We start from the raw sequence: 57,671 nt of genomic DNA, 5'->3' as shown, positions 1-57,671 counted from the left end.
TGAAGAAATTTGGTATATCGAAAAACGTTCACTTTACGCTTTCTTTAAAGCCTGTTCATGCAGAGGGGCGTACGCTACAGTTTGAGTTAAAAAAGATGAAGCCGCTTGATTTTAGTGCAGTGCATAAAAAAATTTTTCATAAACCGCCCGTTGTGACATATGATGAGCGTATGATTCAGATTGATCTTAATGCATTTGATAAGGTGAAGGCTATTCCCATTGGAAACATTAAAAAATTTGCGATTCAAGATAAGCAGTTTATTGTATCCATTGGTTTATAAATAAGAGGAGGGAATTCAAATGAAAAAAATTCTAAGTATGGTATTTGTTCTAATGCTAGTTAGTAGTGTATGGACAACACAAGCTTCTGCAGCTTCATATGATCGTGCAAAAACAGCGAAAACAGTCAAAGTGTATGTGAAGGCTGGTACATCTTATAAAGTAGCGTACACTGTACCAAAAGGCAAAGCAGTTAAAGTAATCGGTGGCGTGGATGTAGGTTGGGATCAATACTATTGGCTGATTGCGAATCAGTTTGGATTTTATAAAATCACATACAAAAATAAAAAAGGTTATGTGGCTCAAGGTAATTTAAATTTTACAAGTGCTTATAGTTGGGTTCCAGGCGTAAAAGCAAAAGCGAAGAAATATGCAAAAAGTTACGCAGATAACGATCCATACCGTTTTGTGAAAAGTAAAAAATACGGTAAAGATGGTTACTATAGCATTCAGCACAAATGGAATGGTACATGGTATACAATCGGACGTGTGAATTGTAAAACAGGTGCGATTCATGGGTAAAAGAAAATACATTTTATTTTTCCTAATTGGCTTATTAATATGGGGAAGTGGAAACAGTCCGATTTCAACTGTCGAAGCAAAAGTAAAATATAATCATGAAAAATATAAACGCTCAAGTACGTATAAAACATATGTTTTTAAAAGTTATGAAAAAGGTAAAAAAGCTAAAATTGTCACATATCGTTATATGTTAAAAGGTCCTTACAAAGATATGTGGAGAATTAATAATGAAAACTGGTATGTTGATTATGGCAGCGATTCAACAGGTGTCTATGGCACAGCTGTTTATAAGCACAAAACGGGTGAACGTATTATAAGTTCTCAAATTTTACCGCGAAATTTAAAAAAGGGTGCGAAAGGTTATATGGGCGATGCTGCTTATAATGATCGTCATAAATATAAAGTTTTATCCACAAATACAACAGTTCGAACACCAGCAAAAACTTTTAAAAATGTATTGAAAATTTGGATTTCAACACCAGATTTAAGCATGCAGTCTATAGATTACTATGCTAAAGGCTATGGCATGATTAAAAGCGAAGACATAAATGAAGGTGAAATTACAAAGTCATCTGAATTAGTAGCTTTAAAAAAATAAATAAAAAACATCTTGTATGTGGTAAAGCATACAGGATGTTCTTTTTTTATTACAATACTTTTTCAATTGCTTGTTCTAAATCAAGTAGTGAATCAGTTGGTTCGAAGCGTGAAATCACTTGACCATTTGCATCGACTAAGAATTTTGTGAAGTTCCAGCGAATATTACGTCCAATTAAATAGTCTGGGTAATCACGTTTTACGCGGTCCATGACCATCATCTCTTGCATATTTGATTGATCGACATCGCGTACATCGACTTCGTGTTTTAAGTAATTGAATAGTGGAGCAGTGCGTTCACCATTCACTTCAATTAAATCAAATACAGGATACTCTACGCCAAAGTGAGTTTTACATGTTGTCATCGTTGTGACACCATCTTCAGGGTTTTGTTCACCGAACTGATTCGTTGGGAAGGCGAGTACAACGAAGTCGCGATTTTTATATTTTTCATAGAGCTTTTGTAAGTCTTCGTATTGATATGTAAACATACATTGACTTGCGGAATTGACGATTAACATTGTTTTTCCACGATAAGTTTCCATCGATAAAATTTCACCGTTCGGTTTCTTTACTAAATAATTATAAATACTCATAAGTAAGTAGTCCTCCTTCTATATAGGGTTTTTTATACTGTTATTATATAAGAAAATAAAACAAAAGAACGAATGATTTGATTTGAAAAGAAAAACTGGGATTTGTGTGCAATAGTTATTTAAGATTATTTTTAAAAGAAAATAATACTGTTTTACTTATTTAACTGCTAAAATTTTTGTGAAATCATTTTTTATGTGAATCATAAATATTAAAAATAACTTTTTTTGTTGTTTTTAATTCAAAAATAGTTCGATCATTAGATATAAAGTCCTTTTTTGAGGGAAAAAATGTTATAATTATTTTAGTTATATATTTTTTTGATGGTCATATAACGACCATTGACCTATGTAAGATAGAGTGTAAAGAGGTGATGTTATGAGTCGAGAAAAAGAATCACAAATACATCGTATTTTATCGATGTATGATCGACTGGAAAAAGGTGAAAAACTTGTAAAGAAGGAAGAATCTCAAAGATTCCAAACGAGTGATAAATCAATTCAACGTGATATTAATCATATTAGAAGGTTTTTAGAGTTGGAAAAAAATAATGCATACTTAGACTATAATCGTAAAGAAAAGGTGTATCAATTAAGTGTAGGAGACGATGAAAGTCACTTAAATAGTCATCATATTTTAGCGATTTTAAAAGTTTTAATGGATTCAAGGGCATTTAAAAAAGATGAGATGGACAGCATTGTAAGTAAGTTATTAATGCTTGTAAATAAAAAGGATCAAGAAATTTTAAAGAAAATGACAGGGAATGAAAGACTTCTCTATACCGATTTATCGCATGGGCAAGCAGTGATTGAAAAAATCTGGACGTTATCAGAGCATATCCAGAATCAACACATCATGACGATTACATATCAGCGTGAACTAGCAGACGCTGAAAAAGAGCATCTTGTTAAACCGGTTGGCATTATTTTTTCAGAGTACTATTTCTATTTACTTGCATACCCTGCAAATAAAGAAATTGATTATCCAATTATTTACCGAATTGATCGTATTAAGTCGATTAAAGCGGAACAGGTATCTTTCAAAATCCCTTATTCAGAACGATTCCAAGAGGGAGAATTCCGTAAACGTGTGCAGTTTATGTATACAGGAGATTTATTAAAAGTGAAGTTTAAGTTCACAGGAGCTTCTAAACAAGCTGTATTAGATCGTTTACCAACAGCGAAAGAGGTCATGGCGATTGATGATGGTTGGATTTTTGAAGCAGAAGTGTTCGGTAAAGGAATTAAAATGTGGTTAATGAGTCAAGGTGAACATGTAGAGGTATTAGAGCCGAAAGCATTCCGTGAGGAGTTTTTAAAAACATTTGAACATTTATATGAGATATACCAACCAGTCAAGTAAGGCGTGTTATTTATGATGAATAGGGAATAACTTGTAAAAACGAGGTGTTGCCTGTGCATCAGCGAAAAGAAGGTATTCTTAATAAAAAGTCTGTCACGATTGTGGGCATTATTGTGCTTGTATTAGCTGTGATATGGTTATTTTATTTAAAGAATACATCGTATGAAAAGCCCGAGCAGGCGATTCGTGCAGCTGAAAAGAATTTAACATTGATTCCTGCTCATCAGACAGACAACCAAGCACTGTACTTTTTTGTGAAGGATGACCATAAGTATGGTGTAACCTACGCTCAAAAAGGGATGTGGGGTTGGAAAACACGTGGTATTATTTGGACAAAAATTCATGATGATCGAAATAGTTACGAAAAGCTAACAGGTTATCAAGAATACGAAGGACAGCTTATGTATGGTCTATTGAAAAATACAAAAAATCGCGCTATCTACTTTAATAAACAACAAGCAACATTTTTAAATTTAGATGAGTTGCCAAAAGAAGTTGTAAAAAAATATCGTTTGGAAGGTATGGCGATTTGGTATTTAGAGCATGATGCGGTAATCGAGAAAGGTGTGCTTCGTCTTGTCGATACAAAGACGAATAAGACGATTCATCGGATTGTCATTAAATAGGTTACTTTGCGAATAGCTTTCAAAGCTTTATAATATAAGTAACGACTATGTTAAAGGAGTTTATGATGAATACACGTTATAAAATTACACGTTTAAATGAGCAAGAGGAGCCAATTTTAACATTGGAAGATTTCCAACAATTCTTTTCTACACAACCTGATTTTACGTATGAAGATGCATTTGTGTCACGCAACCAAGAAGGCGTTGAGATGAGGATCAAAGGTGACTTTTTTATGTGGCATGTCGATCAAGTGAAAGTACCATTTCGTTTCTTCGATGGGGAACTCTATGTAGCAATTTCCCATCCAGTCATAGAAGAAAAGATGAAAGAAATTGCGGCTGCACTTGATGCAGTATATGTAGAAGGCTAGGATAAAGAAGAGGAGGTATCGCGATGGCGATACCTCCTCTTCTATTTATTTTTTAGATGGTTTGAAGTCATATAGAATACTACCTGGTTGGAATTTTGCAGCAACCATTGTTCTTTTGCCTGTTTTGGGATTAATTCGATAAGTATAAATCATATAACCAAAAGTTTCAGCATTGTCATACTGTGCAACTTTAATTAAGTTTTTACCAGCATAGATAGGCTTTACAGTAGACCCAAATGCATTTTTAGCTTTTTTTAACTTTCCATTATACATATAGTATAAAGAATAGGTATGATTATTTGAACTGAAAGATTCTTTAATATACAAAAATTGCGGCGTTCCTTTTTTTGACGGAATTACACCTATATTTTTATGTGTACGATTAAATTCTTTTTTTGTTTTTAACGTTGTTTTTTTATTATTTACATAGAATAAGAATGTGCCTTTATAAAGTACATCACCTTCTATAAAACCAGCCCATGTATAGTCTACAATCTCTTTTTTCGCATTATTCGAACGCAGAGAAACAGTATATTTTTTACCTGTAGCCGATTTAATCGTTGTTTTGTAATATGTCTTTGTTGCTTTTGCATCTGCAAGAGTTGGCGCAAGTGTACCAAACATCACGCATATAAGAAGAGCAGTTAAAAGTTTTTTCATAAAATCGCCTCCGGATTACTTTTTATTCACTTTCAGTGTGTAATATTTATATGAACCAAACTGTTCAAATTTATAGGTGTATGTGTAGGGATTGAAGAAAGAAAGGGTTGGGCTGGCTTTTACGAATCCTTTTCGTTCAATATAGTTTTGCATTGCCTTGGCACGTTTTGCGTCGTAGAATGTGTACGTGTCAAAATACGAACCTTGGAATGCGTAATCTTTGCCTTTATGAATATTCGTAAAATAAGAACGTAATTGTTTTTCGGTCTTTCCTATATTCAAATACATAAAAGGTACATAGTATTTTTTTCCTTTATACGTAATAGGAATTAAATTTTGGGCAGAAGAAATATTTTTTGTAGCTTTTGGGGTTTCGTTTGATGTGAATAGTGTTCCTTTTTTATTCGTCAAACGAGTTGAAGTCGCTTGGAAACTTCTTTTCGCATAGCCATATAAGTTTGCTTGATCTGCATAGTAATACCATGTTTTCTTTTTTAACGCTTTGGATTTTGGGATATAACCCGTTTTTGTTCCAATTTTCACTTTGTAATAAGTTGCAGATGCTTTCGATGTTGTTGTGAATTTTTGGTTCTGTTTTAATGTAGTTAATTTCGTAGATGACTTGCTTTGTTTTGCATATAAATACGTATCAGGCTTTGCATAATAAGTAGTCGATTTGGCGTTGACTTGCGCGGAAAAGAATAAAGACCCTGCTAAAATGATGAATAGACTCCAAGTTAATTTTAATTTCATTTTGTCTAAAACCTCCAATCCATCCTATTATACCCTAATGAATACGAAAGGTAATATATGGATTAAATCCTATTTTGACATTGAATCATATTGAAAAAAAGAGTAGTTTAACGCGAAAAAATGATATTTTAATCAAAAATGTAATAAATTGGATTTCTGAAGTGTGCATTAAAATGTACAGGACGAATGGTATCGTTGTCTTATAGGAGGGGATTATATGCAGTCTCAAACAAAAGTTATTTATTGTGATACATGTCATAAAAAAATTAAAAAAGTTCGGATAGGCGATGCGATTTTGCCTCATCAAGTAAGTGATTTGCTTCCACAACAATGCAAAGTTTGTAAGGTGAAGGCGATGATAAAAGGCACAAAAAAACCCGAATGATTGGCATTCGGGTTTCATACATTAGATTACCTCACTCGCTAGTACAGCTTCCACCATACCGCGTGCTTCTTCAACTGATTTGGTTTGCATTAAGCTATTGCGTAACTCAGCTGCGCCGCTAAATCCACGTACATAGATTTTAAAGAAGCGATGTAGATGATTATAAGGGCGTTGTGTTTCTTCTGCATATTTTTCATATAGTTCAAGTTGTAACAATAGAAGATTTAAATATTCTTCTACACTGCGTTCGCGTGGATCTTCGCTAAATGCGAATGGGTTTGTGAATACTCCACGGCCAATCATGACACCATCAATGCCGTATTTTTCAGCTAATTCTAAGCCGACTTTACGATCAGGAATGTCACCATTAATCGTTAATAATGTATTCGGTGCAATCTCATCGCGTAATTGTTTGATTTCAGGAATCAAATCCCAGTGAGCAGGCACTTTACTCATCTCTTTACGTGTGCGTAAATGAATCGTTAAGTTCGCGATATCTTGTTTTAAAACATGTGTTAACCATTCGCGCCATTCATTCACATCTGTATAACCAAGACGTGTTTTTACGCTAACTGGTAATCCACCAGCTTTTGCGGCTTGGATAATTTCCGCAGCTGTTTCAGGGTGATTAATCAGACCTGAACCTTTACCACGTGAAGCGACATTCGCCACAGGACAACCCATATTCAAGTCGACCCCTTTAAAGCCCATCTCTTTCATACCAATGCTCATCTCTTTGAACATCTCTGGTTTATTTCCCCAAATATGTGCAACAAGAGGTTGTTCATCTTCTGTATAAGTAAGACGACCGCGTACACTATAAATGCCTTCTGGGTGGCAGAAGCTCTCTGTATTTGTGAACTCAGTAAAGAACACATCAGGACGACCTGCTTCACTAATTACATGACGGAATACAACGTCTGTTACGTCTTCCATCGGTGCTAATATAAAAAATGGCTTCGGTAAATCTTGCCAAAAGTTTTCTGATTGCTTACTCATCGTATCTTCTCCTTGCATACATCTATAAAATTTTCACTATCCTAAATAGTATCATTTATTCGCGCATCCTGCACAAAAATAATCTTCGTAAAATCAGAATTTAAAAATCTTCTTTATCTTGTTATCTGACAAGACAACTTACGTGCGATGTTTGAATAAAGGTGATATGTTAATAACCATAAAAAAAAGGGTACTTTATTTAAAATTACAATTATTTATGATAGTAAAAATCTTACGAAATGACATTTTTTATAAAATATAAATTTTGTAAAGAGGTGTTCGATTTGGGAAAACTGAATAAAAAAATCTTTATCCCGTTATTTGTATTATTATTACTTGTCATTAGTGTAGGCGTATTTTCAATGAGGGCCGACTATACAAGTGCAGAGTTATTTGATGCAAAGCACGAGTTTTCATATGGTGAACAGGCGAATCAAGACTTAAAAATTTATCAAAAAGGGTTAAAAAAGGGAGAGAAAACGCCTGTTGTACTGTATATACATGGCGGTGGTTGGTATGCAGGAGATAAAGCGAATGTAGGTAAAAAACCAGGTTATTTTAATAAAAAGGGTTACACCTTTATTTCGATGAATTACCGCTTATCACCGGTAGGTAATTATGAAGACCAAGCAAGTGATGTAGCAGCTGCGATGAAGTGGATTGTCGATCATGCAGATCAATATCATTTAGATGCCAATCAAATTACATTGATGGGGCATTCAGCAGGAGGACATTTAGCTTCTTTAGTTGCACTTGACCCACGCTATCTAAAAGAAGTAGGATTACCACTTCATACGATATGCGGTGTTATTAATATTGAAGGACCACTTGATATGAGCGACTTTATTAAAGAAGTTCCAAAATATAAATCAGTTTACGGAAAAAATCCAAATGTATGGAAAGCAGCTTCACCTAGTACTTATCTTGGTCAACAAGCAGTTCCGCCGATGTTAATTATCTCAAGAGAGGACGCAGCAACTACGAAATTCGTAAAAGCTGCAAAAAAATTAGGTGAACCAGTTGATTTATTAACAACACATGAATTATCACATTCGGACTTAACGGGTTTGATTGGAACGAATGAAAATGCAGAAGCGATTCAAGTGACAAATGCAGTGACAAAATTCTTGCAAGCAAATCAACCAAATACATTCAAATAAACAAACATTACAGCAAACTAGTGCATACATTGTCTAGTTTGCTTTTTCATTATTGAAAAGGGTATAAGTGCAAATGATTGTAGAAGGAATCTTTATAAATCAAAGGAGGAAATTGTATGTCTTAGTCAGAATAAACGAATGAATGGATTGAAAAAAGAAAACAATATATTGTACGTGGTGTAAGTAATGGGAATTTAGCGATTGTCAAAAGGCGCAACGGTTACGGATTTAGGTGGTAAACAGTAGAGTGATTTTGTATCTATGATTGGTGTATTAAATGTTGGGCATAATCACCTGGAAGTTGTAGCTGCTGTAAAAGAGCAAGCAGAGAAGTTTTTATTACCTAGGTTTAATGTACATGAAGAAAAGTTATGTGAAAAAGAGTTGGTCATTTTAGGTCGAGCATTTGAAGAAGTGGCGAAATAATGAAAGGACACGTATAACATCAAAACGAAATCGCATTGTGTGAAGCGATTTCGTTTTTTTTTAAAGCCTATAGATTTATATTTAAATACAGCGCGCCAGTCGTTGAATGGCTTCATCTACTTCCTCCATTTGAATATTTGCGAAACCAATCACGAGTAATCGGTTACGCTGAATAAGTGGTAATGGATTCAATGAAAAACGTTTTAATGTATAAAGTTCTAACTTCTCTTGTTGTGCTGCTTGTTCGATTTCTTCATAAGATTTTGATGTAGGTACTTCAATTAAAAAGTGAAGTCCAGCAGGAATATCGTAAATCACAAGATTACGCGTCAAATTGTTAGAGAGTGCTTCAATTAATGTGGTTCGAATTTCTTCGTAATGTTTCGTCATCTTTCGAATATGTTTTTCATATTGCCCACTCTCGATAAATTCATTCAACGTATAAAGTGCTAAATTATTCGCTGGTTGAATCTCAAGTGGAAAAGCTTCTTGATAAGCTGCCAATAGTTTTGTTGGAAGTACCATATAACTAATACGCATTCCAGGTAACAATGTTTTTGAGAACGTCCCCATATAAATGACTTTTCGGTTATAATCCAAACTTTGAAGCGAAGGAACATTGTCTGTTTGATATTTGAACTCACTGTCATAATCATCTTCTATAATATAGCGTTGTTCATCGCGTGAAGCCCAGTTGAGTAATTCAACACGTCTTGAAATCGGCATAATAATACCTGTTGGAAACTGATGAGAAGGTGTCGTGATGACAAACTGTGCATTCGTCTGCTCAATATACTTTACATCAATCCCGTGATCATCAAGTGGAATGAGGTGTGTTTTAAACTGATGTCGCTGTAGAAGTTGATAGTATCTTGCATAGCCCGGATTCTCAACTGCAAAAGCTGTTTTAGTTGTCTGCAACATTAAGAGACGCTCCATTAACCCCTGACTCGTTGCGTGAATAATAATTTGTTCAGGTTCACATTTGACACCACGCGTCGCATAAATAAAATTCGCAATATTTTTCCGTAGTATGTAAGGTCCCTGTGTATGTGGCATTTCACTTAATTCATCCATATGTTCCTCATAAATTTTCGCCTGACAATTCAGCCACTTACGAAAGGGGAATAATTTCGGATTCGCATTCATATGAGAGAGCGAAATCCATCCCTCACGCGAACTTTCTTCTTCTCTTAATATTTCAGGGAATGAGGGCGTAATCTGGTCGTTAATATCAAAGCGCTGAATTTCCTCTACAAAATAGCCGAGTCGTTCAATTGTATAAATATATCCTTCAGCCAAAAGCTGGTCGTAAGCTGTCGCAACTGAATTCGTACTAACAGCAAGTGATTTTGCGAGTTCACGTTTTGGTGGTAATTTGTGATGTGCACGCACTTGATGGGTTAAGATTTGTTCTTTAATTTGACGATAAATTTGTTGGTAAATAAAGCGACCTTTTCCTTTTGAGTCCACTTGAATCTGCAATCTTATCACCTCTGGTACCTTTTTTTTATAAACTTGGTGCTTTTTATTGTACCAAAAAAGGGCATAATTAAAAAAAGAAACGAAGGAGGAAATGAAATGTTACAAACAAATCAAACAAAAGAATTAGTTGAAAAACGTAAGCAATACGTAGTACAAGGGGTAAGCAACGGAAATCTTGCGGTTGCGAAAGAAGCAAAAGGGGCAACAATCGTCGATATTGAAGGAAATGATTGGATTGATTTCGCAGCAGCTATTGGTACATTAAATGTAGGACATAGCCATCCGAAAGTAGTATCAGCTGTCAAAGACCAAGTAGAAAAATTCTTACATCCTGGCTTTAATGTCATCATGTATGACTCATATATTCGTTTAGCAGAAAAATTAGCAGAAATTACACCAGGAAGTTTTGAAAAACAAGTCGTTTTATTAAACTCAGGTGCAGAAGCAGTTGAAAACGCAGTGAAAATTGCACGTAAATATACGAAAAAACAAGCCGTTGTAGCTTTTACAAACGGTTATCACGGTCGTACCAACTTAACAATGGGTATGACGTCAAAAGTAAAGCCTTATAAATATGAATTTGGACCATTTGCTCCTGAAATTTATAAAGCGCCTTATCCATACATGTACCGTAAACCAGAAGGCATTACAGATGAAGCTTATGTAGATCATATTATCGAGCAATTCCATGACTTCTTTATCTCGACAATTGCACCGGAGATGGTGGCGTGTGTTGTCATGGAACCAATTCAAGGTGAAGGTGGATTTATCGTACCGCCGAAAAAATTCGTACAAGCCGTTGCGAACTTCTGTAAAGAAAACAATATTGTTTTTGTAGCAGATGAAATTCAAACAGGTTTTGCACGTACAGGTACATTATTTGCGATTGAGCAATTTGATGTAGAGCCAGATTTAATGACGGTATCGAAATCACTAGCGGCAGGTCTACCACTTAGTGGGGTTGTTGGTCGTAAAGAGATGATGGAAGTTTCAACAGCAGGTGAATTAGGCGGTACATATGCAGGAAGTCCAGTAGCATGTGAAGCGGCACTTGCAGTAATTGATATTATTGAAGATGAAAAATTATGCGAAAAAGCACAAGTTTTAGGTGACAAGTTAACAAAACACTTACATGGCTATGCAGAAAAATATACATTTGTAGGCGATATTCGTGGTCTAGGTGCGATGGTAGCAGTGGAATTAGTAGATGAGCATAAAGCGCCAAATAAAGCAGCAGCAACAGCAATTGCAAAATATGCAAATGACAATGGATTACTGTTATTAACAGCAGGCATTAAAGGAAATGTCATTCGCTTCTTATCGCCACTTGTTATTACAGATGAAGAATTAGAAAAAGGTTTAGCGATTTTAGATCGTGCATTCGAAGCAGCAGCGAAGGAGGCGTAACCGATGACAACAATTCAAGTAACGAACCCTGCAACGGGTGAAATTATTCATACGCTAACAAGAAGTGAAGAAGCAGAAGTAGTTGAAAAAGTAGATCGTGCTAAAGAAGCTTACACGTCATGGAAGAAGTTAAGTGCGCATGAACGCTCTGCCCTTTTAATGAAATGGGCAGCGATGATTCGCACAAATCGCCAAGAACTAGGTGAACTCATCACATTAGAGAACGGAAAACCATTAGCAGAAGCGCTAGGTGAAGTAGACTACGCAGTGAGTTATATTGATTGGTATGCGGAAGAAGCGAAACGTGTATATGGACGTACGGTTCCAGCGCATGTACAAAATAAGCGTATTGTTGTAACGAAAGAACCAATTGGTGTCGTAGCAGCGATTACACCATGGAACTTCCCAGCAGCGATGATGACGCGAAAAGCAGCACCCGCACTCGCAGCAGGTTGTACATTCATTGTGAAACCAGCAGAGGAAACACCGCTGACAACAATTCGTTTAATCGAATTAGCGCATAAAGCGGGGATTTCAGAAGATGCTGTACAATATGTATTAGCTGATGCGCCAATGGTAGGCGACGTATTTACGTCACATCCAGCGATTCGTAAAATTACATTTACAGGTTCGACATCGATTGGTAAACTACTCATGCAAAAATGTGCGGATACAGTGAAGCATGCAACAATGGAATTAGGTGGTCATGCGCCAATTATTGTAGCAGAAGATGCAAATTTAGATTTAGCTGTACAGCAAACGGTTATGGCGAAGTTCCGTAATGCAGGTCAGACTTGTGTTTCACCGAATCGTCTCATCGTACATGAGAATATTGTAGAAGCATTTACAGAGAAGTTAGTAGAACATGTTCGTAAGTTGAAGATGGGTAATGGCTTAGAGGCAGGTGTGGATCTAGGTCCAATCATTAATAAAAAAGGCTTCGATAAAATCAAACAACAAATTGAAGAAGCAACTTCAAAAGGTGCGGAAGTTCTTTGCGGTAATCAATATGATTTTGATGATGAAAAAGGTTACTATTTCGTAGAGCCAACTGTCCTAACAAATGTGGATCTATCTTCTCAAATTATGCATGAAGAAACATTTGGGCCAGTCATTCCAATTACTACTTTTGAGTCATTTGATGAAGCAATTCAAATTGCGAATGATACGCCATATGGTTTAGCGACATACTTCTTCACAGAAAGCTATAAAACAGGACTATACTTCAGTGAAAACTTACAATATGGTATTGTCGGTTGGAATGATGGTGCGCCGTCTGGTGCGCATATTCCATTCGGTGGTATGAAGGAATCAGGTATTGGACGTGAAGGTGGTGTCGAAGGAATCGAGCCGTATTTAGAAACAAAATATATCTCAATAGGTTTATAAACCACATAACAAAGAGGTCAGGGGAATTTTTCCCTGACCTCTTTTCATTTTAAACAACTTCTGTTTTTTGAACTGCTTTTTTCTCTTTTGCTTGTAATGAATCACTATACCTTTTGATGTGCTTATCAAATACAAAGTTACCAAAAGGAATAAAGGCTACTGCACCTGCAATAACACTGTAGAAAAATGCCCATTTTACGCGCAATTGCACGATAAGAATTGCAATTGCATATGTAATAAAGATTGCGCCATGCACACTACCTGTAATACGAACTGCGATTGGCAGGTCTGCAAAATATTTTAACGGCATCGCAATACCGAGTAAGACTAATAATGAAATACCATCCCAAATACCCATTGTACGTAAAAATTTAATCTCTTTTCTTTCCAAACATGAACACCTCCACTTTTCTTTTAGTATGTCGGGCGAATATGAATAGAATATGAACAGAAAAAGGTTAAAAATACCAATTTAGCGAAAAAACATTGTTTTAAAAGGAAATTAGGAAGCGTTTCCAGAAAAAAATTTAATAAATATAAAAAAAGATAAGAAATGTAGAATAAATAAAGCTTTTGAAGATTTTTTATGTGAGGAAAACTGACATATTAAAAAGAATATTCAGAAAAAACATTTGACTACATCATTTTTTTCTGTAAAATATGAAATATAAAACTTTCATGTAAGGAAAACTAACATGAATAAAATTTGGGAGGTTATGCAATGGATGTTTCTTTTTTAATGAACAGTTTGTGGACAATGTTAGGGGCAATTTTAGTCGTATTTATGATTGGTGGTTTTATCTTATTAGAAGCAGGGTCAACTCGTATGAAAAATGCGGGACATGTTGCGAGTAAGACAGTCTTTACATTTGGTCTCGCTTCACTCGTATTTTGGGCAGTAGGTTACGCTTTTATATTCGGTAGTAATGCAAACTTCTTCGTCGGTATGACCGACTTCTTCTTTTCAGGTGAGCAAATTAAAGATGCGAGCCTTTCTACAACCGTCTTCTTTTTATTCCAACTTGCTTTTGCAGGAATTTCTGTAACTGTTGCACTTGGTGGTTTTGCAGAAAGAGCAAAGTTCTCTGTATATGTCATCTTCACTATTCTATTTAGCGCACTCATCTATCCTGTCATCGCACATTGGATTTGGGGTGGTGGCTGGTTAGCAGAACGCGGTGAACAAGATTTCGCTGGTTCAACAGTCGTCCATTTAACTGGAGCGATGGCGGCACTTGCTGCAACAATGCTCTTAAAACCACGTATTGGTAAATTTAATAAAGATGGCTCAGCTAATCGTATTACGGGTCATAACCAAGTTTATACAGCACTTGCTGTTTTAATTTTATGGGTAGGTTGGTTTGGTTTTAATGCAGGTTCAACTGTATCAGTAGATGAAGCTTTCTTCGGATTTGTAGCTGTAAATACGAACTTAGCTGCCGCAGCAGGTGCTGTTGCTGCAACTTTAATTTCATGGGTAGTACTTGGCAAACCGGATATTCCGTCTATTTTAAACGGAGCATTAGCTGGGTTAGTCGCTATTACAGCTGCTTGTGCGTTCGTTGACGTATATGCATCTGTCATCATCGGTTTTATCGCTGGAATCGTTTGTTTCTATAGCGCTCGTTTCTTGGAAGCGCGACGTATTGATGATCCGATTTTTGCATTATCTGTGCATGGTGTACCAGGGATTTGGGGAACGCTATCAACTGGATTCTTTGCAACACCTGAATTAGCTGTAGTCGGTAAAGCAGGTTTATTCTATGGTGGTGGTTTCGAACAATTATGGGTTCAAACACTAGGTGTTGTGACATGTGGTGCTTTTGCATTCTTCGGGTCATATATCATCTTGTATATCATGAAAAAAATCATGGGAACTTTACGTGTGACACAAGAGGAAGAAATTATGGGACTTGATTTAAGTGAACATGGTAGTTTTGGTTATCCAGAACATATGAAGCGTCGTGAACAAGAAGTGTGGAGTGAAGTCGATGAGAAGCTACACAGAAATTAAAGAATGGTTAGAAGATGTTCAGCAAGATGAGCTCGGCATTCGTTCTTTAAATGGTCTATATGATCGGGCGATGATTCAAGTCATTCGAATTGCACTAAAAAAATACCCTGAGCCACCTTGTCACTTCGCATGGTTTGTCATCGGTAGTGGTGGACGCAGAGAATTAGTTCCAACAAGTGATCAAGACCACGGCATTATGTATAGAGACGATGGACATGAGCGCTATTTTCAACAATTAGGACAAGAGATTGCAGATGGTCTACACCAAATTGGCTTTTCTTACTGTGATGGCGGCGTTATGGCGAGTGAACGTGCATGGTGTCGTTCGCTAAATGAATGGCAAAAACAACTCATGGAATGGTATTGCAGTGATGACATAACAGCGACTCGTCATTTGCAAATGCTTTATGATTTACGCATTGTCTATGGGGATAAATCATATGAACAGATGGTGAAAAACTGGACGGAACCTCAAAGTCATGAACAACTTGAAAAATATATTTGTACGACGACGTGGGTGAAAAAAAGTATGACACCGTTAGGGAAATTGATTTTAGAAAAATCGAAATATTTCGATTTTAAAAATGCAGTATATGTACCTTACATCAATAGTAGAAGATTACAAAAGATGGCGGGCATGCAACAAGATTGTAAGCTATATGATGCCATTATGGAAATTCGAATGACAGAGCCTTCTTTCGTCGAAATTCAGCCATCCAATCGAAAAGCTATAAAAGAACTTGTGAAATCGGTTCGTAAATTACACAATGATGTGAGAGAAAAAATTGGAATCGGGTGTTCATAATGAATTTTTCAACCTTATTTCGTCAGCTCGTTGGGCGTGGACATACGGGACTAACGAATGAAGTCGCTTCGAAAGAGCAAATGGCTTATTTACGAAGACTAGAGAAAACGGTTCGATTAGCACGTGATTTTGACCAACCTTTTCATCAAAATGAATTTGTCATATTGGATATCGAGACAACAGGTTTTGAGGCATTAAGAGGAGATGAAATTTTATCGATTGGTGCCATTAAAGTAAGGGGAAATAAGGTAACAACGGAGCAGTTTTATGCGCTGACGAAAATTCAAGGGTGGATTTCAAAAGAGGTAGAAGAACTGACGGGAATCACAAATAAAGAGATTGCAAATGCATTTCCGTTAAGGGATGTATTGGAACAATTTATGCGATTTATCGGACACCGACCTTTGATTGCTCATCATGCCCAACATGAACGTGATTTTTTAGAAACGTATTATTTAAAATGTTTTCAAAAGAAATTCCAACATCGCATTATTGATACGCATATCGCACTGCAAGTATGTGGTGTAACGTCTTCTGTTATAACATTAGATGAAGCATGTACACATTATCAAGTGCCGATTAAAAATCGTCATCATGCTTTAGGAGATGCACAGTTAACAGCGCAGCTCTGGCTTACCTTAGTCGAACAATTACAGGAATATGATATCAATACATTAGAACAACTCTATAGTCAATATATTCAAAGGTAGGTTAAAATTTGTGTTTTTTGGTTATGGTGTATACGATAAAAGGGAACTATAACTAAAGGAGAGATGCGAGTATGTATCGTAAAGTAGATGATTTTATTCGAGATTGGAACTATTCAGCAGCAGGAACTTTAAAAGTGATTGAGGCATTAGAAGATGATAAACTTGATCAAGCAATTGTTGAAGGGCATAATACATTAGGTTGGTTAAGTAGTCATTTAGTAGATGCACCGAGTTTCTTCGGTGGGTTAGCAGGGCTAGATGTACCATCAATTCCAGAAGGTGAAAAACCAACAACGGTAAAAGAACTAGAAGAAGCTTATAAGAAAAAAGCAGCGAAAGTAGAAGAAGAAGCAACAAAACTATCTGATCACGATTTAGAGCGCAGAGTAGAAGCTTTCGGAAAAAATATGCCTGTTGGACAAGTACTTCGTAGTATGATTGACCACCAAACGCATCACCGTGGACAGATGACGGTGCTAATTCGTCAAGCTGAACTACCTGTTCCACCGATTATGGGACCAACAATTGAGCAAGCTTAATTAAAAAATAGAAGTTGCATCGATGTGATGTAGCTTCTTTTTTATTTTGCTATGTATTTAGAGGGCGCGGTAAAAAGGTATACATAAATGAAACAATTTAAACGAATCATTCGTATTACTTAAATGGAACCATTTGGATGGGTGAACCGTCCTCATATGCGGTCATATTGAATAAATCAAATGATGTATAATAGAAGCAATGATAAAGGAGGATTTACATGGATACAGAACAGAGAAGACAAGAGCGCAAAAAAATGAATAAGCGTACACGTCTACTATTAGGTGTTATTATTTTATCGTTAATCGAAATTATTTATTTCTACTTCATGGGAAAACCTTATAATTATGTGAATGGTTTAGATGATTTAATTGATTATATTATAGTAGGGAATATCGCTTTTTTTGTTGTGTATTTTGTGTTAATTGATGGAAATCAATTCCGGAAAAAATATATGTTATTCGCTGCAGCCTACGCGTTATTATTAGCAGCGCCATTCTTTTTCCATTCAAAAATGCCACAAACAAAAGTGGAAGAAGCACAGGCTCTCATTGTACGAACTGAAGGTGGTAAAGTGATCAAAGACCGAGATTATGCAAATGTGATTAAAACATATGAAGGAAAAGAAGTGTATTTAGTTGCTGTTGAAAAAGGTGATCGTGTATACCGTTATGCGTTTGACCCAGATAATCAACAATACTACTCTTTTTCTAAGTAAGGGGAGAATTAGATGACGGCACATCGCTTTATGTTGGAAGCGCAGTGGCCTGGTGGTAGAAATGAAGTGGGAACAATTTCTTCGGGTCAGCTCCAAACGAAAATTTCGATACCAAAAGAGATGGATGGACCTGGAGTGGGCACGAATCCAGATGAGATGTTGTTAGGTGCTGCAGCTACATGTTATTTGATCTCCTATGCAGCGATGTTGGAACGCGCGAAAATTATTCCTGTTGATTTAACGCTATCATCAGAAGGAATTGTCGATGTGACAAATGGTGTTTTCACATATGAAAAAATCACACACCATCCAACTATTTTGTTAGAAAAAAATACAGATGAGCGCACGCAGCGAATGGTACAACGATTAGCTGAAAAAGCCGAAAAAACGTGTATGATTTCAAAGGCGATTCGTGGAAATGTCGAATTAGCGCTAAATGTAACGATTCAAATTGCGAATGAATAGCGAAGAGCGTGTTCAAAGAAATCTTCTTTGAGCACTTTTTTTGTTATACTAGAAGAAAGAATAGAGGAGATATCACATGACACAACCACATATTATGCTTGTGGATGGTATGGCATTATTATTCCGCTCATACCATGCGACAGCACCAATGAATCAATTTTTTAGAAAAAAAGATGGTACACCAACGAATGGTGTTCAAGGATTTGCGAGACATGTATTAAGCGCGCAATCGATTATGAATCCGACCCACCTTGCAATTTGCTGGGATATGGGGTCGCAAACATTTCGTAATGACTTATTTGAAGACTATAAAGCACATCGTCCGGAACCACCTGAGGAGATGAAACCACAATTTGATTTGGCGCGCCAAATTTCAGATTTAATTGGTTGGAAAAGTTTTGGTCAAGTAGGAATGGAAGCAGACGATACGATTGGATCGCTCGTTGAAAAATGGAAATCTGATGCGAAGATTACAGTTATTAGCGGTGATAAAGATTTATTGCAACTATTAAACCCAAATACAACGATTGCTTTAACAAAAAAAGGTTACTCAGAATATAATCCTTACACAATTGAACGTTTTGAAGAAGAGTATGCGATTGCACCAGAACGTTTTGCAGATGTAAAAGCATTTATGGGTGATTCGGGTGATGGATATCCAGGTGTAAAAGGGATTGGACCAAAAACAGCTCTTCAACTCATTCAAAAATATGGAACAGTAGAAGGAGTTTTAGCTTCGATTGGCGAATTAACACCAGGACAACGTAAAAAAATTGAAGCAGATGAAGAAATGTTGAAACTATCACTACAATTAGCACGTATAAAAACAGATTTGATGATTGAGACAACAATTGATGAATTAGCTTTACCAACTTGGAATGAAGAAAAATTTGAGTGCTTAATGGCAGAAGAATATAGTTTGGTAGTAAGACATATAACATCATTAATGCGTTAGATAGGAGTGAGCAACATGAGAATTTCGGTCATGATTCTATGTGTATGTAGTGCAGCACTAGGTGTTTTCATGCTACTGACAAAGCAATTCCAATATTTACCGTTAGTTAATGTCTTTATGTGTATCGTGTTTCTTATGCTTGCATATCGAGAGTATAAAGAGCGAAAAGATTTGACGACGGTATGGATTTTGATCTTAGCGGCAGTTATTATTTTTGTTTTTACAGCAATAGGCGTATTTCTATAAAATAAAAAAACCGTTGACCACGGATTCTACAAAAAATAGAAGAGGTAGTCGAACGGTTTTTTTATGATTTAATTTGCATGCGGTCAATGACGAATTGATTAAATTCTTCTACATTGCCTTGTTCGATATCTGATAAAATATGACGTTCACCTTGGTTATAAAAAATTACTTCGTCGGGATGTAAGATGACTGCATCAATTTCATAATAATCAAATGTTAAAAATGCTGAATCATCGTGCGCATAAAAACAGATGCGTTCGTTTGTTGCAAATAAAGTCCCTTTTGTCTCCACGTGGACATAAGCGAAATTCCCAACTAATTGCACTTGAACACGTTCATTTTTATTTAAAAAAGCATGTAAGTGTGTAGAGATTGATGTTGTATTTTCCATATGAAGCACCTCGCTTATTTTTATATTATATATCCGTATACCTTTTATACCGTCTACGTAAACCTCATATGTTAAAAGAAAAGGGACATTTAAGCCCTTGTTTCTACAGATTCTTGTTCTTGAAACAGACGGTATGCTGATTCCTTCTTCAAAGCTGATTGTACAAATTGCATAAAATGATGTAAATTCGCCTCTTCGATATGTGAAATGGAATATCTTTTATTTTTGGTTAAAATAATAATTTCACGACCGCTTAACACTCGATTTCGCTGATAAATAGCTTCAATCTGTTCGTATGAAATACTGCGAATCTGATAACTTTCATTGTCGATCGTGTGCAAGTAAATACGTTCGGTTGTAGCAGCTACTAAAGTCGAACATTTAAACAAACGATTCATTTTCTCATCTGCATGAAGACTATTTAAAGAATATTCAATCTTTTCATGTGGTAATAAAATTTATAGAGCGCTTCCTGTGCATATATGTCCATAAAGGCGCACCTTCCTACATTTAATTTTAAAATTTATACCGCGAAGAAAGTAAAATAAAACACTACTTTGGATGAATTCCTATAAATGTGAGTGCATGTGCATTTGGTGCATAAGGAATTTCATGTGTTCGACTAGCTCGACTTGGTGTACCTAAATCTTCAACGATTAAATAAAGACCATCTCGTTTCCAATGAAATCCCGTCATAACCGTCCAATGATATTTAAAATAAGAAGGGCGATTTAATTTCCAAGTGAAATAGCAATCGAATTTAACAGCTACTGGCTGTTTTTGTTGAATCCAATACACCGCTTCAAAAAGCTGTAATGTTCGAACTGAATAGTTGCCTTGTACTGCCTTCGGTAAGAACCAATGAATAAAAATAGCAGGTAATCCAACTGGTGTACAATGTAGTGCTTCGTAAAGTTGGTTAATAGACAGAGCATCATCTTTATAAAAATGTAGAATCGAAGCAACTGCAGTAGGACCACAAGAAGAAGGACGATATGATTTTTTAACCATCGAATCATATTGTGAATAGACGGGACAATCAAAATTAATCTTCATTTTCAAAAATCCTCTGTATAAAAATGTAATTCTTTATAAAGATGCTCAAGAGCTAGGCGATATGTTGGGTAAGTCTCCAACTGCTCATTAAAACAAGATTTAACAAAATTGAAAAACACTTCAGATTGAAAACCTGTATAAACAACACGAATTCCTACAACAGTTAAAGTCATGTGTAGGTTACGTAAAGCATCCGATAATTCATCAATCGACATCATAATCGTATTTTTGTGCGAAATTCCTGTAAAGTCCATAATGACGGTTTTTACATGACGATGTTCCTGTAAGTAGTTGAATAACTTTACTTCAATTTGTGTAATGCGCTCTTGAAATAAATGACCACTTAAAGGCATGAGCAATGTATTGTTTAAGCTGGATTCAATTAATGGAACAGACATTTCTTTAATAATCGATTTGTACTGCGCTATTTCATGACGTAGTAAAGTAATTTGATCTTCCAAGTTCTGTGCCACTCATCATCACATCCTCTAACTGATTTTCTTAAGTATAGACGAAAAGTAGCAGTTGGGTAAATATAGTAATATGACAAATAAAAGTTTTTAAGTAGAAAAACGGATTGTTCAGAGAGAAAAAAACTAGCATGATGAAAATTCACGCTAGTTTGGAGTGATTAACTTCATCACTCATTAGATATTTGCATCTAAGTATTCAGTTACTTGTTCAGGCGATTTAGCATTTGCGCTGTGTAAGTGTGCTAGTTTTTCACCATTTTGGAAGATTAGTAAACTAGGAATACCCATTACATCGTACTTTTCAGCTAATTCAGGTAGTTCATCACGATTTAATTCATACCAGTCAAATTGTGTGTACTTTTCGATGATTGGATCGATGAACATGTTCATACGTGTACAATCTGGGCACCAGCCTGCGTAAAATTTAACAAGCACTTTTTTGTCAGTCGAAATAAGTTCGTTGAATTGTTCAACAGTTGTAATTGGTTTCATTATGAAATCCCTCCTATGTATTATTATTCTACAATTTTTTAGAGAAAACGCATAGTATGTTGTACCGAGTACGGAATAAAGAACAGAAAATGTGTATAATAAAGAAAAAATATACTTTTATTAGAAAAATCGTATTTTTTCGTTGCAATCATTTTTAGATTGGCATAGAATGGGTTTATAAGCCAATGGCTATTTTTTTAATCAAAAAATGAATGGTTATTCATTCAATGTGGAAGGGGCGAGTTGTTCATGGTAAGACGTATTCAAAAAGCGGCTGTTCTTGGTTCGGGCGTCATGGGTTCAGGAATTGCAGCACACTTAGCGAATTGTGGGATTGATACCTACTTATTCGATATTGTACCACCGACATTAACAGAAGAAGATCAGGCGAAGGGGTTCACTGTTGAACATCCAGCGTTTCGAAATAAATTTGCTAATACGGCAATTCAGAAGTTACAAAAGCAAAAACCTGCACCACTTACAACAAAGAGAAGTCTACAAAGAATTACAACTGGGAATTTAGAAGATGATGCTCATCGCTTAGGTGAAGTTGATTGGATTATCGAAGTTGTAACTGAAAATTTAGAGATTAAAAAAGCACTCTATACAAAAATCGATGCTGTTCGAAAAGAAGGAACGATTGTTAGTTCAAATACATCGGGGATTAGTATTGATGCCATGGCAGATGGACGTTCAGATGATTTCAAAAAGCATTTCTTAGGAACACATTTCTTCAATCCACCTCGCTACCTAAAATTACTTGAAGTCGTACCATCATCTTATACAGATGAGTCGATTGTTCAATTTATGAAAACATTCGGAGAAGATGTATTAGGAAAAGGTGTTGTTATTGCAAAAGATACACCGAACTTTATCGCAAATCGTATTGGCACATATGGGTTGTTAAAAACATTACAAGTTATGCTAGAAGACGGTTATTCAGTTGGTGAAGTGGATTCCGTAACAGGACCACTAATTGGACGACCAAAATCAGCGACACTTCGCACATTAGATGTTGTAGGTCTGGATACATTTATCCATGTAGCGAATACGGTGTATCACAAAACAGACGGTGAGGAACAGCGTGTATTTGAAGTACCAGCACATATGCAGAAGATGGTTGATGCAGGTCACTTAGGGGCGAAATCAGGTAAAGGGTACTTTGTGAAACAAGGGAAAGAGATTTTAGAGTTGAATATTGAGACATTTGAATATGTACCAACAACTAAATTGCAAGCTCCTTCAATTGAACAAAGTAAACAACTAAAAGGCTTATCGAATCGTTTAAAACATTTAATTTATGCAGAAGATCGTGCGGGCGAATTATTATGGAAGATTATTAGTCCAACACTTGTATATGCAGCTGAAAAGCATGGCGAAATTGCAGATGATATTGTAGCGATTGATGAAGCGATGCGCTGGGGGTTCGGTTGGTCGCAAGGACCATTTGAGATGTGGGATGCAATCGGTGTTGAACGCGCAGTTCAAAGATTGGAAGAACAAGGACAAAAAATTCCGACTTTCGTTCAACAACTATTAGCAGAAGGACATCAAACTTTCTATAAAGAGATTGATCACGTACTACACTACTATAATGGTGAAACGTATGTAGCTGTTCCAAAGAATGAAAAAGAAATCAATTTAAAAACATATAAAAAACAGCATGGTGTATTAAAGTCGAATGCTGGTGCAAGCGTAATCGATTTTGGGGATGGTGTATTACTACTAGAATTCCACTCGAAATCAAATGCACTCGGATTAGATATTATGCAAATGCTAACATATGCACTTGATGTATTAGATACATCAGACGATTACAAAGGACTTGTGATTGGGAATCAAGGTAAAAATTTCTCAGTTGGTGCGAATCTTGCCATGATTTTAATGGAAGCAGAAGATGATGCGTTATTCGAATTAGATTATATCGTACGCCAATTCCAACAAGGCACACTTCGTATGAAATATAGTAAAAAGCCTGTCGTTGCAGCACCATTCGGCATGACGCTCGGCGGTGGAACAGAGGTATGTTTACCAGCAGCTCATATTCAGGCGACAACAGAAACGTATATGGGGCTTGTGGAAGCAGGTGTTGGCTTATTACCAGGCGGTGGTGGTAATAAAGAATTATATATGAAACACTTAAAAGGTTTACCGAAAGATGTAGCAGTTGACTATGTACAAGTAGCAGCATCGGTATTCGAAAAAATTGCAACAGCGAAAACATCTACTTCAGGTGAAGAAGCACGTGACTTAGGTTTCTTAAGTCAAACAGATGCAGTTAGTGTGAATCCAGATCATCAATTGTATGATGCTAAACAAGCAGTACTCGGTATAGTTCAAGCAGGTTATCAAGCGCCAGTGCGAGAAAAAGTGCCTGTATCAGGTGCACCAGGGTATGCTGCCTTATTACTAGGAGCAGATGCCATGTTGAAATCAGGTTATATCTCGCCATATGATTTAGAAATTGCGAAAAAAATTGCACATGTATTAGCAGGCGGACTCGTACCATATGGTTCTCTTGTAGATGAAGAATATTTATTAGACTTAGAGCGCGAAGCCTTTTTATCACTTGTTGCACAGCCAAAAACACAGGCGCGTATGCAACATATGTTAATCAAAGGTAAGCCACTAAGAAACTAAGAGGGGGGATCTGAATTATGCGTGAAGCAGTCATCGTAGCAGGTGCTAGAACACCAATTGGAAAAGCAAAAAAAGGCTCGTTAAAGCAAGTAAGACCAGATGATTTAGGTGGACTTGTTGTGAAGGAAGCTCTAAAACGAGCAAATTATACAGGTGAAGTGGAAGATTTAATTATCGGTTGTGCCATGCCAGAAGCAGAACAAGGGCTAAATGTAGCACGTAATATCGGTGCGTTGGCAGGATTGCCTGATACAACTTCAGCTATTACAGTGAACCGCTTCTGTTCATCAGGTTTACAAGCGATTGCATATGCAGCTGAAAAAATTATGCTCGGACATGCAAAAGCCATTGTAGCTGGTGGAATTGAGTCGATGAGTATGGTGCCAATGATGGGGAATGTTATTCGACCAAATGCGAAATTAGCAGAGGAAGCGCCTGAGTATTATATCGGAATGGGGCATACAGCAGAAGCTGTTGCAAGTAAGTACGGTGTGACGCGAGAAGAACAAGACGCGTTCGCTGTACGTTCACACGAAAGAGCGGCACAGGCAATTGCTGAAGGCAAATTTAATGATGAAATCGTACCAGTAGAAGTAACGGAACGTTTTGTAGATGAGCAAAATAAACTACAAGAAAAGACATTCACTTTCAAAATGGATGAAGGCGTTCGACAAGGAACGAGTGTTGAAACGTTACAAAAATTGCGTCCAGCCTTTCATGTGAAAGGGAGTGTTACAGCAGGTAATGCTTCACAAACATCAGATGGTGCAGCAGCTGTACTTGTGATGGACCGCGAGGAAGCAGAAGCGCAAGGGTTACAACCAATGGCGAAGTTTTTAGGGTTTGCTGTCGGCGGTGTACCACCTGAAATTATGGGGATTGGTCCTATTGTTGCGGTACCAAAAGCTTTAAAAATTGCAGGCTTAACGATTGAAGATATTGATTTATGGGAGATAAATGAGGCGTTTGCTTCACAGTCGATTCAAGTAGTAAAAGAGCTAGGAATTGATCTTGAAAAAGTGAATGTTAATGGTGGTGCAATTGCGCTTGGACATCCACTTGGCGCAACAGGAGCGATTTTAACATTAAAACTATTACATGAACTAAAAAGACAAGGAAAAAAATATGGTGTTGTGACAATGTGTATCGGTGGCGGTATGGGTGCAGCAGGCGTATTTGAAATGATCTAACAAACATATGAGGAGGAATTGATTATGACAGAAAACACACAAAAGCACGTAGTAAAAGGCGGTAGTTTTTTAACAGAGGACGCGGAGTTCCAACATATCTTTACACCAGAAGATTTTACAGATGAACAGTTAATGATTGCGAAAACAACGGAAGATTATTTGCATAATGAAGTGTTACCAGTCGTACCAAATCTAGAAAATCATGAGTTTGAACATTCAGTAAAACTACTGAAAAAAGCAGGCGATTTAGGTCTACTTGCTGCCGATGTACCAGAAGAATATGGTGGTCTTGGACTGGATAAAGTATCTTCAGCATTAATCGCTGAAAAGATTTCCCCGGCTGGTGGCTTCTCGATTACGCATGGTGCGCATGTCGGAATTGGTTCATTACCAATCGTATTATTCGGTAATGAAGAACAAAAGTCGAAATATTTACCGAAGTTAGCATCAGGCGAATTATTAGCAGCCTATGCGTTAACAGAGCCAGGTTCAGGATCAGATGCACTAGGTGCGAAAACAGTAGCTCGCTTAAATGAAGCAGGTACACATTACGTACTAAATGGTGAAAAACAATGGATTACAAACTCAGCATTTGCAGATGTTTTCATTGTTTATGCAAAAGTCGATGGTGATAAATTCTCAGCATTTATTGTAGAACGTGAATATGCCGGCGTTTCAACAGGAGCAGAGGAGAAGAAGATGGGGATTAAATCATCTTCAACACGTACATTGATTTTAGAAGATGTTGCAGTTCCAGTTGAAAACTTACTAGGTGAAGTTGGACGTGGTCATGTTATTGCATTCAACATTCTAAATATTGGACGTTATAAACTTGGAGTAGGTACAGTGGGTGCTTCAAAACGCGCATTAGAGTTAGCAATTAAATATACGAATGAGCGTAAACAATTTGGTACAGCTATTTCTTCATTTAACCTAACAAAAGAAAAATTAGCGACAATGGCAGCACAAATTTATGCGTCTGAATCATTAATCTATCGTACAGTAGGCTACTTTGAAGATCGTATGAGCCAATTAACAGAAGCAGAAATAAAAGACGGTAAAGAAGTAGCAGCTGCGATTGCAGAGTATGCGATTGAATGTTCAATCAATAAAGTGTTTGGTTCAGAAACACTTGATTATGTGGTAGATGAAGCAGTTCAGTTACATGGTGGATATGGTTACATGCAAGAATACGAAGTAGAACGTATTTACCGCGATTCACGTATTAACCGTATTTTCGAAGGTACAAATGAAATAAATCGTCTGATTGTACCGGGAACATTTATGAAGAAAGCGATGAAAGGTGAATTACCACTTCTACAACAAGCACAAGCATTACAAGCTGAGCTACTTTCAATGATGCCAGAAGAAATCGGCACAGAAACATTAGCCCAGGAAAAATATCTTGTGAAGATGGCGAAGAAAATCGCTCTTCTTGCAGCAGGTACAGCGGCAATGAAATATGGTCCAAAACTTGAAAATGAGCAAGAAGTATTAGTGAATATCGCAAATATCGCAAATCAATTATTTGCAATGGAGTCAGTAGTATTACGTACCGAAAAAGCCATTGCACGTGATGGTGAAGCAAAAGCAAATCAAAAAGTATTATATACAGAAATTTTTGTACAAGAAGCATTTGCTGAAATCGAAAAAGAAGCAAAAGAAACATTGCTAACAGCGACTGAAGGAGACGAGTTACGTATGTTATTATCGGCACTACGTAAATTGGGACGTCACACACCATACAATATTGTCGCGAAAAAACGCGAAGCTACAGGCAAATTAATTGAAAATGAAAAGTATATTGTTTAATATTCTTACGTAAATAGTAACCTTAGAGTATGATATTGTACTCTAAGGTTTTTTGATTAACTTTTCAGTAATAATTATCAATTTTTTCTTATTTTCATACCTTATACTGCTTCAAAAATCATTATTAATGACATTTTAGACATATGTTTTTAAATGGATTATGATAAAAGAACTAAAAAATCTATGTTTTTGTTGTGTGGAAAAGTATAATGTGAGTACTATAATTAATGGGGGTCTCATCTTAATGGGAGAGTTACAAGAACGTGAACGAGGGACGATGAATGATTTATTGATGAAAGCATTAGAATCAAATTTAGCTGTGATTCGCTTTGATACGAATCGCAATGTTACATATGCAAGTAAGCCATTTGCAGAAGCTATGGGGTATTCGGTAGAGGAATTAATCGGTAAAAAACATGCTGAGTTATGTTTAACAGAGTTTACAAATAGTTTTGAGTATGAAAAATTTTGGCGTAATTTGCTATCTGGGAAAAGCTTTCGAGATAAAGTAGAAAGAAAAAATGCGAACGGAAAAAGTGTCTGGTTAGAAGCAACATATATGCCAATTCGTGATGAACGTTTTAAATTAATTGGCATTATGAAAATTGCATTTGATATTACAGAGAGAAATAATCAAATGATTGATTTAGCGACTGCCTTAAAAAACATGTCAGATGATATGAATGTTTTATCTGGTGCAGGTAAAGATCATGTAGCTAATTTGAATGAAAATTTTCATACAGTTGTTGAAATTTCAAATCAAAATCAGCAATCTGTTCATCAATTAATTGAAAAGACAGATGCCATTCAAGAGATAGTAAAAGTGATTCAGCATATTGCGAAACAAACAAATTTACTCGCATTAAATGCTGGGATTGAAGCAGCACGTGCTGGGGAATATGGGCTTGGATTTAATGTTGTGGCGACGGAAGTGCGAAAATTGTCGCAAAGTGTCGATAGATCGATTGTGGATATTCGTACGATGATTGAAGATGTAACCAAACAAATCGAAGTGATTGAAAAGGCCGGAGATACCATTTCAAAGATAGTAGATTTGAATCAAGCATTTATTGGCGAAGTAGTGAACGATTATGACTCTATTCAAAATCGTGCAGAATTGTTAAACAAACAAACAGAAACATTTGATGAATTTATTAAAAAATAAGTAATTAACTAGAAGGAGAATCGCATAGTATTATGTGGTTCTTTTTTTGTTGTTTTGAAGATTAAAATAGAAAAAAAGAGTTGTACGTAGTGGAAAAATCATTCAGAATGTTCACAATTAGCTGTCTTGCAGTAAAAAGCGTTTTAATCAATTGTGTTTTTTTCTATATTATATATGTAGAAACTCAATGATAAACATAGCTTGTCCTTTACAATTGGTAATTGTACATCTAGTATGGAATTTCTAGATGAATCTGTGATGAAATAGGTTGCACCTTTTCTAATAGATTTATACAATAAGGATATTCAATAAGAATGGAGTGAATGATCGTGACAATCACCGTGTATCATTATCCAAAATGTACAACTTGTAAAAAAGCAATTGCTTGGTTAAAAGAAGAAGACATTGCATTTGATACAAAAGACCTTGTGACAGAAACACCAACAGCTGAAGAAATAAAAGAGATGCAAGAAAAAAGTGGTTTACCGCTTAAAAAATTCTTCAATACATCGGGTATGAAATATCGTGAGTTAGGATTAAAAGATCGTTTGGCAGAAATGTCAGAATCCGAACAATTAGAGTTATTAGCAAGCGATGGCATGTTGATTAAACGCCCAATTACGTACGATGGAGAGCGTGTCACAGTCGGCTTCAATGAAAATAAATTTATTGAAAATTGGAAAAAATAACTAGAATGACTTGTATTTGCAGAAAAAATATGTAACACTATAGATGAAATTAACATTACATATTTCATGGAGGGGTAAAAAAATGAGCATTCCAACTAATTTACGTTATTCAAAAGAGCATGAGTGGGTTTTACAAGAAGACGGTACAGTACGTATCGGTATTACAGAATTTGCACAATCTGAACTAGGTGACATCGTATTCGTTGAACTACCATCTGTAGGCGATGAATTAACAATCGACCAACCATTCGGTAGCGTTGAGTCTGTAAAAACAGTTTCTGAACTATATGCACCACTTTCAGGTGAAGTAGTAGAAGTAAACGAAGAGTTAGAAGATAGCCCAGAGCTAGTAAACGAATCACCTTACGAAAAAGCTTGGATGGTGGTTGTAAAACCTTCTGACGCTGCACAACTAGAAGCTTTATTAACTGCTGAACAATATGAAGAAGTAATCGCAGGTTAATAGCACCCCTTTCATGTAGGTGCGCGTTTTCATGCTGATTTGATTAGAAGACACTGATTTCAGTTGTCTTCTTTTTTTATTTGTTGTAAAGTATGTAAAGTTTTTTCTATGCGCTTTTTTTATAAGCACTATTCCTACAAAAATATATCGAAAATATGGTATAAATAAAGTAAGAAAGAACAGAAAAAAGAATAAGGAATCAGATGGGGTGGTGTGTATGAAGATTATTGAGAAAGTACTCATTGTAGAGGGTAGACAAGATTGTTTACAGTTAAAGCCTATTTTGAATGAACCTGTTGAGATTGTCTGTACAAACGGAACCGTAAGCTCTCATCGTTTAGATGAACTATTACAGCCGTATGAGAGTTGTGATTTTTATGCATTTTTCGATGCAGATGATATGGGCGAGAAACTTCGTAAGCTTGTACAACAAGAATATCCCAATACACATCATCTTTATACATTACCGCGTTACGGTGGTGTTGAACGCACGCCGCGTTATCATTTAGCAAAAGTGTTACAAGGAGCTAAATTTAAGATTAAGTCAGGTTACTTATTAGATAAAGGATGACAATAATGCAAGAATGGACACGTGAAGAATGGGAAGAGCAAGTGAAGTCCCAAGAAAAAACAGCTTTTTACCTCTATACACCGATGTGTGGAACTTGCCAAGTTGCATCAAGAATGATGGATGTGACCGAGCAAGCAATTGGACATGTTCCGATGGGGAAAGCCAACTTAAATTATATGGAGCAATTAGCGTATGACTTTGAAATTGAAAGTGTACCTTGTCTTCTTATTACGCAAAATGGCGAGTTAGTAGAGAAAATTTATGCCTTTCAGTCAGTGCCACATTTATTTGAAAAAATTTTAAAGAAGTATTGACCTTTCAATTTAGAAGTGATAAAGTATCTACAATAACTAAATGAACTTAATTCGTTACTCTTATAAAGAGAGGTGGAGGGAAGTGCCCTATGAAGCCCGGCAACCATCACATTATGTGAAAAGGTGCCAATTCACGCAAGGACTATGTAGTCTTTGAGAGATGAGAGAACGGTTTAGCATATTTTATGATGTTTAAACCCTTCTGTTGTCTGACAGAAGGGATTTTTTTTATGAATAAAGTTCGAAAAAGGTGGGAAACAATTTGATTCAACTCAGCAATGTGACAAAACAATATAAAACTTCAAATGGTCCCCTCACAGCTGTCGATCAAGTAAACTTAACTATCCAAGATGGTGAAATCTTCGGTATTATCGGTTACAGTGGTGCTGGTAAGAGTACGATGATTCGTTTATTTAATGGCTTAGAGAAACCAACAAGTGGTTCTGTAATTGTAAATGGTGAAGATATTTCAAAAATTAAAGGTGCTAAACTCCGTGCAGCACGTCATAAAATTAGTATGGTATTCCAACATTTCAATTTATTATGGTCAAGAACGGTAGAAGAGAATATCGCTTTTCCTTTAGAAATTGCAGGTATTGATCAAGCTGCTAAAAAGAAAAAAGTAGCAGAATTGATCGAACTTGTTGGATTAAGAGGAAGAGAAAAAGCTTATCCATCACAATTATCAGGTGGTCAAAAACAACGTGTAGGTATTGCGCGTGCACTTGCAAATGACCCAGAAGTATTACTCTGTGATGAAGCAACATCAGCATTAGACCCTGAAACTACGGATTCAATTTTAGACTTATTACGCAGTGTAAATGAAAAACTCGGTATCACGATTATTTTAATTACACATGAGATGCACGTGATTCGTAAAATCTGTCATCGTGTAGCCGTAATGGAGCAAGGAAAAGTCGTAGAAGAAGGCGATGTTCTTCAAGTATTTGACGCACCACAGGCACCTGTTACAAAACGATTCGTTCAACAAGTAACGAATACAGTAGGGCAACAAGAGTCGATTGAACAAATTAAAGAACAATACCAAAATGGCAAATTAATTAAATTATTCTTTGTCGGCTCAAAAACAGAGCAACCGATTATGACACACCTTATTCGTCAGTTTAATGTCGATGTAAATATTGTACATGGCAATATATCTCCGACAAAAAGTGGTCCATACGGTACGTTAATCGTACAACTTGCTGGAACAGATGAAGAAGTTGAAAAGGCAGTAGCATATTTAACTGCTGAAGGAATTAAGTCGGAGGTGATGTCACATGAATAACGAAGCGACAGGGTTATTCCCAAATGTTGATTGGGAAGGAATGTGGCAAGCCACGCTAGAAACGCTTTATATGACAGGTGTTTCAACCATCATTACATTTATTTTAGGTCTAGTGCTAGGGATTATTTTATTCTTAACAGCACCGCACCAATTATGGGAGAATAAGGTTGTGAACTTTTTAACAGGAGCAATCGTGAATATTTTCCGTTCTATTCCGTTCGTTATTTTAGTGATCTTATTAATTCCATTTACAATCTTCTTAATGGGAACAATGCGTGGTGCAAACGCAGCATTACCGGCACTGATTATCGGGGCTGCACCATTCTATGCACGCATGGTATTGATTGCATTAAAAGAGATTGATCGTGGTGTGATTGAAGCAGCTCGTTCGATGGGTGCAACAACAGGAACAATTATTTGGAAAGTATTGATTCCAGAATCTTTACCAGCGTTAATTTCAGGTATTACAGTGACGGCAGTTGCTTTAGTAGGTTATACAGCGATGGCAGGTATCATTGGTGCGGGTGGTCTAGGTTACCTAGCTTTCCAAGATGGTTTCCAACGTAGTCAAAACGACGTAACATTCGTCGCAACAGTATTAGTATTAGTTGTTGTATTCATCATTCAATTCATTGGAGATTTGATTACAGCAAAAATTGATAAACGATAGAGCAAAGAAAAGGGGAAATGAATCATGAAAACATCAAAAAAATTAGTAGCAGGTCTTTTAACAGCAGCGTTAGCACTTAGTTTAGCAGCATGTGGTTCTTCAGAAAAATCAGGAGACGGCGATGAAAAAGTAATTAAAATCGGTGCTTCAAACGTACCACACGCTAAAATTCTTGAACAAGCAGAACCAATTCTTGAAAAAGAAGGCATCAAATTAGAAATCGAACCGTACCAAGATTACATCTTACCGAATAAAGATTTAGATTCAAAAGATTTAGATGCGAACTTCTTCCAACACATTCCGTATTTAGAAGATCAAATCAAATCAAATGGTTATGATTTTGAAAGTGCTGGTGGCGTACACATCGAGCCAATCGGTATCTACTCTCAAAAGTATAAAAAATTAGAAGACCTTCCTAAAGGCGCGACAATTCTAGTATCAAACTCTGTAGCAGATCAAGGTCGTATTTTAACATTACTTGAAGCAAAAGGCTTAATCACGTTAAAAGACGGCGTTAAAAAATCAACAGCACAATTAAAAGATATTGATAAAAACCCTAAAAACTTAAAAATCGATACAAAAACAGCTCCAGAACTATTAGTACAAATGTACAAAAATAACGAAGGTGATGCTGTGATTATCAACTCAAACTATGCAATTGATGCAGGTTTAATTCCTACAAAAGATGCAATTGCAATTGAAGATTCAAACTCACCATATGTAAATGTAGTAGCAGTTCGTAAAGGTGACAAAGATAAAGAAGAAATCAAAGAATTAATGAAAGTTTTACACTCAAAAGAAATCCAAGACTACATCAAAAAAGAGTGGAAAGGTTCAGTTGTTCCTGTGAACCAATAATGAACTAAAGGGTATTGTCAGTTTAGGCGATGCTCTTTATTTTTTTACATGAAAAAGCTCGGAGTAGCATGTGTAATGACACAGCTTTCCGAGCTTTTATTTTACATTCGCTTAATATCCCGTTTTCTAAGTTGTATATAGATGATGTGAGATTCGGGTATTTATACAATTAGATGAATTGTGTAAGACGTGAGAAGAAGGTACTCACAAATTCTAAAAATATTTTTTCAGATGGTGCTAATTCACGGTTATGTGGGAATACAACACCTACATTGCGTGTGAAGCTTGGTTCGGATAGTGGTAAACGAACCGTACGTCTTGGTGTCGAATCATAAAAGGCACTCTCAGGAAGTAACGTAACACCCATTCCAGCTGCTACAAGCCCTTTTAGAGCATCCATATCTTCACCTTCAGAACTCACGATTGGTGTGTATCCAACCGATTTACAAGCATCCACTACGACTTTATTTAAAATGAAGCCATCTGGGAATAATACAAAAGGCTCGTTACGTAAATCTGCTAGTTGAATTTCTTTTTTTGTTGCAAGTGGGTGTGTAGCAGGTAAAAGTGCAGATATTTTTTCTGTAAACAGAATTTTTGTATCAATGATTTCATCTTTTTTAGGGACAGGTCCTAAAAAAACAAGATTCAATTCACGATTTTTCACCGCATTGATGAGATAGCGATATGAACCTTGACGCAAGTGGAAAGATACATTCGGATGCTCTTTTTTAAATGCCGAAATGACGGTTGGTAATAAGAAGCTTGCAAGACTTGTTGGGAAGCCGATTTTAATTGTTCCTTGTTCAGGATCTAAGTATTCTTCGACTTGTTTGGCAGCGAAGTCGATGGCTTCAAGCGCAATGAGAGCATGTTCTAAAAAAACTTTACCGATTGGTGTAAGTTTAACATTTCGTCCAATACGTTCGAATAATTCTGTACCAAGTTCTGTTTCTAAATTGGAAATTTGTCGACTGACTGCTGACTGTGCGACATGTAAAGATTCAGCAGCCTCTGATATATGTTCTCTTTCCGCAACAGCTACAAAGTAGCGTAGTTGTCTTAATTCCATAGTTATACATCCCCTATTCATCTAAAAAAACGATTGATTCTATATAAATTATATATTGTTTATATGAATTTGTGAATTTAAAATATAGAATACAAGGGAGGAATCGATATGTCATTTCATTTATTACCAAAAGAGCAAGGTTTATATTCACCAAGAGACGAGCATGATGCATGCGGTATCGGTCTATATGTTAATTTAAAAGGAAAAAAAACACATGAAATCGTTGAAAAAGGATTGGAAATGCTATGTCGTCTAGATCACCGTGCTGGGAGAGGAAGCGACGGGAAAACAGGTGATGGTTCAGGACTGATGGTACAAATCCCACATGATTTCTTTCGCCAAGAAATAACTGCCTTTCAATTACCGGTAGAAGGTATGTATGGTGTAGGCATGCTATTCTTTTCGCAAGACGATGCAAAAGGTCAACAAGTAGTTGAAGAACAAATGAAAAAATATGCAGAAGCAGAAGGACAAACTGTTCTAGGATTCCGAACAGTACCAGTTGATGCATCGACATTGAGCGATACAGCGAAAAAGACAGCACCCATTGTTCGACAATTATTTATTCAAGCCAATCCACAAACAGTTGATCTCGCTTTTGAGCGTAAACTATATCTTATTCGTAAACAGACGGAACAATTTGCAAAAGCAAAAAACATCTCATTTTATTGTGCGAGTCTATCAAGTAAAACAATGGTTTTTAAGGGTCTATTAGCACCTGAAGAAGTAGCTATTTTTTATAAAGACTTGCAACAACCTCACTTTACTTCGGCCTTTTCAATGGTCCATTCACGCTATAGTACGAATACATTTCCTTCATGGGAACGAGCGCATCCAAATCGCTACTTGATTCATAATGGTGAAATCAATACATTACAAGGGAATGTTAACTGGATGAAAGCGCGTGAACAACAATTTATTTCAGATGCATTCGGTGACGATTTACAAAAAGTCTTACCGATTATTGATGAGAGTGGTAGTGACTCATCCATGTTAGATAATGCATTTGAGTTCTTCGTTTTAGCAGGACGTACACCAGCACAAACAGCGATGATGATGATTCCAGAGCCTTGGACAGAAAATCCACATATTTCAAAAGAGAAAAAAGCTTTTTACAACTATCATAGTACATTAATGGAACCGTGGGATGGTCCAACAGCTATTTGTTTTACAGACGGAAAGCAAATTGGGGCGATTTTAGACCGAAATGGTTTACGACCAGCGCGTTATTATGTAACGAAAGATGACTATATGATCTTTTCTTCTGAAGTAGGTGTAGTGGATGTAAAAGAAGAAGATGTTCTGTATAAAGAGCGTTTAAGTCCTGGAAAGATGTTATTAATTGATTTAGAAGAAGGTCGCGTAATTGCGGATGATGAGCTGAAATATCAAATGGCGACAGAAAAACCATATGAAAAGTGGTTGGATGAGTCTCTTGTTAAATTGACAGCTCTAGGAGATGAAGTGCAAATAAATGAAATAAGATTACGTCAAAAAATTCATGGCTACACATATGAAAATACGAAAAAATATCTGTTACCTGTTCTACAAGAAGGAAAGGATCCGATTGGTTCGATGGGGAATGATGCACCACTCGCTGTTTTATCGGAAAAACCACAGTCGCTATTCCATTACTTCAAACAATTATTTGCGCAGGTGACGAATCCACCAATTGACTCAATTCGAGAACATATTGTGACGAGTACGATGACATTGCTTGGTAAAGAAGGTGACTTATTACATCCAACGGAAAATAATAGTCGTCGCATTCAATTAGACTCACCGATTTTAACACCAGGAGAATGGCTAGCATTACAAAAGCAAAATCAATTCCGCATTGCGACAATCTCTCTTGAAATGACAGAAGATTTAGAAAAAATATTGAAAAATTTAGCAAAACAAGTAGATGAAGCAATTCAAGATGGTGCTGAAATTATCGTATTATCAGATGACCTACAGACTATCACACCGACAGTACCTATTTTATTAGCAGCAAGTAGCGTACATCATCATTTAATTCGAACAGGTAGACGTACGCGTGTCAGCATAGTTGTACAGTCGTTAGAAGTGCGAGAAGTTCATCATTTTGCAACGCTTATCGGTTACGGTGTAGATGCAATCTATCCGAGTTTGGCTTATGCAACAGTAGAGGAACTAGTGCATACAGAAAAATTGTCACAAACATTATCAGAAGCTTTCGCGTGTTACCGAAAAGCGATGACAGATGGAATTGTTAAAGTAATGGCGAAAATGGGGATTTCAACGGTACAAAGTTATCGCGGTGCCCAGATTTTTGAAGCAGTAGGGATTCATACGGATGTGATTGCTCAACATTTCACAGGTACAAAATCACAGTTGAGTGGCATTGATTTAGCAACGATTCAATTAGAAGCTGAGAAACGATTCCATGAAGCAGTTGAAGCTAATTCTTTATTATTAGAATCAGGCAGCGAATATCAATGGCGTTCAGGTGGAGAACATCACGCATTTAATCCGAAAACGATTCATACATTACAGTGGGCTGTTCGTAAAAATGATGCTGGACTGTATTATCAATATGCAGAGATGGCAAATGAAGAACAAATCGGATTTTTACGCCATTTATTCACATTCAAAGAAGACTTACAATCAATTCCGTTAGAAGAAGTAGAATCAGCACAATCGATTGTCAAACGATTTAAAACAGGTGCTATGTCTTATGGTTCAATTTCTGAAGAAGCACATGAAGCATTGGCGATTGCGATGAATCAAATTGGAGGCCGCAGCAACTCAGGTGAGGGAGGAGAATCTCCAGAACGCTTTGAAGTCGACGAAAAAGGACAATTGAGAAGAAGTGCGATTAAGCAAATTGCTTCAGGACGTTTTGGTGTTAGTTCACATTATTTAGTCAATGCAGATGAATTACAAATTAAAATGGCGCAAGGTGCAAAACCCGGTGAAGGTGGTCAGTTACCAGGGAATAAAGTATATCCGTGGGTTGCGAAAGTACGTGGTGCAACACCTGGTGTTGGATTAATCTCACCTCCACCACATCATGATATTTATTCAATTGAAGATATGGCTGAATTGATTCATGACTTAAAGAACGCGAACAGAGAAGCAAGTATTAGTGTGAAGCTAGTAGCGAAAACAGGTGTTGGGACGATTGCAGCAGGTGTAGCAAAAGGTGCAGCAGATAAAATTGTCATTAGTGGATATGATGGAGGAACAGGTGCTTCACCTAAGACAAGTATTCAACATACGGGCTTACCGTGGGAGCTTGGTTTAGCAGAAGCACATCAAACATTGATGCTGAATCATTTACGTGAGCGTGTCACATTGGAAACAGACGGTAAACTTATGACAGGGAAAGACGTAATTCTAGCAGCATTACTTGGTGCAGAAGAATTTGGCTTTGCGACCGCGCCTCTGATTGCACTTGGATGTGTCATGATGCGTGCATGCCATCTAGATACATGTCCTGTAGGGGTAGCTACACAAAATCCAGCGCTTCGTGAAAAGTTCATGGGAAAACCAGAACATGTAGTCAACTTTATGTACTTTATTGCAGAAGATGTTCGCTTGTGGATGTCGAAATTAGGTTTCCGTACATTTGACGAGATGGTTGGACGTACAGATATACTCGAACAAGGAAAGAAAGGGCAAGAGCATTGGAAAGCACGCCACTTAGATTTATCGAAACTGCTTGTGCAAGTAGAAGGACCGCGTACGAAACAAGTAGAACAAAATCATCGTTTAGATCAATCACTTGATATGCGTTCATTATTTAGACAAGTTGATTACGCAATTCAAACGAAAACAGCAATTCAAGTCACTTCACCAATTCGAAACGTAGACCGTGTAGTGGGGACAATAGTTGGTAGCGAAATCTCAAAAAGATACGGTGCAAACGGATTACCAGACCAACTGATTCAACTGCATTTTAAAGGAAGTGCAGGTCAAAGTTTCGGTGCTTTCATGCCAAAAGGAATGTTGATGACTGTAGAAGGTGATGCAAATGATTACTTTGCAAAAGGGCTATCAGGTGGTACAGCAGCTGTCATCTCACCATTGAAAGGGCAGGCTGAGGAAAATGTCGTTGCAGGGAATGTCTGTCTTTATGGTGCAACAGGTGGTCAAGCGCTAATTAATGGTCGAGCAGGTGAACGTTTTGCAGTTCGAAATAGTGGCGCTGATATCGTGGTAGAAGGAATAGGCGATCATGGCTGTGAATATATGACAGGTGGTCATGTAGTCATTTTAGGTGATGTCGGTAAAAACTTTGCTGCAGGTATGTCTGGTGGTGTGGTCTATATTTGCCCTACAAATCGTGAGGTATTCGAAAAAGCGTGTAATAAAGAGATGATTCGTATCGCAGATGTATTGACGAAACAAGATGAAACGAACTTACATCATTTAATTGAACAGCACTATTTGATTACAGAAAGTACAAAAGCACAAGATATTTTAAATCATTTTGAAGAAAAGAAAAAAGCATTTATTAAAGTAATTCCAGAGCAATATGAAATGATGCTACAGGAGATTCAAACATTTGAAGATGAAGGGTTAAATAAAGAAGAAGCAGCGATGCAAGCATTCATGTCTGCGACAAAATAGGAGGTGTCCATCATGGGAAAGAAAACTGGTTTTATGGAATATGAGAGACAAAAAGGGAATGAAGTTGCACCTAAAAAACGTGTGACGAATTTTGATGAATATACACGTCGATTCGAAGATGATGTTTTATCAATTCAGGGCGCGCGTTGTATGGATTGTGGTACACCTTTTTGTCATATGGGCATAGAGATTCGAGGAATGGCAGCAGGTTGTCCGATTCATAATTTAATGCCTGAATGGAATGATTTAGTTTACAAAGGCCAGTGGAAAGAAGCGTTAGAAAGATTACAATTAACAAATAACTTCCCAGAATTCACAGGTAGAGTCTGTCCGGCGCCATGTGAAGGGGCATGTACGGTAGCAATTCATGATCCGGCAGTGGCAATTAAAAATATTGAGCGAGCAATTATTGATCGTGGTTTTGAAGAAGGATGGGTAAAACCACGTATTCCAAATGCTAGAACAGGTTATCGTGTAGCGATTGTTGGTTCAGGTCCAGCAGGTCTAGCAGCAGCAGACCAACTTAATCAGAAGGGGCATGAAGTGACGGTATTTGAACGAGACGACCGTGCAGGTGGCTTATTAATGTATGGTATTCCAAATATGAAGTTAGATAAATCTGTCGTTCAAAGGCGCGTGGATTTACTTGAAGCAGAAGGAATTCATTTTCAATTGAATACAGAAATCGGACGTGATATTACAAAGTCACAGTTGCAAAAAGAGTACGACGCAATCATTCTCTGTGTAGGTGCAACAGTCGCACGTTCACTTCATTTAGAAGGTAGCGAATCAACAGGTGTTATTCGAGCAATGGACTATTTGACGAAGACAACAAAAAGTGTACTAGCAAATCAACCAGCACCAATTGATGTAAAAGGGAAAGATGTCATTGTTATTGGCGGAGGTGACACTGGAGCGGATTGTGTGGCAACAGCTCTTCGACAAGGAGCAAAATCAGTACATCAATTTGGGAAGCATCCGCAACTACCGATGACACGCTCAGAAGACCAACCATGGCCTGTAGATCCGAGTGTATATAAACTAGACTATGCGTATGAGGAGGCAGTTGAAAAATTCGGACAAGATCCTCGTGAATACTGCATTCAAACGAAAAAGATGGTGGCGCATCCTGATGGTCGATTAAAAGAACTGCATACAATCCAAATGGAAAAGGTAATCAATGAAGAAGGATATGTCTACTTTAATGAGCTAGAAGGGACAGAAAAAGTATGGCCTGCAGATTATGTATTTGTGGCGATTGGCTTTGAGGGAATTGAAGAAGAACTCGGTGAACATTTCAATGTACGTGTTTTAAACAATCGAATTTACGCAACTAAAAAATATGAAACAAGTGAAGAAGGCATCTTTACAGCTGGAGATGCAAGACGAGGACCGAGCCTAATTGTTTGGGCGATTCGCGAAGGACGGGAGGTAGCCGATGTCGTACATGGATTTTTGAAGAAGCGCCTAGCAATCGCAGTTAGATAATTTTTTCCAAAAGACTAAGTGAGAATTTTCTCATTTGGTCTTTTTTTTTCTTTAAAAGTTGTTATTATTAGATGAGAGTTCATTGAGTAGCCACAATTTAATCAGTTATCACTATTTCAGAAGTGAAAACAATTCTCAATTAGATTTCTTTATTGAAAATGAGAATGGAAATGTTAGAAATCCTCGGAAATAGAATAAAGTAAAGACTTTTTAAGGATTTCATAGTGAAATGATAATGAGTATCAAATGAGTTGCTAATGGCTTTTATTTGCGTTAAAATTAGAATGATAATAATTTAGGAATGGGAAACCAACCTAATAATTCAATGGAGGTAATGGAATGTCAACTTTAGTAATTAAAGATCTACATGTCTCAATCGAAGACAAAGAGATTTTAAAAGGTGTGAACTTAACACTAAATACAAACGAAATCCATGCAATTATGGGACCAAATGGTACGGGTAAATCAACACTTGCTTCTGCAATCATGGGTCACCCAAAATACGAAGTAACTTCTGGTTCAATTACACTAGATGGTGAAGATGTATTAGAGATGGAAGTAGATGAGCGTGCACGAGCTGGTTTATTCCTAGCTATGCAATATCCTTCAGAAATCGCAGGCGTAACAAATGCCGACTTCTTACGTTCAGCAATCAATGCACGTCGTGAAGAAGGCGATGAAATCTCAATCATGAAATTCATCCGTGAATTAGATAAAAAGATGGAATTCTTAGAAATGCCAGAAGAAATGAGCCAACGTTACCTAAACGAAGGTTTCTCTGGTGGGGAAAAGAAACGTAACGAAATTCTTCAGTTAATGATGATTAAACCAAAATTCGCAGTTCTTGATGAAATCGACTCTGGTTTAGACATCGATGCATTAAAAGTTGTATCAAAAGGTATTAATGAAATGCGCGGTGAAGGCTTCGGTTGCTTAATGATTACGCACTACCAACGTCTATTAAACTACATCACACCAGATCACGTACACGTAATGATGCAAGGTAAAGTAGTAAAATCAGGCGGTTCTGAACTAGCACAACGTTTAGAAGCTGAAGGTTATGACTGGATTAAACAAGAATTAGGTATTGAAGACACAGACGCAGTAACTGAAGAAGCATAAGAAGGAGGACGAGCAAGCCATGACTGTGGAAACAAAATTAGCGGTAAGCGCTCAAGACGTACGCTCATTCTCTGAAGCACATAATGAACCTAAGTGGTTAACGGAGCTTCGTGAACGTGCACTTGAAAAAGTAGAAACATTAGAAATGGTTAAGCCTGACAAAACAAATGTAGATTCTTGGAACTTCTTTGAATTCCCAGAACACAAGGTTGAAGGTAAAGCAATTTCTTCTTTAACAGAACTTCCAGCTGAAGTTCAAGCAATCGTTGATGAAAACCAACAAACACTTTACATCCAACACAACAATACACCTGCTTATTTACAAGTAGCAGATGAATTAAAAGAACAAGGTGTTATCGTAACGGATTTATTCACTGCCGTAAAAGAACACAGTGATTTAGTTCAAAAATACTTCATGACAGAAGCTGTAGAAGTAGATGAACATAAATTAACAGCGTTACATGCAGCACTTGTGAACGGTGGATTATTCGTATATGTACCAAAAGATGTACAAGTAAAAGAACCAATTCAAGCTGTATTCTTCACAGATGATGAAAATGTATCATTATTCAACCACGTATTACTTGTAGCAGATAACTTTGCAGAAGTAACATATGTTGAAAACTACATTTCAATTGGCGCAGCAAAAGGCCAAGTAAATATCGTAGAAGAAATCATCGTAAATGACGGCGCAAACGTAACATTCGGCGCAGTCGATACATTAGCAGAAGGATTCACTTCATACATCAACCGTCGCGGCGAAACAAAACGCGATGCATCATTAGATTGGGCATTAGGTTTAATGAATGATGGCGATACAATCTCTGAGAATGTAACACATTTACGTGGTGATGGTTCACGTGCTGATGCAAAAACAGTTGTCATCGGTCGCGGTAAACAAAGCCAAAACTTCACAACAGAAGTTCGTAACTGGGGTAAATCTTCAGATGGTCAAATCTTAACACATGCAGTTATGAAAGATGCGGCACGCGCAATCTTCAACGGTATTGGTAAAATCGAACACGGCGCAACAAAAGCGAACGCTGAACAAGAATCACGCGTACTTATGCTTTCAGAAAACGCACGTGGGGATGCAAACCCAATCCTTTTAATCGAAGAAGATGACGTAACTGCAGGACACGCAGCGTCTGTAGGTCGCGTTGATCCACTTCAAATTTACTACTTAATGAGTCGTGGTATTACACGCGCAAACGCTGAGCGTCTAATTATTCATGGATTCCTTGAGCCTGTAGTAAGCCAATTACCAATTGAGGGTGTACGCAAACAATTGGTTGAGGTAATCGAAAGGAAAGTAAAATAATGATCAAAGACGACATTCGTAGCTATTTTCCAATTTTAAACCAAGAGATTAATGGGAACCCGCTAATCTATTTAGATAGTGCAGCAACTTCTCAAAAACCGATTCAAGTCATCGAATCTCTTAAAAAGTATTATGAATTTGATAACTCAAATGTACACCGTGGTGTGCATACACTTGGGAATCGTGCGACTGACGAATATGAAGGTGCTCGTGAGAAAGTCCGTCAATTCATTAACGCCAAGTCCACAGAGGAAATTATTTTCACACGTGGTACAACAACAGGTTTAAACATGGTTGCATCAAGCTATGGTCGTGCAAATGTTTCAGAAGGTGATGAAATTGTCATCACCTATATGGAACATCATTCTAACTTGATTCCATGGCAACAACTTGCGAAAGCAACAAAAGCCACATTGAAATATATTGAATTAGAAGCAGATGGCACTTTATCAATGGATGAAGTGAAAAAAGCGATTACTGATCGCACAAAAATCGTCGCAATCACAATGGCATCGAATGTACTTGGTACAATTAACGATGTAAAAGCTATTGCACAAGTTGCACATCAGCATGGTGCTGTAATGGTTGTTGACGGTGCGCAAGGTGTTCCACATATGAAAACAGACGTACAAGATTTAGACTGTGACTTCTTAGCCTTTTCAGGACATAAGATGTGTGGTCCAACAGGTATCGGTGTTTTATATGGTAAAAAAGAACATCTATTAAATATGGAACCTGTTGAATTCGGTGGCGAAATGATTAATTTCGTTGGCTTACAAGATTCAACATGGGCAGACCTTCCAGCGAAGTTTGAAGCAGGCACGCCAATTATTGCAGGTGCAATCGGTCTAGGTGCAGCGATTGACTTCTTAAACGAAATCGGCATGGACGAGATTATTGCGCATGAGCATAAACTAGCGAAATATGCATTCGAAAACTTATCAACTGTTGAAGGCCTAACCATTTATGGCCCACAAAATCCAGAAATTCGCACAGGACTTGTAACATTCAATATCGATGATGTACATCCACATGATTTAGCAACAGCGCTAGATAGTAATGGGATCGCTGTTCGTGCTGGACATCACTGTGCACAACCATTAATGAAATGGTTGAATTGTGTTGCAACAGCTCGTGCTAGCTTCTACCTATACAATGATGAAGCAGATATCGATGAATTAACAAAAGGTGTGCGATTTGCGAAGGAGTATTTTGCAAATGTCTAATTTAGATCAACTATACCGTAGCGTTATTATGGATCACTATAAAAAACCACGTAACAAGGGAACAATTGAAGGCTCAAACGTTTCAATTGATATGAATAACCCAACATGTGGTGACCGCATCCACTTAACTTTACAAGTAGAAGATGGAATTGTTTCAGACGCAAAATTCGAAGGTGAAGGCTGTTCAATCTCAATGTCATCTGCATCGATGATGACGCAAATGGTTAAAGGGAAAACAACAGAAGAAGCTGTCGAATTAGCACATGTATTTTCTGACATGATGTTAGGAAAAGAACATGATGAAGATTTAGACCTTGGTGATGTGGAAGCATTATCAGGTGTAGCACAATTCCCAGCACGTATTAAATGTGCAACACTTGCTTGGAAAGCGATGGAAAAAGGAATTAACGAAAATAAGTAAGACAAAACTAAGCGATGAACGGAGGAGAAATGATGGCTAAAAACATGCCAGAAATCGGTGATTACGAGTTTGGATTCCATGATAAAGATGTATCGATTTTCCGTACAGAACGTGGACTAACTCCAGCGATTGTTAAAGAAATTTCTCAGATGAAAAAAGAACCAGAATGGATGTTAGATTTCCGTCTAAAATCTTTAGAAATTTTTTATTCAAAACCAATGCCTCAATGGGGTGGCGACTTATCTGGTTTAGATTTCGATGAAATCACATACTACGTAAAACCATCTGAAGCAACGCAAAAATCTTGGGATGAAGTACCTGAAGAAATCAAAGCAACATTTGATAAATTAGGTATTCCAGAAGCAGAACAAAAATACCTTGCAGGTGTTTCTGCACAGTACGAATCAGAAGTTGTCTATCACAACATGAAGGAAGAACTAGAAGAGATGGGTGTAATCTTTAAAGATACAGACTCAGCTCTTAAAGAGAACGAAGATATCTTCAGAGAATACTTCGGTAAAGTCATTCCTCCAGCAGATAACAAATTCTCAGCACTTAACTCGGCTGTATGGTCTGGTGGTTCATTCATTTACGTACCAAAAGGCGTAAAATTAGATACACCATTACAAGCTTACTTCCGTATCAACTCTGAGAATATGGGACAATTCGAGCGTACATTAATCATCGTTGATGACGACGCTTCTGTACACTATGTAGAAGGTTGTACAGCACCAGTTTATACAACAAGTTCTCTACACTCAGCTGTAGTAGAAATTATTGTTAAAAAGAATGCTTACTGCCGTTATACAACAATCCAAAACTGGGCAAACAACGTGTACAACTTAGTAACAAAACGTACAGTTGTAGAAGAGCACGGTACAATGGAATGGGTTGATGGTAACATCGGTTCTAAATTAACAATGAAATACCCAGCTTGTATCCTTAAAGGAGAAGGCGCTCGTGGTATGACATTATCAATCGCGATTGCAGGTCGTGGTCAAAACCAAGACACAGGTGCGAAAATGATTCACTTAGCACCAAACACTTCTTCAACAATCGTATCAAAATCAATCTCAAAACACGGTGGTAACGTAACATACCGTGGACAAGTAAAATTCGGTAAAAAAGCAACAAATGCACGTGCAAATATCGAATGTGATACATTAATCATGGATAACGAATCAACTTCTGATACAATTCCATACAACGAAGTAATGAATGATCAAATCTCTTTAGAGCACGAAGCGAAAGTTTCAAAAGTATCTGAAGAACAATTATTCTATCTTATGAGCCGCGGTATTTCTGAGCAAGAAGCAACAGAAATGATCGTAATGGGCTTCATTGAGCCATTCACAAAAGAACTTCCAATGGAATACGCAGTAGAAATGAACCGCCTAATCAAATTTGAAATGGAAGGTTCAATCGGTTAATCCATTGAATACTAAAAAGCCTCCTGGTTTGGGAGGCTTTTTTTATAACTTAATTTCTTGTTATTTATAATAGTTTTTAGTAAACACCCATTATTTTTATTTGTTCTAACTCATATTCTAATAAATATTCGAGTGTTTTTCCATCAATTTGTGCTTGTTGTAAAAATTCTTTAATACTTTGAATAAAGTCTGTTAGCTCGACACAAGTATCGTCATATAAAACATCTAATAAAATAAATCCTTTTTGTTCATCCCAAGCAATAAAGAAAATTTTTCACCCATATGAAAATTCGATTTCTTTTTTTGCTAAAAGATATTGGATAAAATTTGCTTTTGTCATTCATTCCATCTCGCATTCTGCTTTCGCTTCACTATTAAATATCCTTAAAATGGATATATTACATTATAGTTGAAAGACGAACTTTCTGCTAGATAAGGTTCCTTAAAATGAATAAAAAGACATTTTAAAAATATTTTTTTATAGACAAATGGTATATTGCTTAAATTTAAAGTCGGGCAAAACTACATTATCTATATAAAAAGAATGTATAAAATATGAATTCAACGAAATGAATACGTAAATTTCTATTTATAACATAGAAATTTGCGTATTTTTTTCATTTTTTTAACAGGAATTGAAATTGACAATGATAATCATTATCGATAGAATGAAATGGAATTATAAAGGAGGAAACACATCATGTATATGGTTACAAATACGATTCAAGTTTTAGAAGGTTATGGAGATGCAATTTTAGAGCGTTTTAAAGTACGTCAAGGAATTGAAGAGATGCCAGGTTTTAAAGAATTAAAAGTTATGAAAAAGCTAAATATGAAAGGATATGAAGAGGTACTTGTACATACAGTTTGGGAAGATAAAAAAGCATTTGAAAATTGGTTTTCATCACGAGAATTTCACTTAGCACATCGAAAACCAGCTATGACACCAGATGGTCAAAAGATGGTTACAGGGAACTCGATTGATCATTATGAAGTGGTTGTAGAAAGCGATACATCAGAAGCTGTTGGTTATGTGGGCTAAATATATCTTTATTTTTTTATTGAGTAGTTTGTTTATGTTACCTGTGGGTGCAAAGGCGCAGACGCTCGAGAATGGAACATATAAAATACCGTATGAAGTAAAAAAAAGTGGAGAATCGAGCACATCTATTGCGAATGATTACTTTCAAAAACCCGCAATCCTCATTGTATCAAACCAAAAGATGTACCTTGAAATTACTATTTTAAAAAGTCATTGGACGAAAGAAGTCACGTTTGATGGAAACAAAGAAACACTTGTAAAAACAAATAAAGAAAAAGATATGCGAACAATTCAATTTCCATTGAAACAAATGAGTGGAAAACATAAAGGAACACTCGCTGTTTATATCAATGAAAAAGTGGATGGTGAAGATTTTTTATATGACAACCGCTATGAAATTGATTTTGTATTGGATGAAAATAAGTTAGCCAAACAATCCAATCATGTAAAAGAAATTAAAATAATCGAGAAGAAACAGACGAAAGAACAGCCAATGGGTTGGTGGGTTTATGTCATTAGTGCGATGGTGTTCTTCTTGATTGTTGCGATAGTAGGAAAACAAATAAGGGGGAGAAAAGAATGAAACCGATGAAATATTCAATTCTGTCATTAGCAGCTGCAACACTGTTAACTACATCGATGTTTTCAGTGAATACGACACCTGTAAAAGCGGCAGAAAGTAGTGTTGTAGAGCCGCAAATGCAAGTTCAGTACATGCCATTCCAAGTATATAAACATGCAGATTTACAAGAAACTTCAAGTATGGGACGTAGCATGGATTTAGTTTCAAAATTACAAGTGGAGAATGGTAAAACCTATGCATATGTCACGATTAAAAGTGCTTCTATTTGGAACTCATTTAAAACAGATGTCCATGGTGAGATGAAAGAAGTTGAAACCATCTCAACGAATGAAGTAGAAAATACACGACTTGTAAAATTCGAAGTACCTTCTACATCTCAGGCGATTCGAGCTGATATTGAGATTCAAGCAGGTCCTACGAAGATGCAACATACCACGTATCTACAATTCCAACAAGATGCAACATCTTTACGTTCTTTCCAAGTATGGAATGAGCAAAAAGATGCGATTTCTTCAGGTGTGACACGTTCAGTAGAAACACCAGCTCAAATTGTTCAAGTAGGTGATAAAACCTATGCTTATATTACCTTGAAATCAGCACAGTATTGGAAAGGGTTAAAATCACTTGTAGGCGATGTATTAACAGAAGCGACTGTTGTGGGAGAGAATGTAGCAGCGAATACACGCGTAGTACGAATCGAGATTCCTTCGTTAGATGAAGTTGTAAAAACAGAATCGCATATCCAAGCAGGTAATTACGACGCAACCTACACAACGTATTTTGATTTTAATCATGTCATTGAAAATGGGCAATTCCAGTTTGTAAAAGATCAAGCTTTCCAAGTATGGGATGAAGCGAAAGAAAAAGCATCGACAATGGCAAATTATATGGGTACTCCAGCTCGACTTGTCGAAAAAGATGGAAAACAATATGCAGAAGTGACATTGAAATCAGCATCAATTTGGAAAGAATTCCAAACAGAAGTAGCTGGTCAACTTGTAGATGTTACAACTGTAAAAGAAGACAAAGCAGCGGATACAAAAGTTGTACGTTTTGAAGTACCTTCAACTAATCAATTAATAAAAGCAAAAACGCATATTCAAATGGGTAATTACGAAGGAACTTACACGACATATTTTGATTTTAATCGCATAATCGACCCAACAGTTAAACCACCAGTTGTCGTTGATCCAAATAAAGTCATCAGCACAACTAAATACAATTATGTGTTAAAAAATAAGACAAAAAAAGCAACATCCAAAGCAAATGCATATATGACGAAACCAGTGAAAGTTGAAAAAACACAAGCAGGTAAATATTATGCGACAGTGACTTTAAAAAATGCAGCGATGTGGAAATCTGTCAAAGCAGAAGTGAACGGTAAAAAAGTAGCTGTAAAAACAATCGCTACAAATTCGAAAAAGAAAACACGTACTGTTCGTTTCCAAGTGAAGTCACCAACAGCTACAACAAAGCTACATTTCACATTACAGACAGCTTCTAAAAAATTAGCAGGTACTTATACGACGTATCTAGATGTCACATCAAAATACGTGAAGCCAGCAACAATTGTATCTACCGCAAACTACAATTATAAAATTTTGAAGTCGAATAAGAAAAGTACGTCTGCAACAGATGCTTACGTCACAAAACCGATGACGATTACGAAGATGAGTGACGGTAAATATTATGCAAAAATGACTGTTAAAAATGCAAACTGGTGGAAGTCGTTTAAAACAGAAGTGAATGGAAAGATGACATCTGTAAAAACAGTCTCAACGAACAAAACTAAAAATACACGTACGGTTCAATTTCCTATTGTATCACCTAAAAAGCTTGTCAAATCAACAGTTCATATTCAAGCAACAAAACCAAAATATGAAGGAACTTATACAAACTATATTCAAATTGGAAAAGTCATTCCTACGAAAAAAGTAGTTCAAGTTTCAAATAAAGCAAAAACAACGAAAAAATCATTTACAGTCTATAAAAATAAAACAAGTAAACGCTCTGTCATGGATCAATATGTTCAAAAACCTGCTACTATCCAAAAAGTTGGCAGTAAGACATACGTTAAAATGACTTTAAAAAATGCAAGTTGGTGGAAAAGCTTTAAAGTGAAACAAGGAAGTAAATATGTTTCTGCCAAAGTGGTCGCAAAAGGTAAAAATACACGTACAGTCCAATTCCCAGTAAGTAATATAAAAAAGGGAGCGTATGTAAAAGTACATGTAAAAATCCCTTCTATGAAATATGATCATCATTACACAACAAAGATTGTATTTAAATAGGTAGAAAATTGAGGAGGAAGCCGCATATTTGTTGCGGTTTTCTCTTTTTATAAAGGAGGTTCTAACATGAAAAAAGTCGTCCTATGCGTCACAATCTGTCTATTATTTTTAGTAGGATGTGGAAAACAAGAACAACCAACGAAAAAAGAAGGAGAACGGATTATTGCAACAACGGTTGCTCTAACAGAAACAGCTGCTAAGCTTAATTTAGATTTAGTGGGTGTACCGAATACAGAAAAGGTATTGCCAAAAAAATATGCGAAAGTTCAGGCGATTGGGCAAGCGAAGCAGCCCAATTTAGAAATAGTGCGTAGTCTACAGCCAACACATCTTTTAAGTGTTACAAGTATTAAACCAGAGATGGAAAAAGCGTTAAAGGGTAGTGGTGTATCCGCTACTTACTATAATTATAATTCCATTCAGGGCATGCAAAAAGCGATTACAGAGCTAGGTGAACAGTTTCATCGTAAAAAAGAAGCGGAGCAGTTGAATGCAGTGTATGACAAACAAATCGCTACCATTCAAAAGAAAATCAAACAGAAGAAAAAGCCGAAAGTATTAATTTTATTAGGTGTACCAGGAAGTTATCTCATTTCAACAGAAAAATCATTTTTAGGTAATTTAGTTGAATTGGCAGGGGGCGAAAATGTCATTCAAGCGACAAAATCAGATGAGGAGTTTATTGCATCAAATACAGAGACGTTATATAAAATGCAGCCAGATGTTATTTTACGTGCTTCACATGGCTTTTCAAAACAAGTCAAAACGATGTTTGATGAAGAATTCAAAACAAATACCGTATGGCGTAATTTTAAAGCAACACAAGAAGGGCGCGTCTATGACTTAGATGAAAATCTTTTTGGGATTACAGCGAATGTTAATGCAGATGAAGCCCTTCAAACATTGTATGAACTATTGTATGAGGAGAAAAAATCATGAAGAAAATCATTTGGATGTATAGCGGAATGTTAATCGTACTCATTGTTATTTTGTATCTGTCGCTTACGTTAGGCAGTATTCCCATGACAATTAGTGACTTCGTCAAGGGGATATTTGGCCAACGTGACGGACAAATCGGTGTCATATTTGATTTACGCTTACCACGTGTACTGATTGCATTATTCGCAGGTGCTGCACTGGGGCTAGCGGGGGCACTCTTACAAGCGGCAATTAAAAATCCACTCGCAGATCCGGGAATTATCGGTATTACGACGGCTGCGATGCTTGGAAATATTGTCGTTATTAATTTTCTGCCGCATCTATTCTTTTATGCACCAATTTTTGCTTTTGCAGGTGGAATTATCGCCTTCCTCATCCTATATATTGTGACGAAAAAATATCAGATGTCACCGATTTATGTATTGTTAGTTGGGATTGCATTAAATGCGATATTTACAGCCATTATTAAAGTATCAGGCGTGACTGCGATTCATTTTACGGAAAGTACAGGACTAAGTATGAAAACGTGGGATGATGCGAATGGATTAATGCTATTTAGTGGTGTTGGAATTATCATAGCACTTTTTGTAGGGGGTTGGTGTAATGTACTTGGGTTGAGCGAGAAAACGATTCGAAGTATCGGCTTCCCACTGATGCGTGTTAGATGGGTGGTTCTATTTATATCAATTTATTTAGCGAGTGTCGCAACAGCCATTGTTGGTTCAATTGCTTTTATCGGTTTATTAGTACCGCACATATCTCGCTTATTAGTAGGTTCAGATTATCGTTTTTTATTGCCATTTTCAGCACTCTTTGGCGCAGCACTTTTACTTGTAGCCGACACGATCGGTAGAACGATTATTCCGCCATATGAGATCACAGCTTCGGTTATTATGGCGTTAATCGGTGGTCCGTTCTTAATCTTATTAATTCGAAAGTTTGGTGCAATTTATGGACATTAAACAACTTACTTTTTCATATAATCAAAAAATTCCTTTTTTAGCGATTGACCAGCTAATGATTCCGAAAGGAAAGGTGACAGCGATTATCGGACCGAATGGTAGTGGGAAATCGACATTGTTACATTTATTAGCAGGACTTTTAAAACCGACAAGTGGCGCACTTTTATTAGATGAGCAGTCGCTTTATACTTATACAGCAAAAGAACGAGCGAAAAAGCTCGCTGTTGTTCATCAGCAAAATGATGTACCGATGAATTATACAGTCCGTAAATTAGTGGAGATGGGGAGATATCCACATCGTAAAGGAATGATGCGATTTACGACAGAGGATGATCGAATTGTAGATGATGCTTTACGCGTAACGGACTTAATAGACCAACAACATCAGTTTGTGCATCAACTTTCAGGAGGGCAAAGACAGCGTGTGTGGATTGCACTTGCACTCGCACAGCAAAGTGAATATATTCTTTTAGATGAACCGACAACCTACTTAGACATGCATCATCAATTTGAAATTTTACATGTAATTGAAAAAATGAATCGAATGGAAAATCGTACGATTGTCATGGTACTACATGACTTAAATCAAGCGCTGCAATTTAGTGATGAAGTTATCGTTATGCAGGGGGGGGAAGTTGTTGCAAAAGGAAACACAGAAGAAATTTTGACAGAAACTTTGATTCAGCGCATATTTCGAATACATGTAAAGAGTATTCAAGATAGCAATTGTGAAAAACATTTCATTCATTTAAAAAAGAAGGTTTAAAATGAAATTGGGAGGGGTACTACTAATTATGCGTCTTTCTTATAGAATGATGGTCCCTCAGATAGAAAGAACATATGAGTCATTCATTGTGATGCACGCACAATATTTTCATTATGAAAGGATGAAGATTCTTAGATGTCGCCTATGCAGAATTCTGAAAAAGAAATTCTTGTATCGGATTTAGAACTTTCCGTCGATTACTACTCAACGATTTTAGGGATTCAAGGAGAAGGTTCGAAGTTTGTGGATGAAAAGAAAAAATTTATAATCCATTTAAAACAAGCAACGGATGTCACTGAAATACACCCAAAGAAGTTACAACCAGAATTATACGTATGTGTAGATACAGTCGAGGAACTTTATTCAATGTATTTAACATATCGAAATAACGGTGCTCTTTTTGCATTCAATCCACGTGATACATATGAAGAGGGTATACGTTTCAAAGAGTTTGCAATTCGGGATTTAGATGGCTACGTAATTGCTTTTAAGACAACCTTATCTAAAGAAAATCAAGCAGTCCACTAGAAGCATAGTGGCTGTTTTTTTAATGCAAATACCTTTATCATAGTAAGAAAGGATGTGAAGTGATGATTTATGTTGGATTAACAGGATGGGGAGATCACCCAGCAGCATATAGTAAAACAACGAAAGCAACAGATAAACTATACGATTATAGTGGACATTTCCCGATTGTTGAAGTGGATACATCGTTTTATGCGATTCCAAATGAAAAATCAATTCAAAAATGGCTGGATGATACGCCAACCACCTTTCGCTTCATATTAAAAGCGTATCAAGGAATGACAGGGCATCTACGTGAGAATTTACCATATGAAACAAAGGGTGAGATGTTCCAAGCTTTCCGAGAGGCAGCCGGAATTTTTCAGCGGGCAGGACGTTTAGCAGCTGTCCTTGTACAGTTCCCACCATGGTTTGATTGCCAGTTTAAAAATGTACAATATATACGATACGTGAAACAACAGTTAGCCGATTTTCCAATTGCGATTGAATTTCGAAATCGTACATGGTACGACAAACCGTATCGTGAAGGAACTTTTCAATTACTCAAATCATTACAACTAATTCATACAGTATGTGATGAACCGCAAGTTGGAGAAGGCAGTGTTCCACTTGTTGCACAGGCAACATCAAATAAGGCACTCGTGAGAATTCATGGACGAAACGCACACGGATGGCGTAATCCAGGGAACAATGAACAGTGGCGAAAAGTACGTTTTTTATATCATTATAATGAAAAAGAATTACAGGAATTAAAAACTGCCATTGAGACACTTCAAAGACAAGTGCAAGATGTGTATGTCGTTTTTAATAATAATTCAGATTATGATGCTTTTCCAAATGCGAAAACACTCGTTCATATGCTAGGCCTTTCTTACGATGGACTTGCGCCAAAACAGCTCGATTTATTTGGAGGAGATGACACATGACATACGCAATTATTTTATTTTTTTCACTTTGTTCAGGGATTATTGGTGCATTAGTTGGATTGGGTGGGGGCGTTATTCTTGTACCTGCATTGCTATACTTTGGTATTTCACAAGGAATGATTCCAGAGCTCACACCACAAAAAATTGTTGGCTTATCCGTCATTATGATGATTTTTATCGGCCTATCTTCAACTTTATCGTATATAAAGTCAGGTACGGTAGATTATAGATCCGGGTTCATTTTATTCGCGGGAAGTATTCCAGGTACATTCGTAGGTGCATGGATCAGTCAACAATTAGATTTACCATCATTTAACCTTTACTTTGGTCTATTATTGATTGTACTATCGCTCATTTTAATTTTTAAAAATCGACTTAAACCGATTGAATGGTTTAAAAATCATGGTATGCAAATAACAAAAATAGATTTAGATGGTAAAAGTTATACATACGGCTATCCAATTTGGTTTGCATTCGCGTTGACATTTGTAATTGGTATGATGTCAGGTATGTTTGGGATTGGCGGGGGATCGATGATTGTGCCAATGCTTGTCATTCTTTTTTTATTCCCACCACATATTGCAGTTGCCACATCGATGTTTTTAGTATTCTTAACATCACTTGTTAATTCAGCTTCACATATTTACTTTGGGCATGTTCCATGGCATTTAGTATTAGCTGTCATACCAGGAGCTTATATTGGTGCAAAAGTTGGTGCAGCTTGGAATAAAAGATTAGGATCAGATACAGTAATTTTTATTTTAAGAATGATGCTTCTGATTCTCGGAATTCGTTCAATTGTAGTAGGATTAATATAAAGAGTAAGCTTTTCACGAATACGAAGATAAGGAAGTGAATGAGATGACAACGATTCATATTTATCATACGAATGATATTCATAGTCATCTGAAAACATGGGCAAGGACGCGCGAATATTTACAAACACAGCGTCGAATACACGAACAACAAGGAGAAGCTTGTTTTATTTTTGATTTAGGAGATTTTATTGATCGAGCGGACCTTTATACAGAAGCAACGCTTGGACGAGAGAATGTTCACTTGTTAGATGAAGCTGGCTATGATGCTGTGACAATTGGTAATAACGAAGGCATTACCTTATCCAAAGAGGCTTTAGCAGCGCTTTACGAACAGACAGAATTTGATGTGATTTTATCGAATTTAAAAGAACAAGATGATACCCAGCCTGTATGGGCATCCCCTTATAAAATCTATACAACGCACGACAAGATAAAAATTGGGGTAATTGGTGCAACAGCTCCTTTTTATGATTATTATGGTCCATTAGGTTGGAAAGTCACAAATCCTATAAAAAATTTGCAAAAAACTGCTAAAGAAATCAGTGAAAGGACCGATATTGTAATATGTCTATCTCATTTAGGTCTAAATTCTGATGAAATATTAGCTGGTAAGATTCCAAATATTGATTTAATTATTGGTTCACATACCCATCATGTATTAAAACATGGCAAGAAAGTAGAACAAGCTTTGTTAACAGGAGGTGGGAAATTTGGACAGTATATTGGTTATTCTGTTATTAAATATAGTACAGAAAACCATAAAATCGAAAAAATTGAAACAGAGTTAATCGAGACAAGTCAATTACCACATGTTGAGGGAGAGACACGTGAATTCGAAGCGCTTCATAATTGGGGAAAAGAACAATTAAGTGTAGAAGTATTTCATGCTTCTCGCTATTATAATTTAGAATGGCAACATGATAGTCATTTAGCACGGTTCTTTGCAGAGGCATTGATGGATTATGCAAAGGCAGACTGTGTATTTTTTAATGCAGGAATTTTTTTAACACCGCTTAAAAGAGGTCCTGTTACTGCATATGATTTACATCGAATGCTACCCCATCCTATTAATGCTTGTAAGATTGAGATGACGGGCGCACAATTGAAGGCGTGTTTACAAAAAATAAATGAGCAAAATGCAGAATGGTCTCGAATGGAGTTAAAAGGATTGGGCTTCAGGGGGCGCATTTTAGGTAAGATGTTAAAGTATCACTGTGAGCTAAAAAAGGATGAACTTTATGTACATGGTATAAAAAAGCAAGATGATGCGCGTATTCAAGTAGTGACACTCGATATGTTTACATTTGGTTGGTTTTTCCCAGAATTAAAGGATATGAAAAAAACATATTTACTCCCACATTTTTTACGCGATATTTTAGCGATATATGGTTACAAATATTTTGGAAAATAGGCTAATTTCCATTCTTATATTTGTCATATATGTTATATAATAAAATCAAATCAAATAAGAGACTAAACAGCAAATGGGGATTAAGAATGAGGCTAATTTCAACGAAATTGCTTAAGCCAGGTATGGTCATTGGACGCACAATTTGGAATGATTCCGGAAGACCACTTTTGCAAGATGGTGTACAGATTACGGATCATATTATTGGGCGCTTAGTACAGCTTAATATTCACTATGTGTATATTGAAGATATTATTTCAAAAGACATTGATGTCCAAGAAACTATACCATTACAAGTAAGACATAAAGCTATTCAACAAATACAAGACTCTTTTAATAGCATTAAACGTGCAACAAGAGAAAAAAACATCACGTATTGTCTAGATGAAAATTCGAAGCAATTTGTGTCGATTATTAATGATTTAATGGACTATATTTTCGAGAGTAAAGAGATTGTAACAGTATTAAGCGATGCATTCATTTATGATGAATATATTTATCAACATTCGTTACAGGTGACCATTTATTCTATCTCTATTGCACGCGAATTAGGATATAATGCAGAAGAAATTCGTCAAATCGGTATTGGCGCGATGCTCCATGATGTTGGAAAAATGCTCATTCCATTTGAGATTTTAAACAAGCCAGGTCGCTTAACGTCAGAAGAGTTCGATACAATGAAGTTGCATGCACGTTATGGTTTTGATTTATTACGTAATCTACATACGATTTCATTACTTTCAGCACACTGTGCATTCCAACACCATGAGCGTTTAGATGGTAGTGGTTATCCACGTGGATTGGTCGATTTTGAAATTCATCCCTATGCCAAAATCATAGCGGTTGCAGACGTATTCGATGCAGTGACGTCGAATCGTGTCTATCGTAATAAGATGCTCCCTTCACAAGGTATGGAAATTATTAAAGAAGGCATGGGTACATTGTATGATGAGCGTGTTGTTCGTGCTTTTGAAAAAGTCATTGCGATTTATACAAATGGTTCGGTTGTTTTGTTATCAGACGGTCGTCGAGGAATCGTGTATAAACAAAATCATGCACAACCGAATAAACCAGGTCTACGTATTTTTGAAGAAGATAATCAATTATTAAAAGCTACATATGAATATCAATTAGAAGATGATGTTGAGATTGTAAAAGTCGAATTAGATTATGTTTTAAGTGAATAATAGAAAAGAGG

60 protein-coding genes and 1 riboswitch (1 of these 61 running past the window's edge) are annotated in these 57,671 nt (G+C 36.6%); of the genes, 48 read left to right on the top strand and 12 right to left on the bottom strand.

The window, feature by feature from the left end:
• The 3 genes in view from KGI01_RS03200 to KGI01_RS03190 are tightly spaced (at most 19 nt apart) and all read left to right on the top strand, a layout consistent with a single transcriptional unit that may run on beyond the window.
• Positions 1-281, top strand: partial view of a hypothetical protein gene (locus KGI01_RS03200; protein ID WP_141273213.1) — the 3' portion only. It extends 175 nt beyond the left edge of the window; only the last 281 of its 456 coding nucleotides appear in the window; the start codon falls outside the window, past its left edge; the stop codon is at positions 279-281.
• Positions 282-300: 19 nt separating this feature from the next.
• Positions 301-801 carry an SH3 domain-containing protein gene (locus tag KGI01_RS03195; protein WP_141273211.1) on the top strand — a complete coding sequence of 167 codons (501 nt, stop codon included), beginning with the start codon at positions 301-303 and terminating at the stop codon, positions 799-801.
• Positions 794-1,399: a hypothetical protein gene (locus KGI01_RS03190; protein WP_141273209.1), complete on the top strand. Its 606-nt coding sequence runs from the start codon at positions 794-796 to the stop codon at positions 1,397-1,399. The genes KGI01_RS03195 and KGI01_RS03190 overlap by 8 nt, the downstream gene beginning before the upstream one ends.
• Before the next feature lie 49 nt (positions 1,400-1,448).
• Here KGI01_RS03190 and KGI01_RS03185 read toward each other — a convergent pair whose 3' ends face one another.
• On the bottom strand, positions 1,449-1,994 hold the full coding sequence (locus tag KGI01_RS03185) for a glutathione peroxidase (RefSeq protein WP_141273207.1): 546 nt from the start codon (positions 1,992-1,994) through the stop codon (positions 1,449-1,451).
• A 376-nt stretch (positions 1,995-2,370) separates the two neighbouring features.
• Here KGI01_RS03185 and KGI01_RS03180 point away from each other — a divergent pair, with 376 nt between their 5' ends.
• The 3 genes from KGI01_RS03180 (at position 2,371) to KGI01_RS03170 (ending at position 4,351) form a co-directional block, all read left to right on the top strand.
• Positions 2,371-3,354 carry a helix-turn-helix transcriptional regulator gene (locus KGI01_RS03180; RefSeq protein ID WP_141273205.1) on the top strand — a complete coding sequence of 328 codons (984 nt, stop codon included), beginning with the start codon at positions 2,371-2,373 and terminating at the stop codon, positions 3,352-3,354.
• 53 nt (positions 3,355-3,407) lie between these two features.
• The gene (locus tag KGI01_RS03175; RefSeq protein ID WP_141273203.1) at positions 3,408-3,980 is read left to right on the top strand and encodes an aspartyl-tRNA synthetase; all 573 of its coding nucleotides are present in this window, start codon (positions 3,408-3,410) and stop codon (positions 3,978-3,980) included.
• Positions 3,981-4,045: 65 nt separating this feature from the next.
• Positions 4,046-4,351: an excinuclease gene (locus KGI01_RS03170; protein ID WP_121176947.1), complete on the top strand. Its 306-nt coding sequence runs from the start codon at positions 4,046-4,048 to the stop codon at positions 4,349-4,351.
• Positions 4,352-4,396: 45 nt separating this feature from the next.
• Here KGI01_RS03170 and KGI01_RS03165 read toward each other — a convergent pair whose 3' ends face one another.
• Together KGI01_RS03165 and KGI01_RS03160 are read right to left on the bottom strand one after the other, a co-directional pair.
• Complete coding sequence (locus KGI01_RS03165) at positions 4,397-5,011, bottom strand: hypothetical protein (RefSeq protein ID WP_141273201.1); 615 nt, start codon at positions 5,009-5,011, stop codon at positions 4,397-4,399.
• Positions 5,012-5,026: 15 nt separating this feature from the next.
• Complete coding sequence (locus tag KGI01_RS03160; protein WP_141273199.1) at positions 5,027-5,764, bottom strand: hypothetical protein; 738 nt, start codon at positions 5,762-5,764, stop codon at positions 5,027-5,029.
• Between the two features lie 217 nt (positions 5,765-5,981).
• Between KGI01_RS03160 and KGI01_RS13775 the strand changes: the two genes are divergently transcribed.
• The gene (locus KGI01_RS13775) at positions 5,982-6,149 is read left to right on the top strand and encodes a hypothetical protein (RefSeq protein ID WP_170214709.1); all 168 of its coding nucleotides are present in this window, start codon (positions 5,982-5,984) and stop codon (positions 6,147-6,149) included.
• Between the two features lie 21 nt (positions 6,150-6,170).
• On the opposite strand, the gene KGI01_RS03155 is transcribed toward KGI01_RS13775, so the two are convergent.
• Positions 6,171-7,148 (bottom strand): tRNA dihydrouridine synthase, encoded by a 978-nt coding sequence (locus tag KGI01_RS03155; RefSeq protein WP_141273197.1) that lies wholly within the window; start codon positions 7,146-7,148, stop codon positions 6,171-6,173.
• A 284-nt stretch (positions 7,149-7,432) separates the two neighbouring features.
• Here KGI01_RS03155 and KGI01_RS03150 point away from each other — a divergent pair, with 284 nt between their 5' ends.
• On the top strand, positions 7,433-8,308 hold the full coding sequence (locus tag KGI01_RS03150) for an alpha/beta hydrolase (protein ID WP_170214708.1): 876 nt from the start codon (positions 7,433-7,435) through the stop codon (positions 8,306-8,308).
• Between the two features lie 261 nt (positions 8,309-8,569).
• The gene (locus KGI01_RS03145; protein ID WP_141273192.1) at positions 8,570-8,734 is read left to right on the top strand and encodes an aminotransferase class III-fold pyridoxal phosphate-dependent enzyme; all 165 of its coding nucleotides are present in this window, start codon (positions 8,570-8,572) and stop codon (positions 8,732-8,734) included.
• An 81-nt stretch (positions 8,735-8,815) separates the two neighbouring features.
• On the opposite strand, the gene gabR is transcribed toward KGI01_RS03145, so the two are convergent.
• Positions 8,816-10,228: a MocR-like transcriptional regulator GabR gene (gene gabR / locus KGI01_RS03140; RefSeq protein ID WP_373863110.1), complete on the bottom strand. Its 1,413-nt coding sequence runs from the start codon at positions 10,226-10,228 to the stop codon at positions 8,816-8,818.
• Positions 10,229-10,315: 87 nt separating this feature from the next.
• Between gabR and gabT the strand changes: the two genes are divergently transcribed.
• Positions 10,316-11,626 carry a 4-aminobutyrate--2-oxoglutarate transaminase gene (gene gabT, locus KGI01_RS03135; protein WP_141273188.1) on the top strand — a complete coding sequence of 437 codons (1,311 nt, stop codon included), beginning with the start codon at positions 10,316-10,318 and terminating at the stop codon, positions 11,624-11,626.
• A 3-nt stretch (positions 11,627-11,629) separates the two neighbouring features.
• Positions 11,630-13,015, top strand: a complete 1,386-nt coding sequence (locus KGI01_RS03130; protein ID WP_141273186.1) for an NAD-dependent succinate-semialdehyde dehydrogenase — start codon at positions 11,630-11,632, stop codon at positions 13,013-13,015.
• Positions 13,016-13,064: 49 nt separating this feature from the next.
• On the opposite strand, the gene KGI01_RS03125 is transcribed toward KGI01_RS03130, so the two are convergent.
• Positions 13,065-13,406 carry a DUF3817 domain-containing protein gene (locus KGI01_RS03125; protein ID WP_255314714.1) on the bottom strand — a complete coding sequence of 114 codons (342 nt, stop codon included), beginning with the start codon at positions 13,404-13,406 and terminating at the stop codon, positions 13,065-13,067.
• Between the two features lie 330 nt (positions 13,407-13,736).
• Between KGI01_RS03125 and KGI01_RS03120 the strand changes: the two genes are divergently transcribed.
• The 8 genes from KGI01_RS03120 to KGI01_RS03085 all read left to right on the top strand — a co-directional run bounded on the left by KGI01_RS03120 (position 13,737) and on the right by KGI01_RS03085 (position 19,465).
• Positions 13,737-15,029: an ammonium transporter gene (locus KGI01_RS03120; RefSeq protein ID WP_087680017.1), complete on the top strand. Its 1,293-nt coding sequence runs from the start codon at positions 13,737-13,739 to the stop codon at positions 15,027-15,029.
• Positions 15,007-15,834 carry a DUF294 nucleotidyltransferase-like domain-containing protein gene (locus tag KGI01_RS03115; RefSeq protein ID WP_141273184.1) on the top strand — a complete coding sequence of 276 codons (828 nt, stop codon included), beginning with the start codon at positions 15,007-15,009 and terminating at the stop codon, positions 15,832-15,834. The genes KGI01_RS03120 and KGI01_RS03115 overlap by 23 nt, the downstream gene beginning before the upstream one ends.
• Positions 15,834-16,544 carry an exonuclease domain-containing protein gene (locus KGI01_RS03110; RefSeq protein ID WP_141273182.1) on the top strand — a complete coding sequence of 237 codons (711 nt, stop codon included), beginning with the start codon at positions 15,834-15,836 and terminating at the stop codon, positions 16,542-16,544. The genes KGI01_RS03115 and KGI01_RS03110 overlap by 1 nt, the downstream gene beginning before the upstream one ends.
• A gap of 71 nt (positions 16,545-16,615) precedes the next feature.
• On the top strand, positions 16,616-17,083 hold the full coding sequence (locus tag KGI01_RS03105) for a DinB family protein (protein ID WP_141273180.1): 468 nt from the start codon (positions 16,616-16,618) through the stop codon (positions 17,081-17,083).
• A gap of 218 nt (positions 17,084-17,301) precedes the next feature.
• Positions 17,302-17,799, top strand: coding sequence for a hypothetical protein (locus KGI01_RS03100; RefSeq protein WP_255314712.1), 498 nt, complete (start codon positions 17,302-17,304; stop codon positions 17,797-17,799).
• A 12-nt stretch (positions 17,800-17,811) separates the two neighbouring features.
• Complete coding sequence (locus KGI01_RS03095) at positions 17,812-18,264, top strand: OsmC family protein (RefSeq protein WP_141273178.1); 453 nt, start codon at positions 17,812-17,814, stop codon at positions 18,262-18,264.
• A 76-nt stretch (positions 18,265-18,340) separates the two neighbouring features.
• A complete protein-coding gene (locus tag KGI01_RS03090; RefSeq protein WP_141273176.1) occupies positions 18,341-19,219 on the top strand; it encodes a 5'-3' exonuclease in 879 nt (292 codons plus the stop codon).
• Positions 19,220-19,234: 15 nt separating this feature from the next.
• Entirely contained in the window at positions 19,235-19,465 is a 231-nt protein-coding gene (locus KGI01_RS03085) for a hypothetical protein (protein ID WP_068451378.1), read from the top strand.
• Positions 19,466-19,526: 61 nt separating this feature from the next.
• Here the strand turns inward: KGI01_RS03085 and KGI01_RS03080 are convergent, their stop codons facing one another.
• The 5 genes from KGI01_RS03080 to KGI01_RS03060 all read right to left on the bottom strand — a co-directional run bounded on the left by KGI01_RS03080 (position 19,527) and on the right by KGI01_RS03060 (position 21,877).
• Entirely contained in the window at positions 19,527-19,856 is a 330-nt protein-coding gene (locus tag KGI01_RS03080; RefSeq protein WP_141273174.1) for a PH domain-containing protein, read from the bottom strand.
• A gap of 89 nt (positions 19,857-19,945) precedes the next feature.
• Positions 19,946-20,293 carry a PH domain-containing protein gene (locus KGI01_RS03075; protein WP_255314720.1) on the bottom strand — a complete coding sequence of 116 codons (348 nt, stop codon included), beginning with the start codon at positions 20,291-20,293 and terminating at the stop codon, positions 19,946-19,948.
• Between the two features lie 115 nt (positions 20,294-20,408).
• Entirely contained in the window at positions 20,409-20,912 is a 504-nt protein-coding gene (locus KGI01_RS03070) for a C39 family peptidase (protein ID WP_141273170.1), read from the bottom strand.
• Positions 20,913-20,914: 2 nt separating this feature from the next.
• On the bottom strand, positions 20,915-21,385 hold the full coding sequence (locus tag KGI01_RS03065) for an STAS domain-containing protein (RefSeq protein WP_141273168.1): 471 nt from the start codon (positions 21,383-21,385) through the stop codon (positions 20,915-20,917).
• A gap of 174 nt (positions 21,386-21,559) precedes the next feature.
• Positions 21,560-21,877, bottom strand: a complete 318-nt coding sequence (locus KGI01_RS03060) for a thioredoxin family protein (RefSeq protein ID WP_068451393.1) — start codon at positions 21,875-21,877, stop codon at positions 21,560-21,562.
• Between the two features lie 249 nt (positions 21,878-22,126).
• Between KGI01_RS03060 and KGI01_RS03055 the strand changes: the two genes are divergently transcribed.
• The 11 genes from KGI01_RS03055 to KGI01_RS03005 all read left to right on the top strand — a co-directional run bounded on the left by KGI01_RS03055 (position 22,127) and on the right by KGI01_RS03005 (position 33,537).
• Positions 22,127-24,517, top strand: a complete 2,391-nt coding sequence (locus KGI01_RS03055) for a 3-hydroxyacyl-CoA dehydrogenase/enoyl-CoA hydratase family protein (RefSeq protein WP_141273166.1) — start codon at positions 22,127-22,129, stop codon at positions 24,515-24,517.
• A 17-nt stretch (positions 24,518-24,534) separates the two neighbouring features.
• Positions 24,535-25,707, top strand: a complete 1,173-nt coding sequence (locus tag KGI01_RS03050; protein WP_141273164.1) for an acetyl-CoA C-acetyltransferase — start codon at positions 24,535-24,537, stop codon at positions 25,705-25,707.
• A 24-nt stretch (positions 25,708-25,731) separates the two neighbouring features.
• Positions 25,732-27,519 (top strand): acyl-CoA dehydrogenase FadE, encoded by a 1,788-nt coding sequence (locus tag KGI01_RS03045; protein WP_141273162.1) that lies wholly within the window; start codon positions 25,732-25,734, stop codon positions 27,517-27,519.
• Between the two features lie 244 nt (positions 27,520-27,763).
• Positions 27,764-28,684, top strand: a complete 921-nt coding sequence (locus KGI01_RS14150; protein WP_304364144.1) for a methyl-accepting chemotaxis protein — start codon at positions 27,764-27,766, stop codon at positions 28,682-28,684.
• A gap of 329 nt (positions 28,685-29,013) precedes the next feature.
• Positions 29,014-29,373 carry an arsenate reductase family protein gene (locus KGI01_RS03035; RefSeq protein ID WP_174795788.1) on the top strand — a complete coding sequence of 120 codons (360 nt, stop codon included), beginning with the start codon at positions 29,014-29,016 and terminating at the stop codon, positions 29,371-29,373.
• An 82-nt stretch (positions 29,374-29,455) separates the two neighbouring features.
• The gene (gene gcvH, locus KGI01_RS03030; RefSeq protein WP_141273158.1) at positions 29,456-29,836 is read left to right on the top strand and encodes a glycine cleavage system protein GcvH; all 381 of its coding nucleotides are present in this window, start codon (positions 29,456-29,458) and stop codon (positions 29,834-29,836) included.
• A gap of 217 nt (positions 29,837-30,053) precedes the next feature.
• Positions 30,054-30,407 (top strand): toprim domain-containing protein, encoded by a 354-nt coding sequence (locus tag KGI01_RS03025; RefSeq protein ID WP_174795787.1) that lies wholly within the window; start codon positions 30,054-30,056, stop codon positions 30,405-30,407.
• A gap of 5 nt (positions 30,408-30,412) precedes the next feature.
• Positions 30,413-30,721 carry a thioredoxin family protein gene (locus KGI01_RS03020; RefSeq protein ID WP_141273156.1) on the top strand — a complete coding sequence of 103 codons (309 nt, stop codon included), beginning with the start codon at positions 30,413-30,415 and terminating at the stop codon, positions 30,719-30,721.
• 57 nt (positions 30,722-30,778) lie between these two features.
• Positions 30,779-30,888, top strand: a riboswitch (SAM riboswitch).
• 95 nt (positions 30,889-30,983) lie between these two features.
• A complete protein-coding gene (locus KGI01_RS03015; RefSeq protein ID WP_141273154.1) occupies positions 30,984-32,009 on the top strand; it encodes a methionine ABC transporter ATP-binding protein in 1,026 nt (341 codons plus the stop codon).
• Entirely contained in the window at positions 32,002-32,679 is a 678-nt protein-coding gene (locus tag KGI01_RS03010) for a methionine ABC transporter permease (RefSeq protein ID WP_141273152.1), read from the top strand. The genes KGI01_RS03015 and KGI01_RS03010 overlap by 8 nt, the downstream gene beginning before the upstream one ends.
• A gap of 24 nt (positions 32,680-32,703) precedes the next feature.
• A complete protein-coding gene (locus KGI01_RS03005) occupies positions 32,704-33,537 on the top strand; it encodes a MetQ/NlpA family ABC transporter substrate-binding protein (protein ID WP_141273150.1) in 834 nt (277 codons plus the stop codon).
• A 169-nt stretch (positions 33,538-33,706) separates the two neighbouring features.
• Here KGI01_RS03005 and KGI01_RS03000 read toward each other — a convergent pair whose 3' ends face one another.
• A complete protein-coding gene (locus KGI01_RS03000; protein ID WP_141273148.1) occupies positions 33,707-34,609 on the bottom strand; it encodes a glutamate biosynthesis transcriptional regulator GltC in 903 nt (300 codons plus the stop codon).
• A gap of 108 nt (positions 34,610-34,717) precedes the next feature.
• Between KGI01_RS03000 and gltB the strand changes: the two genes are divergently transcribed.
• From gltB to KGI01_RS02910, 18 genes are all read left to right on the top strand, one after another.
• Positions 34,718-39,205 (top strand): glutamate synthase large subunit, encoded by a 4,488-nt coding sequence (gene gltB, locus KGI01_RS02995; RefSeq protein ID WP_141273146.1) that lies wholly within the window; start codon positions 34,718-34,720, stop codon positions 39,203-39,205.
• Between the two features lie 12 nt (positions 39,206-39,217).
• Entirely contained in the window at positions 39,218-40,693 is a 1,476-nt protein-coding gene (locus KGI01_RS02990) for a glutamate synthase subunit beta (protein WP_141273144.1), read from the top strand.
• Between the two features lie 339 nt (positions 40,694-41,032).
• Entirely contained in the window at positions 41,033-41,815 is a 783-nt protein-coding gene (sufC, locus tag KGI01_RS02985; protein WP_141273142.1) for a Fe-S cluster assembly ATPase SufC, read from the top strand.
• A 19-nt stretch (positions 41,816-41,834) separates the two neighbouring features.
• Entirely contained in the window at positions 41,835-43,136 is a 1,302-nt protein-coding gene (sufD, locus tag KGI01_RS02980; protein ID WP_068451435.1) for a Fe-S cluster assembly protein SufD, read from the top strand.
• On the top strand, positions 43,136-44,362 hold the full coding sequence (locus tag KGI01_RS02975; protein WP_087680028.1) for a cysteine desulfurase: 1,227 nt from the start codon (positions 43,136-43,138) through the stop codon (positions 44,360-44,362). The genes sufD and KGI01_RS02975 overlap by 1 nt, the downstream gene beginning before the upstream one ends.
• Positions 44,355-44,783, top strand: coding sequence for a Fe-S cluster assembly sulfur transfer protein SufU (sufU, locus tag KGI01_RS02970; RefSeq protein ID WP_087680029.1), 429 nt, complete (start codon positions 44,355-44,357; stop codon positions 44,781-44,783). Before KGI01_RS02975 ends, sufU begins: the two co-directional genes overlap by 8 nt.
• A gap of 32 nt (positions 44,784-44,815) precedes the next feature.
• Entirely contained in the window at positions 44,816-46,213 is a 1,398-nt protein-coding gene (gene sufB / locus KGI01_RS02965; protein WP_141273140.1) for a Fe-S cluster assembly protein SufB, read from the top strand.
• 700 nt (positions 46,214-46,913) lie between these two features.
• Positions 46,914-47,255: an antibiotic biosynthesis monooxygenase gene (locus KGI01_RS02960; RefSeq protein WP_141273137.1), complete on the top strand. Its 342-nt coding sequence runs from the start codon at positions 46,914-46,916 to the stop codon at positions 47,253-47,255.
• 34 nt (positions 47,256-47,289) lie between these two features.
• Positions 47,290-47,838, top strand: coding sequence for an NEAT domain-containing protein (locus tag KGI01_RS02955; RefSeq protein ID WP_170214707.1), 549 nt, complete (start codon positions 47,290-47,292; stop codon positions 47,836-47,838).
• Entirely contained in the window at positions 47,835-50,129 is a 2,295-nt protein-coding gene (locus KGI01_RS02950; RefSeq protein ID WP_141273133.1) for an NEAT domain-containing protein, read from the top strand. Before KGI01_RS02955 ends, KGI01_RS02950 begins: the two co-directional genes overlap by 4 nt.
• 66 nt (positions 50,130-50,195) lie before the next feature.
• Positions 50,196-51,068, top strand: coding sequence for a heme ABC transporter substrate-binding protein IsdE (gene isdE / locus KGI01_RS02945; RefSeq protein WP_141273131.1), 873 nt, complete (start codon positions 50,196-50,198; stop codon positions 51,066-51,068).
• Positions 51,065-52,030 carry a FecCD family ABC transporter permease gene (locus KGI01_RS02940; RefSeq protein ID WP_141273129.1) on the top strand — a complete coding sequence of 322 codons (966 nt, stop codon included), beginning with the start codon at positions 51,065-51,067 and terminating at the stop codon, positions 52,028-52,030. Before isdE ends, KGI01_RS02940 begins: the two co-directional genes overlap by 4 nt.
• Positions 52,020-52,796 carry an ABC transporter ATP-binding protein gene (locus KGI01_RS02935; protein WP_141273126.1) on the top strand — a complete coding sequence of 259 codons (777 nt, stop codon included), beginning with the start codon at positions 52,020-52,022 and terminating at the stop codon, positions 52,794-52,796. Before KGI01_RS02940 ends, KGI01_RS02935 begins: the two co-directional genes overlap by 11 nt.
• A gap of 135 nt (positions 52,797-52,931) precedes the next feature.
• Positions 52,932-53,324, top strand: a complete 393-nt coding sequence (locus tag KGI01_RS02930) for a VOC family protein (protein ID WP_141273124.1) — start codon at positions 52,932-52,934, stop codon at positions 53,322-53,324.
• 62 nt (positions 53,325-53,386) lie between these two features.
• Entirely contained in the window at positions 53,387-54,247 is an 861-nt protein-coding gene (locus KGI01_RS02925; protein ID WP_141273122.1) for a DUF72 domain-containing protein, read from the top strand.
• Entirely contained in the window at positions 54,244-55,065 is an 822-nt protein-coding gene (locus tag KGI01_RS02920) for a sulfite exporter TauE/SafE family protein (RefSeq protein ID WP_141273120.1), read from the top strand. Before KGI01_RS02925 ends, KGI01_RS02920 begins: the two co-directional genes overlap by 4 nt.
• Positions 55,066-55,108: 43 nt before the next feature.
• A complete protein-coding gene (locus tag KGI01_RS02915) occupies positions 55,109-56,476 on the top strand; it encodes a bifunctional metallophosphatase/5'-nucleotidase (protein WP_141273118.1) in 1,368 nt (455 codons plus the stop codon).
• 86 nt (positions 56,477-56,562) lie between these two features.
• Positions 56,563-57,660, top strand: a complete 1,098-nt coding sequence (locus tag KGI01_RS02910; protein WP_141273116.1) for an HD-GYP domain-containing protein — start codon at positions 56,563-56,565, stop codon at positions 57,658-57,660.
• The last annotated feature ends 11 nt before the right edge of the window (positions 57,661-57,671 follow it).

Source organism: Kurthia gibsonii, from assembly GCF_006539985.1.
Lineage (GTDB): Bacteria > Bacillota > Bacilli > Bacillales_A > Planococcaceae > Kurthia > Kurthia gibsonii.
Note: the sequence above shows the minus strand (reverse complement) of the source record. Positions and strands in the feature narration are given on the sequence as shown.

Excerpts from the sequence above, each read along its gene's own strand:
- KGI01_RS03145 (WP_141273192.1), top strand. The coding sequence starts at position 8,570 with ATGATTGGTGTATTAAATGTTGGGCATAATCACCTGGAAGTTGTAGCT.
- KGI01_RS02920 (WP_141273120.1), top strand. The coding sequence starts at position 54,244 with ATGACATACGCAATTATTTTATTTTTTTCACTTTGTTCAGGGATTATT.
- KGI01_RS14150 (WP_304364144.1), top strand. The coding sequence starts at position 27,764 with ATGGGAGAGTTACAAGAACGTGAACGAGGGACGATGAATGATTTATTG.
- KGI01_RS03080 (WP_141273174.1), bottom strand. The coding sequence starts at position 19,856 with ATGGAAAATACAACATCAATCTCTACACACTTACATGCTTTTTTAAAT.
- KGI01_RS02930 (WP_141273124.1), top strand. The coding sequence starts at position 52,932 with ATGTCGCCTATGCAGAATTCTGAAAAAGAAATTCTTGTATCGGATTTA.
- KGI01_RS02910 (WP_141273116.1), top strand. The coding sequence starts at position 56,563 with ATGAGGCTAATTTCAACGAAATTGCTTAAGCCAGGTATGGTCATTGGA.
- KGI01_RS03105 (WP_141273180.1), top strand. The coding sequence starts at position 16,616 with ATGTATCGTAAAGTAGATGATTTTATTCGAGATTGGAACTATTCAGCA.
- KGI01_RS03095 (WP_141273178.1), top strand. The coding sequence starts at position 17,812 with ATGACGGCACATCGCTTTATGTTGGAAGCGCAGTGGCCTGGTGGTAGA.
- KGI01_RS03005 (WP_141273150.1), top strand. The coding sequence starts at position 32,704 with ATGAAAACATCAAAAAAATTAGTAGCAGGTCTTTTAACAGCAGCGTTA.
- gltB (WP_141273146.1), top strand. The coding sequence starts at position 34,718 with ATGTCATTTCATTTATTACCAAAAGAGCAAGGTTTATATTCACCAAGA.
- KGI01_RS02955 (WP_170214707.1), top strand. The coding sequence starts at position 47,290 with ATGTTACCTGTGGGTGCAAAGGCGCAGACGCTCGAGAATGGAACATAT.
- KGI01_RS03070 (WP_141273170.1), bottom strand. The coding sequence starts at position 20,912 with ATGAAGATTAATTTTGATTGTCCCGTCTATTCACAATATGATTCGATG.
- KGI01_RS03170 (WP_121176947.1), top strand. The coding sequence starts at position 4,046 with ATGAATACACGTTATAAAATTACACGTTTAAATGAGCAAGAGGAGCCA.
- isdE (WP_141273131.1), top strand. The coding sequence starts at position 50,196 with ATGAAAAAAGTCGTCCTATGCGTCACAATCTGTCTATTATTTTTAGTA.
- KGI01_RS03165 (WP_141273201.1), bottom strand. The coding sequence starts at position 5,011 with ATGAAAAAACTTTTAACTGCTCTTCTTATATGCGTGATGTTTGGTACA.
- KGI01_RS03110 (WP_141273182.1), top strand. The coding sequence starts at position 15,834 with ATGAATTTTTCAACCTTATTTCGTCAGCTCGTTGGGCGTGGACATACG.
- gabT (WP_141273188.1), top strand. The coding sequence starts at position 10,316 with ATGTTACAAACAAATCAAACAAAAGAATTAGTTGAAAAACGTAAGCAA.
- KGI01_RS03180 (WP_141273205.1), top strand. The coding sequence starts at position 2,371 with ATGAGTCGAGAAAAAGAATCACAAATACATCGTATTTTATCGATGTAT.
- KGI01_RS02960 (WP_141273137.1), top strand. The coding sequence starts at position 46,914 with ATGTATATGGTTACAAATACGATTCAAGTTTTAGAAGGTTATGGAGAT.
- KGI01_RS03010 (WP_141273152.1), top strand. The coding sequence starts at position 32,002 with ATGAATAACGAAGCGACAGGGTTATTCCCAAATGTTGATTGGGAAGGA.
- KGI01_RS02990 (WP_141273144.1), top strand. The coding sequence starts at position 39,218 with ATGGGAAAGAAAACTGGTTTTATGGAATATGAGAGACAAAAAGGGAAT.
- sufC (WP_141273142.1), top strand. The coding sequence starts at position 41,033 with ATGTCAACTTTAGTAATTAAAGATCTACATGTCTCAATCGAAGACAAA.
- KGI01_RS02950 (WP_141273133.1), top strand. The coding sequence starts at position 47,835 with ATGAAACCGATGAAATATTCAATTCTGTCATTAGCAGCTGCAACACTG.
- KGI01_RS03120 (WP_087680017.1), top strand. The coding sequence starts at position 13,737 with ATGGATGTTTCTTTTTTAATGAACAGTTTGTGGACAATGTTAGGGGCA.
- KGI01_RS02925 (WP_141273122.1), top strand. The coding sequence starts at position 53,387 with ATGATTTATGTTGGATTAACAGGATGGGGAGATCACCCAGCAGCATAT.
- KGI01_RS02915 (WP_141273118.1), top strand. The coding sequence starts at position 55,109 with ATGACAACGATTCATATTTATCATACGAATGATATTCATAGTCATCTG.
- KGI01_RS02975 (WP_087680028.1), top strand. The coding sequence starts at position 43,136 with ATGATCAAAGACGACATTCGTAGCTATTTTCCAATTTTAAACCAAGAG.
- KGI01_RS03190 (WP_141273209.1), top strand. The coding sequence starts at position 794 with ATGGGTAAAAGAAAATACATTTTATTTTTCCTAATTGGCTTATTAATA.
- KGI01_RS03160 (WP_141273199.1), bottom strand. The coding sequence starts at position 5,764 with ATGAAATTAAAATTAACTTGGAGTCTATTCATCATTTTAGCAGGGTCT.
- KGI01_RS03115 (WP_141273184.1), top strand. The coding sequence starts at position 15,007 with ATGAGAAGCTACACAGAAATTAAAGAATGGTTAGAAGATGTTCAGCAA.
- KGI01_RS03060 (WP_068451393.1), bottom strand. The coding sequence starts at position 21,877 with ATGAAACCAATTACAACTGTTGAACAATTCAACGAACTTATTTCGACT.
- gcvH (WP_141273158.1), top strand. The coding sequence starts at position 29,456 with ATGAGCATTCCAACTAATTTACGTTATTCAAAAGAGCATGAGTGGGTT.
- KGI01_RS02935 (WP_141273126.1), top strand. The coding sequence starts at position 52,020 with ATGGACATTAAACAACTTACTTTTTCATATAATCAAAAAATTCCTTTT.
- KGI01_RS02940 (WP_141273129.1), top strand. The coding sequence starts at position 51,065 with ATGAAGAAAATCATTTGGATGTATAGCGGAATGTTAATCGTACTCATT.
- KGI01_RS03000 (WP_141273148.1), bottom strand. The coding sequence starts at position 34,609 with ATGGAATTAAGACAACTACGCTACTTTGTAGCTGTTGCGGAAAGAGAA.
- sufB (WP_141273140.1), top strand. The coding sequence starts at position 44,816 with ATGGCTAAAAACATGCCAGAAATCGGTGATTACGAGTTTGGATTCCAT.
- KGI01_RS03050 (WP_141273164.1), top strand. The coding sequence starts at position 24,535 with ATGCGTGAAGCAGTCATCGTAGCAGGTGCTAGAACACCAATTGGAAAA.
- KGI01_RS03185 (WP_141273207.1), bottom strand. The coding sequence starts at position 1,994 with ATGAGTATTTATAATTATTTAGTAAAGAAACCGAACGGTGAAATTTTA.
- KGI01_RS03020 (WP_141273156.1), top strand. The coding sequence starts at position 30,413 with ATGCAAGAATGGACACGTGAAGAATGGGAAGAGCAAGTGAAGTCCCAA.
- KGI01_RS03195 (WP_141273211.1), top strand. The coding sequence starts at position 301 with ATGAAAAAAATTCTAAGTATGGTATTTGTTCTAATGCTAGTTAGTAGT.
- KGI01_RS03090 (WP_141273176.1), top strand. The coding sequence starts at position 18,341 with ATGACACAACCACATATTATGCTTGTGGATGGTATGGCATTATTATTC.
- KGI01_RS03055 (WP_141273166.1), top strand. The coding sequence starts at position 22,127 with ATGGTAAGACGTATTCAAAAAGCGGCTGTTCTTGGTTCGGGCGTCATG.
- KGI01_RS03130 (WP_141273186.1), top strand. The coding sequence starts at position 11,630 with ATGACAACAATTCAAGTAACGAACCCTGCAACGGGTGAAATTATTCAT.
- sufD (WP_068451435.1), top strand. The coding sequence starts at position 41,835 with ATGACTGTGGAAACAAAATTAGCGGTAAGCGCTCAAGACGTACGCTCA.
- KGI01_RS03100 (WP_255314712.1), top strand. The coding sequence starts at position 17,302 with ATGGATACAGAACAGAGAAGACAAGAGCGCAAAAAAATGAATAAGCGT.
- KGI01_RS03025 (WP_174795787.1), top strand. The coding sequence starts at position 30,054 with ATGAAGATTATTGAGAAAGTACTCATTGTAGAGGGTAGACAAGATTGT.
- KGI01_RS03085 (WP_068451378.1), top strand. The coding sequence starts at position 19,235 with ATGAGAATTTCGGTCATGATTCTATGTGTATGTAGTGCAGCACTAGGT.
- KGI01_RS13775 (WP_170214709.1), top strand. The coding sequence starts at position 5,982 with ATGCAGTCTCAAACAAAAGTTATTTATTGTGATACATGTCATAAAAAA.
- sufU (WP_087680029.1), top strand. The coding sequence starts at position 44,355 with ATGTCTAATTTAGATCAACTATACCGTAGCGTTATTATGGATCACTAT.
- KGI01_RS03155 (WP_141273197.1), bottom strand. The coding sequence starts at position 7,148 with ATGAGTAAGCAATCAGAAAACTTTTGGCAAGATTTACCGAAGCCATTT.
- KGI01_RS03045 (WP_141273162.1), top strand. The coding sequence starts at position 25,732 with ATGACAGAAAACACACAAAAGCACGTAGTAAAAGGCGGTAGTTTTTTA.